Source organism: Dermacoccus abyssi, assembly GCF_003515945.1.
GTDB lineage: Bacteria > Actinomycetota > Actinomycetes > Actinomycetales > Dermatophilaceae > Dermacoccus > Dermacoccus abyssi.
In genome coordinates this window covers 115,344-159,983 of the sequence record NZ_QWLM01000007.1, presented here as the reverse complement: position 1 = coordinate 159,983, position 44,640 = coordinate 115,344, and the positions used below count along the sequence as shown (strand labels likewise).

At 67.8% G+C, this 44,640-nt stretch carries 40 protein-coding genes and 1 pseudogene (1 of these 41 cut by a window edge); 17 read left to right on the top strand and 24 right to left on the bottom strand.

What is annotated here, in order from left to right:
* The 5 genes from D1832_RS08070 to D1832_RS08050 form a co-directional block, all read right to left on the bottom strand.
* On the bottom strand, positions 1-621 hold a 621-nt coding region (locus D1832_RS08070; RefSeq protein ID WP_147362645.1), incomplete at its 3' end, for a hypothetical protein.
* Complete coding sequence (locus D1832_RS08065; protein WP_118913405.1) at positions 618-2,687, bottom strand: hypothetical protein; 2,070 nt, start codon at positions 2,685-2,687, stop codon at positions 618-620. The genes D1832_RS08070 and D1832_RS08065, both read right to left, overlap by 4 nt.
* Positions 2,680-3,087: a DUF6507 family protein gene (locus D1832_RS08060; protein ID WP_147362644.1), complete on the bottom strand. Its 408-nt coding sequence runs from the start codon at positions 3,085-3,087 to the stop codon at positions 2,680-2,682. Before D1832_RS08060 ends, D1832_RS08065 begins: the two co-directional genes overlap by 8 nt.
* Positions 3,088-3,144: 57 nt before the next feature.
* Positions 3,145-3,453, bottom strand: a complete 309-nt coding sequence (locus D1832_RS08055) for a pore-forming ESAT-6 family protein (RefSeq protein WP_118913403.1) — start codon at positions 3,451-3,453, stop codon at positions 3,145-3,147.
* Positions 3,454-3,478: 25 nt separating this feature from the next.
* Positions 3,479-3,823, bottom strand: a complete 345-nt coding sequence (locus D1832_RS08050) for a hypothetical protein (RefSeq protein ID WP_338067308.1) — start codon at positions 3,821-3,823, stop codon at positions 3,479-3,481.
* 235 nt (positions 3,824-4,058) lie between these two features.
* On the opposite strand from D1832_RS08050, the gene D1832_RS08045 reads away from it, so the two are divergent.
* From D1832_RS08045 to D1832_RS08020, 6 genes are read left to right on the top strand one after another with little or no spacing between them, the layout of a single operon-like run.
* Positions 4,059-4,379: a hypothetical protein gene (locus D1832_RS08045; RefSeq protein WP_118913402.1), complete on the top strand. Its 321-nt coding sequence runs from the start codon at positions 4,059-4,061 to the stop codon at positions 4,377-4,379.
* 2 nt (positions 4,380-4,381) lie between these two features.
* Positions 4,382-5,719 (top strand): EsaB/YukD family protein, encoded by a 1,338-nt coding sequence (locus D1832_RS08040; protein WP_118913401.1) that lies wholly within the window; start codon positions 4,382-4,384, stop codon positions 5,717-5,719.
* Positions 5,720-5,739: 20 nt separating this feature from the next.
* The gene (locus tag D1832_RS08035) at positions 5,740-6,636 is read left to right on the top strand and encodes a hypothetical protein (protein WP_118913400.1); all 897 of its coding nucleotides are present in this window, start codon (positions 5,740-5,742) and stop codon (positions 6,634-6,636) included.
* Positions 6,633-10,688 (top strand): type VII secretion protein EccCa, encoded by a 4,056-nt coding sequence (eccCa, locus tag D1832_RS08030; protein WP_118913399.1) that lies wholly within the window; start codon positions 6,633-6,635, stop codon positions 10,686-10,688. The genes D1832_RS08035 and eccCa overlap by 4 nt, the downstream gene beginning before the upstream one ends.
* Positions 10,681-11,109 (top strand): hypothetical protein, encoded by a 429-nt coding sequence (locus D1832_RS08025; protein ID WP_118913398.1) that lies wholly within the window; start codon positions 10,681-10,683, stop codon positions 11,107-11,109. The genes eccCa and D1832_RS08025 overlap by 8 nt, the downstream gene beginning before the upstream one ends.
* 3 nt (positions 11,110-11,112) lie before the next feature.
* Entirely contained in the window at positions 11,113-12,114 is a 1,002-nt protein-coding gene (locus D1832_RS08020; RefSeq protein WP_274541956.1) for a DUF6177 family protein, read from the top strand.
* A gap of 52 nt (positions 12,115-12,166) precedes the next feature.
* Here the strand turns inward: D1832_RS08020 and D1832_RS08015 are convergent.
* Positions 12,167-13,026: pseudogene (locus tag D1832_RS08015) on the bottom strand (aldo/keto reductase).
* 118 nt (positions 13,027-13,144) lie between these two features.
* On the opposite strand from D1832_RS08015, the gene D1832_RS08010 reads away from it, so the two are divergent.
* Positions 13,145-14,929, top strand: coding sequence for an acetyl/propionyl/methylcrotonyl-CoA carboxylase subunit alpha (locus D1832_RS08010; RefSeq protein WP_118913396.1), 1,785 nt, complete (start codon positions 13,145-13,147; stop codon positions 14,927-14,929).
* A gap of 102 nt (positions 14,930-15,031) precedes the next feature.
* Here the strand turns inward: D1832_RS08010 and D1832_RS08005 are convergent, their stop codons facing one another.
* Together D1832_RS08005 and D1832_RS08000 are read right to left on the bottom strand one after the other, a co-directional pair.
* Entirely contained in the window at positions 15,032-15,637 is a 606-nt protein-coding gene (locus D1832_RS08005) for a TetR/AcrR family transcriptional regulator (RefSeq protein ID WP_118913395.1), read from the bottom strand.
* Between the two features lie 6 nt (positions 15,638-15,643).
* Positions 15,644-17,050, bottom strand: coding sequence for an NAD(P)H-quinone dehydrogenase (locus tag D1832_RS08000; protein ID WP_118913394.1), 1,407 nt, complete (start codon positions 17,048-17,050; stop codon positions 15,644-15,646).
* A gap of 129 nt (positions 17,051-17,179) precedes the next feature.
* Here D1832_RS08000 and D1832_RS07995 point away from each other — a divergent pair, with 129 nt between their 5' ends.
* The 8 genes from D1832_RS07995 (at position 17,180) to D1832_RS07960 (ending at position 25,901) form a co-directional block, all read left to right on the top strand.
* The gene (locus D1832_RS07995; protein ID WP_118913393.1) at positions 17,180-18,028 is read left to right on the top strand and encodes a purine-nucleoside phosphorylase; all 849 of its coding nucleotides are present in this window, start codon (positions 17,180-17,182) and stop codon (positions 18,026-18,028) included.
* Positions 18,029-18,059: 31 nt separating this feature from the next.
* Positions 18,060-19,766: a phospho-sugar mutase gene (locus D1832_RS07990; protein WP_118913392.1), complete on the top strand. Its 1,707-nt coding sequence runs from the start codon at positions 18,060-18,062 to the stop codon at positions 19,764-19,766.
* Positions 19,763-20,461, top strand: coding sequence for a uridine kinase family protein (locus D1832_RS07985; protein ID WP_118913391.1), 699 nt, complete (start codon positions 19,763-19,765; stop codon positions 20,459-20,461). The genes D1832_RS07990 and D1832_RS07985 overlap by 4 nt, the downstream gene beginning before the upstream one ends.
* Positions 20,458-21,804: a glycerophosphoryl diester phosphodiesterase membrane domain-containing protein gene (locus D1832_RS07980; protein ID WP_147362642.1), complete on the top strand. Its 1,347-nt coding sequence runs from the start codon at positions 20,458-20,460 to the stop codon at positions 21,802-21,804. Before D1832_RS07985 ends, D1832_RS07980 begins: the two co-directional genes overlap by 4 nt.
* A 21-nt stretch (positions 21,805-21,825) precedes the next feature.
* Positions 21,826-22,476 (top strand): hypothetical protein, encoded by a 651-nt coding sequence (locus tag D1832_RS07975; RefSeq protein WP_118913389.1) that lies wholly within the window; start codon positions 21,826-21,828, stop codon positions 22,474-22,476.
* Positions 22,473-23,489 carry a DUF4350 domain-containing protein gene (locus tag D1832_RS07970; protein WP_118913388.1) on the top strand — a complete coding sequence of 339 codons (1,017 nt, stop codon included), beginning with the start codon at positions 22,473-22,475 and terminating at the stop codon, positions 23,487-23,489. The genes D1832_RS07975 and D1832_RS07970 overlap by 4 nt, the downstream gene beginning before the upstream one ends.
* Entirely contained in the window at positions 23,486-24,544 is a 1,059-nt protein-coding gene (locus D1832_RS07965) for an AAA family ATPase (RefSeq protein WP_118913387.1), read from the top strand. The genes D1832_RS07970 and D1832_RS07965 overlap by 4 nt, the downstream gene beginning before the upstream one ends.
* A 61-nt stretch (positions 24,545-24,605) precedes the next feature.
* Positions 24,606-25,901 (top strand): DUF58 domain-containing protein, encoded by a 1,296-nt coding sequence (locus D1832_RS07960; protein WP_241510924.1) that lies wholly within the window; start codon positions 24,606-24,608, stop codon positions 25,899-25,901.
* Positions 25,902-25,907: 6 nt separating this feature from the next.
* On the opposite strand, the gene D1832_RS07955 is transcribed toward D1832_RS07960, so the two are convergent.
* Complete coding sequence (locus D1832_RS07955; protein WP_118913385.1) at positions 25,908-26,900, bottom strand: stage II sporulation protein M; 993 nt, start codon at positions 26,898-26,900, stop codon at positions 25,908-25,910.
* 42 nt (positions 26,901-26,942) lie between these two features.
* On the opposite strand from D1832_RS07955, the gene D1832_RS07950 reads away from it, so the two are divergent.
* Positions 26,943-27,770 (top strand): RDD family protein, encoded by an 828-nt coding sequence (locus D1832_RS07950; protein WP_047311856.1) that lies wholly within the window; start codon positions 26,943-26,945, stop codon positions 27,768-27,770.
* 69 nt (positions 27,771-27,839) lie between these two features.
* Here the strand turns inward: D1832_RS07950 and D1832_RS07945 are convergent, their stop codons facing one another.
* The 13 genes from D1832_RS07945 to D1832_RS07885 form a co-directional block, all read right to left on the bottom strand.
* Positions 27,840-29,012, bottom strand: a complete 1,173-nt coding sequence (locus tag D1832_RS07945) for an adenosine deaminase (protein WP_118913384.1) — start codon at positions 29,010-29,012, stop codon at positions 27,840-27,842.
* Positions 29,009-29,377, bottom strand: a complete 369-nt coding sequence (locus D1832_RS07940; RefSeq protein WP_118913383.1) for a cupin domain-containing protein — start codon at positions 29,375-29,377, stop codon at positions 29,009-29,011. Before D1832_RS07940 ends, D1832_RS07945 begins: the two co-directional genes overlap by 4 nt.
* Positions 29,378-29,526: 149 nt before the next feature.
* On the bottom strand, positions 29,527-30,840 hold the full coding sequence (locus D1832_RS07935) for a thymidine phosphorylase (protein WP_118913382.1): 1,314 nt from the start codon (positions 30,838-30,840) through the stop codon (positions 29,527-29,529).
* A complete protein-coding gene (locus D1832_RS07930; RefSeq protein WP_118913381.1) occupies positions 30,837-31,322 on the bottom strand; it encodes a cytidine deaminase in 486 nt (161 codons plus the stop codon). Before D1832_RS07930 ends, D1832_RS07935 begins: the two co-directional genes overlap by 4 nt.
* A gap of 174 nt (positions 31,323-31,496) precedes the next feature.
* Positions 31,497-32,744: an ABC transporter permease gene (locus D1832_RS07925; protein ID WP_118913380.1), complete on the bottom strand. Its 1,248-nt coding sequence runs from the start codon at positions 32,742-32,744 to the stop codon at positions 31,497-31,499.
* Positions 32,741-33,808 (bottom strand): ABC transporter permease, encoded by a 1,068-nt coding sequence (locus tag D1832_RS07920; protein WP_319803792.1) that lies wholly within the window; start codon positions 33,806-33,808, stop codon positions 32,741-32,743. The genes D1832_RS07925 and D1832_RS07920 overlap by 4 nt, the downstream gene beginning before the upstream one ends.
* Before the next feature lie 23 nt (positions 33,809-33,831).
* On the bottom strand, positions 33,832-35,466 hold the full coding sequence (locus D1832_RS07915; protein WP_118913379.1) for an ABC transporter ATP-binding protein: 1,635 nt from the start codon (positions 35,464-35,466) through the stop codon (positions 33,832-33,834).
* A gap of 67 nt (positions 35,467-35,533) precedes the next feature.
* On the bottom strand, positions 35,534-36,589 hold the full coding sequence (locus D1832_RS07910; RefSeq protein ID WP_118913378.1) for a BMP family lipoprotein: 1,056 nt from the start codon (positions 36,587-36,589) through the stop codon (positions 35,534-35,536).
* A gap of 169 nt (positions 36,590-36,758) precedes the next feature.
* Positions 36,759-37,238: a barstar family protein gene (locus tag D1832_RS07905; RefSeq protein ID WP_052947017.1), complete on the bottom strand. Its 480-nt coding sequence runs from the start codon at positions 37,236-37,238 to the stop codon at positions 36,759-36,761.
* Entirely contained in the window at positions 37,235-37,762 is a 528-nt protein-coding gene (locus D1832_RS07900; RefSeq protein ID WP_241510923.1) for a guanyl-specific ribonuclease, read from the bottom strand. The genes D1832_RS07905 and D1832_RS07900 overlap by 4 nt, the downstream gene beginning before the upstream one ends.
* Before the next feature lie 39 nt (positions 37,763-37,801).
* Positions 37,802-39,400: an acyl-CoA mutase large subunit family protein gene (locus D1832_RS07895; RefSeq protein WP_118913376.1), complete on the bottom strand. Its 1,599-nt coding sequence runs from the start codon at positions 39,398-39,400 to the stop codon at positions 37,802-37,804.
* A 61-nt stretch (positions 39,401-39,461) separates the two neighbouring features.
* The gene (locus D1832_RS07890) at positions 39,462-40,580 is read right to left on the bottom strand and encodes a quinone-dependent dihydroorotate dehydrogenase (RefSeq protein ID WP_118913375.1); all 1,119 of its coding nucleotides are present in this window, start codon (positions 40,578-40,580) and stop codon (positions 39,462-39,464) included.
* 45 nt (positions 40,581-40,625) lie between these two features.
* Positions 40,626-41,732 (bottom strand): mannose-1-phosphate guanylyltransferase, encoded by a 1,107-nt coding sequence (locus D1832_RS07885; protein WP_118913374.1) that lies wholly within the window; start codon positions 41,730-41,732, stop codon positions 40,626-40,628.
* A 162-nt stretch (positions 41,733-41,894) separates the two neighbouring features.
* On the opposite strand from D1832_RS07885, the gene D1832_RS07880 reads away from it, so the two are divergent.
* Positions 41,895-43,010, top strand: a complete 1,116-nt coding sequence (locus D1832_RS07880; RefSeq protein WP_241510922.1) for a glycosyltransferase family 4 protein — start codon at positions 41,895-41,897, stop codon at positions 43,008-43,010.
* A 139-nt stretch (positions 43,011-43,149) separates the two neighbouring features.
* Here D1832_RS07880 and D1832_RS07875 read toward each other — a convergent pair whose 3' ends face one another.
* Both D1832_RS07875 and D1832_RS07870 read right to left on the bottom strand, forming a co-directional pair.
* Positions 43,150-43,890, bottom strand: coding sequence for a succinate dehydrogenase/fumarate reductase iron-sulfur subunit (locus D1832_RS07875; protein ID WP_118913372.1), 741 nt, complete (start codon positions 43,888-43,890; stop codon positions 43,150-43,152).
* Positions 43,887-44,640: the end of a fumarate reductase/succinate dehydrogenase flavoprotein subunit gene (locus D1832_RS07870; RefSeq protein WP_118913371.1), read on the bottom strand. The gene runs 1,292 nt beyond the window's last position; the window shows 754 of its 2,046 coding nt (coding positions 1,293-2,046); the start codon falls outside the window, past its right edge; it ends in the stop codon at positions 43,887-43,889. Before D1832_RS07870 ends, D1832_RS07875 begins: the two co-directional genes overlap by 4 nt.

Genomic DNA, 44,640 nt, shown 5'->3' with positions numbered 1-44,640 from the left:
CCGCCGCAACAACCCCGCATCAGCCACCAACTCATCCTCAAAATCCTGAGCCGACAACCCCAAATCGTTATACGCAGGCCAAAAACGATACGCAGCCATCTTTGCCATGTCCTGCAACAAATACTTCATGCTCGGCACCTGCTCACTCGACCAATACGAATCCCTGGTCGCATCAAAGCCAGCAATGAAGTACTGAGTCACCGGAAAGCTAAGAGCCTCAGACGTCAGCTCCAGCCCCAAATCATCCGCATCGCACGGATCAAAAAACAACCGCTCCCAACCCGGCAAGCTCAACACCTGAGCACACCAATGAAGCGCGCCGCGCTCCATCCCGCGCGCCACCAGACCATCCTTGCCCTGATCCTCGGTCGCCTGGGCACGCATCAACGCGACAGCAACATCGCGCTGCCCCATCACCGTCGCCAACAACGCCACATTACGGCACCCCTCAGCGAAACCGGCCTCGGTCGCCAACTCAGAACGAATCTCCGGGCCCAAGTACTCATTCGCCAGCCGTGAAATGCTCCGATCCCACAACGACAAGGCCTCATCCACACACGCCAACGTCGCCGGAGAAACCTGGCTGTACTCCTCCCACTTGACACCGCGAAACCAACTCACCGCGCCGCCCCCGCCACAAACTCAGTGACCTGCGTACCCGTACCCGGCCCTCGGAAACTTCCGCTCTTGACGAAAGGATTCACAACTCGCCGCCCCTGATTACGCAACTGCGCACCAACACTACGATTCACCGAACGCTCCAACCACTGCATATTCGTCCTCGGATCATCCAAGCCGCCCACCTGCAAATCACGCGTGTGATCGAGATCGTACTGACGCAACTCCTCGCGGATAATGCCCTCGTACTGGCTCTTACTGAGTGAGCCAACACGACTGCCCTCGGCCCTCACAGCCGCAGCCTCGATTTTCGCCTGGACATCGGCCGGAACCTTCATGCGCTCGAATTCCTTCGGCATCGATCCCCCCGAAACACGCTGCGCGTACGCCCTATCAGCAAAGCCTGACAGCACCCGCGCACGGGTGAACGTGCGGGGCGCCTTCTCCTTGACATACGTGACATCGTTTGTCTTGTCGATCGCGTCGTTGAGACCGTCCACCTTCTTGGTGAACTCCGCCCTCTGCCCCTCGCTCCACTTGTCACGAGGGCGGAGAAGAACCTCGCCCTCCTTCGGCACATAGCTCGGATCGGCTGCGGCCGGCAGGTGTCCATTGCCGCTACCGGAACCACCGCCCGGCGGACGCGTCGTCGCCACTTGCTCTTGACGCGTCTTGAGAAGAGTCGCGAAGTCACGCTCCGGGCCGAAGCTGGGGATGCCACTCGGAGCGCCCCGGCGCACCGCCGCGATACCGTTCTGGTTGCTCACAGCGTGAGCGGTTGATGACTTACGCTCCCACGGTTCCACAACCGCGTCGCCCGCCGCCCGAACATAGGGGGACACCTGGTTGTTGAACCTCGTGATCGTGGCGCGAGCGCGATCGACATGCGGCACCACGCGATCCATCACTGGGTTGGTGACGCGATAACCCGCCTGACGCGTTGCGTGACCCACATCATCGATCTTGAACGCAACCGTGTTCATCGTCTTGGTCACCGCGTCCGTTGACGTCTTGACGACGCGTTCAGAGGCTCCCAACTTCGTGGCAACCTGACCGGCTCGGCCGACGACCCTGCTGGCCCTACCGGCGACAACCACTGCTCGGCCACCACCCACGCCCGGGATGAGTGTCTGCAGAACATCACCAGTCAGCATGCCCGCCGCCTTGGCCGGGTTGCGCTTCCACTCCTCAACGTTCAGCAGAGCGGTGCCAACCTGCTTGAGCCGCGTCCGCGACTCCTTCGCGCGCTCCGGCATGAGCACAGTGGCCACTGGGCTCGTCGCCACGGCTACGTCGAGGGCAAGGGTGCCGACCCCCTTCCACGTGCTCGAGAACGTTTTCCAGTCGAACGGATTCAGCATGGCCTTCAGGCCCGTCACCGTTCCCTTGACGCTCTCCCACAACCCCGACCCGAACGACTTCACACCGTCCCACACGTCGCGGTACCACGGTTTGTCCCACTCGGCCACCTCCGCCCAGGGCAGGTCACCGGCACCTGCCGCCGAGTCGAGCACTTCCTTCGTGTAACCGTAATGCTGCTCACCGTTCGGCGCTTCCCCGCCGTCAGCTCCCTGCTGGCGGTACCGCACACCTCCGTAAATCGCAGCGATCGCGTTCTGACACGTGATCTCGGCCGCCGTATGGTCAGCGGCCAACTGGTTCATACGCCCGACAAGGGCCTGCTGCGCCTTGACCTTGTCCTCGTCCTTCTTCCACTCGTCATCGCCCTCGATGGACTTGTCGAAGTTGGCGATGTCGGTCAACAGCGTCGTCTTGCGCGCCTGCAGCGTGCGCTCCGTCTTCGCGTACGCCTCCAGCGCCTTGGCAACGGTCTCGGCATCTGTCTTGACCGAGTCACCATCGGTGATGCCGGGCTTGAGCGCAGCCGTCAGGGTCGCGGTGTCAGGCGATTTGAAATGCGCCGCAAGCTTCTGCCACTCCTTGTGGATCGTCGTGGCCGTCGTCGAAATCTTCGCACCCTGGGTGCGAATCTCCTTCGCCTGTGTCTCGAGCCCTGCCGCATTCGCCAGGACCGGCAGCTTGCCCGGATAGAGGCCTGAGTCAGTCACTGCCGTTTCCCTTCGCAGCAGGTGCCTGGGCGGGTGTGCCCTTCGGTACGTTGTCTCCCGCCCCGTCGGTCTTGTCGAGCGACACGATCGAGGAATGTGCCATCTCGTCGTCGCCCGACGCGATGTAGCGCAAGGCTTCGGCCAAGCCGCTTCGGGCGTTGTTCGTCAGCGTGCTGATCGACTGAACGTCCGTGTTGTAGGCGTGCGCTACATAGCCGTTGATCGCGGTGGCGACAAGGGTTGACTTCGAATCCGTCGCGGCGGCCTGCGTGGCTTTGCCCATCGCTTTGTTCGCCGCGTCGTAATCCTTCATGTCCGTCGCGACGTTGTTGGACACGACATTGCACTGGCTGACATCCACGTCATAACTCACGGTGTTCCCTCCCTGCCGCACGACCACGACTGAGACGCGTGGGGCGGAGCATCTGCGCACCGAGCCCCACGCGTCTGCGCCGCATCACCCGATGTTCGAAATGGCCGTTCGCGTCTTCGACTGCGTCGTCGTGGCCGTCTGGTCATTGGTCGACAGCGTCGACTTCACGAGGGCAATGATGCCCTTGACCTCCGTCGAGGCGTTCTTCCAGCGAGTCTCGACGTGCTGGTACTCGTCAGAGGCGCCGTCCATCTGGAAGTCGGACATCGCCGTGGAGACCTGACGGTCACGCTCGCTCATCAGCGTCTCCAAGCGCGCAACGATGCTCTGGATGTCGCCCTGAACATTCGACGAGGCGTCGGTGTCGAAAGAAATACGGTCAGAAGTTGCCATGCGTTTTCAGTCCTCTCTCGTCCGGTCAGCGGTTGGCGCTGAAGCGCGCACCATCGAAGTTGGCGTTGCCCTCGCTGCGCGACCAGTCATCTGCCGCGTCCTGGTCACCGGTCTGCGTGGCGGTGTTCATCTCGCTCTGGCCCTGGTTGATGGCCGACAGCGAACTGCTCAGGTCGTTCGTGATCTCGTCGACGCGCTGCTTGAAGGAATCGAACTTGGCACGCCCGGCACCGTTGAACTTGCCCTCCATCGGACTCGCAGCGTCGACCAACTGGCGCACGAGGCGGACCAGTTCGTCGGAAGAACCTCCCGTCGATTTCGTCAGCGTTCCCAGAGCATCACTACCCATGTCGAACTTCACGTTTGCCATCCCTCCTCGAACTTGCGTTCCCACTCACGCGTACGGAAACGCCTCTCGGTGACTATACAAACCGATCCATAGGGGCGAAATCAATCGGATGAGTACACAGTCCGCCTTCTGGCCGGCGCGGGCGGGAATGGTTGAAATATCAACTAAAAACGCGAGCGACCGCAATTGGTCGCCACCCCGAGAGGTCGCCTACGATGCGCGAGTCAGAGGCGTCGTCGCGGGGGAAGGATCGGGTGTGCGCAAGTTCGACCAGCAGATCGTCGAATCGGTCAACCTGCGTCGTGGGCGCCTGCGTAACGCTTTCTTCTTCGGGCCAGAGCGTTGGCGCCGACAAGCCCAAGACCACGTCAAGCCACTCGTGTTCGGCGTCATCGCCGCCGCCGTGCTCTGCGCGGGCTGCGTCGCCACGTCCTTCGTCGCAAACCTTCTCGACAAGCAGGCTCAGCAGGAACGTCAGCGCAACGCGCCCGTCGTGACGAATTCGCACGCGCCCTCACCGGCATCATCGACGACGAGCCGTGCCGGTACGACTTCGACCTCAGGAAACACCAGGTAGCCATGGCCCCCACTCTCACCCGCGTCACGGTCTCCGGGGTCGGCAAGAACGCCGAGCTGCTCCTGCCCAGCGATCAGCCCATCGCGACGATCCTGCCGCGCCTGAGCGAAATCGTCGGCGACCCGCGCCGAGGTAGCGACGAAGCGACGCGCACGGTACTCAACCGAATGGGCGGGCCCGCCCTGTCGGAGCGCTCGACTCTGGCCGACGAGAACATCGCCGACGGCGCATGGCTCTACCTGACCAGCACGCAGGACGCGCTACCGGAGCCCATCGTTTTCGATGTGGCCGATGTCGTCGAGGACGAGCTTCCCCCGTTGGACACCGAGAACCGGTGGAGCGCTCCCGGACTCGTGAGCGCCGCGCTGGGCGCGTCATGCTTCGTCATTGCGTTGTGGCTGCTCTCCACCTGGCGCCCTGAGTTCCTCGGTCGTGGCGCGGCCGTCCTCGTCGTCGTCTGCCTGCTGGGTGCCGCCGCACTGTCCCGACGCTTCACCGTGCACAGCATGGCCCTGTGCACCACAGCCCTCGTCGCCACTGGCCTTTACGCACACTCAGTTCGGCCCGATGCTCCGCACGTAATCATTCTTGCGGCTGCGGTGATCGGCGGCGTCCAACTGGCGCGCGAAATCCATCGCCGTTCCTATCGCGGGGCGGTAGTGCTCATCGCCACGATCGTCCTCGTCGCCGTGACGTGGGCGGGCGCCTGGCGTCTGCCGGTGGATCATCGCACCGGCGCGGCGTGCGTCGGCGTCGCATGCGCCTTCCTCCTCGGCCTCGCGCCACGCATCGCGGTAGCGCTCGCCGGCTTGAACGCACTCGACGATGCGAGGAGCAACGGCGCGACGCTGCGGCGCGACGTGGTTGTCACCGTTCTCGCCACTGCGCACCGCGCGCTCGCCTCATCGCTCCTGTGGTTCGCCGGCTCGAGCGTCGTCGCGGCTGCCGTCGTCACGCGAGGGGTGAACGCGACCTGGCGTTGGGACCTGCCGCTCATCGCAGCCTGGGGCATCCTGCTGCTCCTGCGATCACGCCACTTCCCGCTCGGCATCGAACGACTCCCCCTCGCGTTGACCGGCGTCGTGATTCTCACCCTCGTCGGTGCGGCACTCGCCGACCATCTCGAGCGATCGACGATAGACGGGATCGTCATCGCCCTGCTCGTCCTCGCCGGTCTCATCAGCCTCTCGGGCCCCCACCTGCGAGCGCCGGCTCACGTCACTGCTCGTGGCCGACTTCTGGCCGATCGCATCGAAGCGGGGGTCGCCCTCCTCGTCGTGCCGCTGCTCGTCGGACACTTCGGCGTCTACTCCGCTCTCACCCAGACCTTTCAGAAGTGACCCGTCCCGAGGGAGAAGGTATGCCCGCACGCCGCTCCGACCGTCACGCCACGCCCCTCGAACACCCCGCCGGGCCCCGCCTGCGGGCCGCCCTCGCCGCCACCGGCAGGTTGATCGGACGCGACTCCTTTCCCCAGACGCTCGTTGCGGCAGCCGCCGACATCCAGCATCCCATCGCCACCGGCCGACGCATCGTCGTGTGTTCACCCTCAGAGGGCAGCGGAGCGTCCACCGTCGGGATGGGCCTGACGCTCGCCGTACACACGCTGCGCGACGACCTGGTCGCCACCATCGATCTCGCGGAGTCGCCCGGAGGCCCACGTGGAGACGACGACAGACCGGCGCTCACCCCCGCCACCGCCTTAGGGGCCCTCGCCGTCAACGAGCCGGCAACGCGCGACGACTTTCGTCGCACCATGCGCCTTCAGCCGCACGACGACGTCGTCATCATGCGCAAACCTCCTGGCGAAGCCGACCTCAACGGTGCCGCCGTCCACGCCCTCGTGGCCGGGTGCACCCGGCACTGCGGTGTCACCGTCGTCGTCACCCCGCCCGGGCTGGAAGATGCGCGAACGGTTGAAGCTCTCGCGAGTGCTCACGCCGCCGTCGTCGTCACCGATCGGCACGCAAACGAGGAAGGGGTTGCCCGGTCTTTCGTTTCGCTGTTGAGGCACCTCCACCCGTACCTGCCTTTCGTCGAGGTGATGAACGAACCGGCGAGGTTGCGCCGACGCGAGCGCAGAGAGCTCGGGAGAGACGCGTGCGCACTGCGGCACGCGCCGACTCTCTCGCACGGGCAGCCCACCTCGTTCGCCTCATTGCGTGAACGCGAGACGGCAGAGATCCTCACGCTGACCGCCCGAGCCATGAGGTTGTCTCGCGCCGGACGCATCGCCGTCGAAGGAGGCTCCGCATGACGTACGACGTCGTCCACCGCCCCGCACGCTCGACTCAGCCACTTGCTCTCGGTGAAAAGCACGAACTCGAACGCGCACCCGTCATCGACCAAGAGGGAAGCAAAACCAATCTGCTGACGCTCGTGCCCCTCCTGGGCGCCGCGACATCCATGACCGTGATGATGCTGTTCCGCGGATCACCGTTCGCCGCCGTCGGGGCGCTCATGATGATCGTCACGGTGCTCGCGAGTGTCGTCCTACTGTTCACCCAGCGTGGCAAAGCCCGCCGCGAGCGCGAGCACAAGCGCGACGCCTATCTCGAATACCTCGACGACAACCGTCGCCACTACCGCGAGGACGACGAGCGACTTAAGCGTGAAGCGCGAGTCAACGCTCCCGCATTCGACGCCCTGCCCACCCTGATCAGCGACCCCGCGCGCCTGTGGGAGCGCCGTCGCACGCACAGCGACTTCCTGACCCTGCGCCTCGGCACCGGCGAGCGCCGCGTCCGCACGATTGAGATGCGCAAGCAGGAGTCCGGAATCGAACGCCCCGACTTCTTCCTCGATTCAGAAGCGCGCAGCGTTGCACAACGTTACGAAACGTGCCCCGGATTACCCTGCGAGTTCGACTTCGACTCACGGGGCGAAATCACGGTGCTCGGGCCGCCCGAACTGGCGCAATCTGTCGTACGGGAGTTGATCTGCCGCACTGCCGCTGCGCACTCCCCGGAGGATGTGCATCTGGCCGTTGTGGTGCCGCCCTCCAAGCGCGATGCCTGGGAATGGGTCTGGCTTCTGCCCCACGTGGCAGACCAAGAACGCCCGACAGCCCTCGGCCCGACGCGCCGCGTGTACTCGTCGACGGAGACACTCGCGGCCGATCTGCGCCGCGACCTCAACAAACGGTCCCGTCGGGTGGCCGAGGCGCGCAAGAACACCCGGGACGTCTCGATCGGCATGCTGCTGCCCCGCCTCCTCGTCATCGACCTCACGGGTGCGGGGCCGGCGACGGCGCTCGCCTCCCCGGACTCCAGCCTGAGCGCCGCCCAACTCGGCGTCACCTGCGTCCGCCTGATCGACGAGCGCACCCACGAGCCGGATGAAGTCGCCGCCCGATTCACCGTCAGTGAGAGCGTTGACGGCGACGCGTCCGGTTTCCAGGTGACCTACGAAAAGGTGGGCCACGCGGACACGACTCGCGGCAAGCAGGACTTGCGCGCTGAGTGGGTCGACGTGGCGCAAGCCGAGGCCGTGGCTCGAATGCTTGCTCCACTGCGACTTTCGCCTGATTCACTCGAGCACAACGACGTGGCCGACGCCGCCCGATACACCGAGATGCTCTCGCTCACCGAGTTCACCGCAGACGAGATCCGCGAGAACTGGCAACCGCGCTCTGATCAGGACTTCCTGCGCATACCGCTCGGCCCGGACTCCGAGGGAAAGCCCGTGCTGCTCGATCTCAAGGAATCCGCTCAACTCGGCATGGGACCGCACGGTCTGTGTGTCGGCGCCACAGGTTCGGGCAAGTCGGAGCTCTTGCGCACCATCGTTATCGCGCTCCTGACGACCCACGCCCCGGATCGGCTCAACATGGTGCTCGTCGACTTCAAGGGGGGTGCCACGTTCGCCCCCTTCGAAGGAGCCCCGCACGTCAACGGCATCATCACCAACCTCGCTGAAGACCCGTCGCTCATCGACCGGGTGCACGACTCGCTGGCTGGCGAGATCCGTCGTCGCCAGGAAGTGCTCAAAGCCGCCGGCAACATCGCCAACATCACTGACTACGAACTACATCGACGCGAGGCGCAGGAGCGCGGCGAGACGTGGACTCCGCTTCCCCACCTGCTCGTCATCATCGACGAGTTCGGCGAGTTGCTCACCGCGCAGCCCGACTTCATCGACCTGTTCCTGTCCATCGGGCGCATCGGACGCTCGATTGGCGTCCACCTCATGCTCTCGAGCCAGCGCATCGAATCCGGCAAACTGCGTGGCTTGGAAACCTACCTGTCATATCGACTCGGCCTTCGCACCCTTTCCGAGGCGGAGTCACGCACCGTGCTCGACACCCCGGATGCGTTCAACCTCCCGGCTATTCCAGGGTACGGCTACCTCAAGGTCGACACGTCTGTCTACGAACGGTTCAAGGCCGGATTCGTGTCGGGTCCGTTCACCGCAGCTCAGACAACGGCTGACGCAGGCACGCCAACCCCACGAGAGGCGCCTGTGCTCCGTGCGCCCTTCTACGTGGAGGAGCAACGATCCGTCGTCCAGGCTCTCGATGCCGAAGAGAACCACGACGAGCCCGAAGAGGCCACGGCATCCGAACGCACAACTGGAACGACGGTGCTCAGTCACCTCGTTGATGTGTTGCGCGAGTTCCCTCGAGCGACCCAGGAAATCTGGCTTCCGCCGCTGAGGAATCGCATGGCCCTCGATGACGTCACCGGCGCGCTCCAGATGACGAGTGTTGGAGCCGTCGCGCCCATCGGGGGAGGCCTTTCCATACCCGTGGGGATGCTCGACGACCCATCTCGTCAGTGGCAGGACGTATGGTTCGTCGACCTCAAGCGCGCAGGCGGCAACATGGCCGTGATGGGTGGACCTCAAACGGGGAAGACAACGGCGTTGCGAACGCTGACACTGGCCGCGGCACTCACACACTCCCCGAGCGAGCTCGCGTTCTACGGCATCGACCTCAAAGGCAGCGCACTGCTTTCCCTCGAGCAACTACCCCACGTCGGTGGCATCGGGGTGCGGACGGTCCGCGAGAACGTTCGCCGAACCGTCGAAGAGGTGCACGCCATGCTGGTGCATCGAGAGAGTGTCTTCCAGCAGTACGGCATCGACTCCGTGGAGTCGATGCGGGCCATGCACCGCGACGGGCGTCTGGCCGAGCTGCCCTCTGCCGACATCGTCCTGCTCATCGACGGGTACGGACAACTGGCCGACGAGTTCGAGGAGATCGAACCCCTCGTCCACGAGTTGCTCGCACGCGGATCGGGGTACGGCGTTCATGTCATCGCGACCGCGACCCGTTCGAACGAGATCCGCATCTCCCAACAGTCGTTCTTCGGAAACCGGATCGAATTCCGCCTCACCGAGCCAGCCGAATCTGCCTTCGGGAAGAAGCGGGGTGAGTCTCTGCCTGCCAACCGCCCCGGACGGGCGCTACAGAACGACGAACTCATCGGCCACTTCGCCCTGCCCCGGTTCGACGGCATGAGCGACACAGAGGGAATGAGCGAGGCCTTCACCGCCATCGCGGATCAGCTCGCCCAACAGCACGCTGACTCTCCTGTGGCGCCCGTTCGCGTCCTGCCCCCTCAGCTGGCATTCGAGAAAATGCAGCCGGCACCACGCGACGGAGTGCTCGCTCTGGGCCTGCGCGAGCATGACTTCGCGACGCAGTACGTCAACCTCTTTGGCCGGGATCGGCACCTGCTCGTCATGGGCGACTCTCAAAGTGGCAAGACGAACCTGCTGCGCAGCATTTGTCGTCAGCTCGTTGCCGAGGCTTCACCGGATGACTTGGTTATCGCGCTGTTCGATCCTCGCCAGGAATTGGACGGTGCGGTTCCGGAGGATTTCCTCGGCGGGCATGCCAAGAGCCCCATGTTGGCACGGAACCTCGCGGCGGCCATCGGCAAGGAACTGACGACCCGTGTGCCGTCGGACCCCACGGCCAGCGGCCCGGTTCAGACCCCGACGCCGCGGATCGTGCTCGTCATCGATGATTACGACGTCCTGACAGCAGGTGGATCCTCGCCACTTGCTGAACTCGCTCCCTACGCCTCCATGGCGCGCGAGGTCGGTCTGCACGTCATCATGACGCGCAAGGTGGCCGGAGCCGCTCGCGGGATGTACGAGGGATTCACCGCAGCCGTGCGCGAATCGGGTGCAGCAACCCTCCTCATGGACGGCGACCGTACCGAGGGGGCTCTCGTGGGCGGCATCCGGCCTCGCCATTTCCCGCCCGGTCGGGGCATGTACATCCAGGGCGGACGTGCTCCCCACGTCATCCAGGTCGCCTACGACGCCGAGCTCGACACATCGGAGGAAGACTTTGAGTAATCGCTTCACGGTCATCACGCTCAATGCACCCGACCCTGCACAGATTGCGTGGGCCATTGCCGAGGTCGACCCGCAGTTCGTTCTCGCTGTCGACCTCGGATCCGAGCGGTGGGAGGTCTACGACGAGGAACAGTCCCACCTGCTGTTCACGATCGACGAGCCCTACCTCGTGCAAGTGCCGGGTGAGATCGAGCGACTCTTCGGCTCGAACGCGGGCCTCGATCTCAGCGCCCTGCCCGAAGAACCTGCAACCTACTGGCAGGACATCAACGTCACAACTCCAGGCCCTGGGGAGAGCGCGGCGGCACAATTCGCCGAGCTGGCAGCACACCTGGGGCTCGGCACCGCCGTCGACCACCAACCCGTGCCCGTTCACCTCGGCGCCCCCGATGCCGTACTGCGCCCCGAGTGGAGGATCTGAACCATGGGCTTTGCCAGACGAGTCAGTGGGCACACGACTGTGCTGTATTCCGAGGCGCCCGTCGTCGGTCACACGCAATGGGTGTCCAAAGCGATCAGCGAAGCGAAGGCAGCCGGCGGCGGCCTGGTGCTCCTCACGCCGGACACAACGAAACTCACGCGGCCTTTGGCACACCTGTGCGATGTACTCGGTGTCATGTGGGTCGTCGACGACGGACGCGGCGCCCTCTACGTCGGAACGACCGGCCAGCGTGTCCATGAACGGGACGGCCACTACTTCGCGGAGGACGCCCTGCACGAGCAGTACTCGCGTCAGGGCTCGGCGCAGGACATCGGTGGTGTTCGGGTGCAAGCAGAGACGCTCATGCCGAGGCGCACGAACATCCGGGTCGGAGGGCTCGCAGAAGCCGTTTGTCGAGCACTGAGCGGAGCGCAGCCGCTCGGCTGGGGTGTGCAGGAGCCGGTCACCCAACCCTGGTCGGTTCCCGATATTTCGTCACGGTACGGGCGCGCGAACGCAGACGGCCACTTCCTCCACTTCGTCGGCCCGCGCCCCGAGGGTGAACGCGGCCAAGTGAACGGCTCCCTCGAAATCCAGAAACCCCGGGACGGCATCGTGGAGCACATCGAGGCGTCGGTCGCCCTGCCAGCGCCGTGGTCGGACGACGAGCGGTTGGATTTCGCGCGTTCGCTGCATGAGATGCAGGTCCGCTGGGCTCGCGTTTACCACGTCGTGGGAACGAACCCTGCTCTCGTGCCGCCGTTGTTCCTCGGGCTACCTGTGCCGAGTGTGCTCATCTTCGGCGCAGAAGCCCTCGCCGGCCGCGATGCACACGAATACGGTGAACTGGCGCTCATGCACGGAGCCCTTCGCTACGAGGTGATGAGGGGCGGGTCCGCCCCATCCCTCACCGTCCTCCTCCGGGACGAACCGCGGGAGGGAGTCCCCGCCCCAGCAGTCATCATGGAGGCGATGTACCGCGCCTTGATGCCCGAAGTCGGCTGATGGGTTCACCCCCACGTGCCGCCGCGAGCATGTGCTCGCGGCGACCACAACGTCAGTTGAAGTCGTTCGGGTGGGGGCCGATGCGACCGTCGGAGCTGTCGAGGTCACTGATGGCGAACAGGTCGTCCTCGGTCAGCTCGAAGTCGAACACGTCGAAGTTCTCGGCGATGCGGCTCGGCGTCACCGACTTGGGAATGACGACGTTGCCGATCTGCAGGTGCCACCGAATGATGACCTGCGCGACCGTCTTGCCGAGGCGCTCCGCGATGCCGTCGAGCACCGGGTTGGTGAGGATGTCGCCGCCCTGACCGAGCGGGCTCCACGCCTCGACCGCGATGCCGTTGGCGGAGCAGAAGTCGCGCACGGCCTTCTGCTGGAACTTCGGGTGCAGCTCCACCTGGTTGATCGCCGGGAACTCGCCCGTCTCGTCCTTGAGGCGCTGCAGGTGCTCGGGCTCGAAGTTACACACTCCGACGGCGCGCACGCGCCCGGCGTCACGCAGCTCGAGCATCGCCTTGAACGTCTCGACGTAGGTGTCCTTCTCCGGAGTGGGCCAGTGGATGAGGTACAGATCGAGCGGTTCGACGGCGTCCTTGCCACCCAGGCGCTCGATCGAGGCATCGAACGCCTTCTTCGTCGCCTCGTAGCCCTGATCCTCGTTCCACACCTTCGTCGTGAGGAAGATGTCGCGGCGCGGCACGTCCGCACTCGCGATACCGGCGCCGTACCGGCCTCGTTCTCGTACACCTTCGCGGTGTCGATGCTGCGGTAACCGACCTTGATCGCCTCGCGCACGGCGTCGGCGGCCTGGTCGTCCTCGACCTGCCAGACACCGAAACCGAGCTGCGGCATCTCGACCGTTTCGGAGCCTGCCGAGAGGGAGACGGTGGGCACATTCGTGTTTTCAGCCATGTTCGCGCCAACCCCACGAACCGCCTTGCTATTCCGCATCGGAGGCATCGATTCGCAACGAAAATTTCTACCGTTGGGTAGCCACGTCGGGCCTTGGGCCGCCCGATATGGTCTCCCCATGGGTTCTGTCACCAAGGTTCTGATCGCCAACCGCGGCGAGATCGCCGTCCGAATCGCACGCGCCGCCAAGGACGACGGAATCACCTCCGTCGCCGTCTACGCCGAGCCCGACCGTGACGCTCTTCACGTCAAGGTCGCCGACGAGGCGTACTCCCTCGGCGGCTCCACCCCCGGTGACTCCTACCTCGTCGTCGACAAGATCCTCGAGGTCGCCAAGACCTCCGGCGCCGACTCCGTCCACCCCGGCTACGGCTTCCTCGCCGAGAACGCGAGTTTCGCCCAAGCGGTCATCGACGCGGGCCTGACGTGGATCGGTCCGTCCCCCGAAGCCATCGACGGCCTCGGCGACAAGGTCAAGGCCCGCCACATCGCCACCAAGGCCGGCGCCCCGCTCGTGCCCGGCACCAAGGACCCGGTGGCCGACGCCGACGAGGTCGTGGCCTTCGCGAAGGAGCACGGCCTGCCCGTCGCCATCAAGGCCGCCTACGGCGGTGGCGGCCGCGGCCTCAAAGTGGCCCGCAGCATCGAGGAGATCCCGCACCTCTACGACTCGGCCGTCCGAGAGGCTGTGAGCGCGTTCGGTCGCGGCGAGTGCTTCGTCGAGCGGTTCCTCGACAACCCCCGCCACGTCGAGACCCAGTGCCTCGCCGACAGCCACGGCAACGTCGTCGTCGTCTCCACCCGTGACTGCTCGCTGCAGCGCCGCAACCAGAAGCTCGTCGAGGAGGCTCCCGCCCCCTTCGTCACGGACGAACAGCACGCGGAACTGCTGCGCGCCTCGAAGGCGATCCTCACGGAGGCCGGGTACACCGGCGCGGGAACGTGCGAGTACCTCATCGGCACCGACGGCGTCATCAGCTTCCTCGAGGTGAACACGCGCCTGCAGGTGGAGCACCCCGTCTCGGAGGAGGTCACCGGCATCGACCTCGTGCGCGAGCAGTTCCGCATCGCCCGCGGCGAGGAACTCGGCTACGACGACCCCACGCCGCACGCGCACTCGATCGAGTTCCGTCTCAACGGTGAGGACGCCGGCCGCGGCTTCCTCCCCGCACCGGGCACCGTCGAGACCTTCAAGGCTCCCAGCGGCCCCGGTGTGCGCGTCGACTCCGGCGTCGTCTCCGGTGACGTCATCGGTGGAGCCTTCGACTCGATGCTCGCCAAGATCATCGTCACCGGCCGCACCCGCAAGGAAGCTCTCGAACGTTCCCGCCGCGCGCTCGCCGAGACGGTCATCGAGGGCATGCCGACGGTGCTCCCCTTCCACCAGGTCGTCGTCGAGGATCCTGCGTTCGCACCGGAGTTCACCGACTCCCCGGACGACGCGTTCAGCGTTCACACGCGCTGGATCGAAACAGAGTTCGACAACCAGATCGCCCCGTTCGACGGCTCCCCGGAGGCTGCGGCCGAGCAGGCGGCGCGCCAGAACGTCGTCGTCGAGGTCGGCGGTAAGCGCCTCGAGGTCTCGCTGCCGGGTGACCTCGCCGTCGCGCCGGCCGGAGGCAAGGGCAAGTCGGCGGGCCGCCGTACGTCCCGCAAGAGCGGCGCCGGCTCCGCCGCCAGTGGCGACTCGCTCACCGCTCCGATGCAGGGCACCGTGGTCAAGGTCAGCGTCGAGGACGGTGCCACCGTCTCCGCCGGTGACACGATCGTCGTCGTCGAGGCGATGAAGATGGAACAGCCCATCACCGCCCACAAGGACGGGGTGGTCACCGGCCTCAAGACCGCTGTCGGCGAGACCGTCACCGCGGGCAGCGTCATCGCGGAGATCAAGGACGCCGAGTAAGCATCGTGAACGTGTGTTGGCCCGGGCCATTACGGCTTGGGCCTTCACACATTCAAGGGAGAAAACGTTCACTACACACGCGCACGCGCCTGCGTGTGCGGATCAGTCCTGCGGGGCGGTTCCCTGGAGCACCGTACGCAGCGTGGCGTCGATGTAGGCGCCACGTTCCTCGGTGGGCACGGCGAGCGCCGACAGCACGATGCCCTCGATGCTGGCCACGGCGGTCTCGGCGCGCAGGCGGGCGTTGTCCGTCGTCGTACGGCTGACGATGCCTTCGACGATCGTGACGAGCTCACCGCGCCACTCCCCCACGGCCGGAACGAGTTCCGGTGACCGCAGGGACTCGAGCGACAGCTCGAGGATGGCGATCATGAGCGCGCCACCGTCGTCGGTCACCCATCGTTCGAGCAGCGCGGTGGCGAACGACGCGGTGATCATCGGGTCGCCGGACACGTCTGGGAGCGAATCGCCGAGCGCACGCACCTCGTCGGCCAGGCGCGCCCCGACGTGGCCCGTCAGCCCCGCGAGCAGCGCGGCGCGGGTGCGGAAACTCACCGAGCACGTGCCCTCGGGAAACCCGGCCTGACGATCGACGGCGCGGTGCGTGAGCCCACGCAGACCCGACGTGGCGAGCACCGCCGTCGCAGCGTCGAGCAATGCCTCACGCCGTGGCTGGGGCTCGCTCGTGGCGGCGTTCGTCGAGGTCATGTGGGATCAGATGATGTCGCTGCTGTGCAGGCGACGTGCGGCCTCCGCGATCGAGCCCGTCATCGACGGGTACACCGAGAACGTGTTGGCGACCTGGTCGACCGTCAGGCGGTTCTGCACCGCCATACCGATCGGGTAGATGAGTTCCGAGGCCTGCGGTGCGACGACGACGCCGCCGACGATCGTGTTCGACCCCGGCACCGCGAACAGCTTGACGAAGCCGTCCGTGATGTTGCGCATCTTCGCGCGAGGGTTCGTCGACAGCGGCAGCGTGACCGTGCGCGCCTCGATCTTGCCCTCCTCGATGTCCGTCTGGCTGTAACCGACGGTGGCGATCTCGGGGTCGGTGAAGATGTTGGCCGTGACACCGCGCAGGTTGAGCGGCTGCACCGCGTCACCGAGCGCGTGGTGCATGGCGACGCGGCCCTGCATGGCGGCGACGGACGCGAGCGGGTACACGCCCGTGCAGTCACCTGCGGCGTAGATGGCCTGGGCCGTCGTTCGCGAGACGCGGTCGGTGACGATGTGACCCGACTCGGTGAGGTCGACGCCCGCGGCCTCGAGGCCGATGCCCTTCGTCTGCGGGATCGAACCGACGGCGAGGATGGCGTGGCTGCCCTCGACCTTGCGCCCGTCCTCGAGCGTGACGATGACCTTGTCGCCCTCGCGCGTTGCGGCCATGGCACGGCTGCGGTTGAGAACCGTCATGCCGCGGCGGCGGAAGACGTTCTCGATGACGGTGGCGGCGTCGGCGTCCTGACCGGGCAGCACGCGGTCACGCGACGACACGAGCGTGACGTCCGAACCGAGGCCCAGGTAGGCGTGCGCCAACTCGGCACCCGTGACACCGGAACCGACGACGATGAGTTTCTCGGGCACCTCGGTGAGGTTGTAGATGTGCTGCCACGTGAGGATGCGCTCACCGTCCGGCTTGGCCGAATCCATGATGCGCGGGCTCGTACCCGTGGCGAGCAGGATGACGTCGGCGCGGATGTCCTCGGTCTCGCCGTTGTCGAGCTCGGCCTCCACCCAGCCGTGGCCCTTGATGCGGCCGATACCGCGGCGAATGCGCACACCCACACTCTCGAGCTGTGCCTGGATGTCGCGCGACTGGGCCTTCGCGAGCTTCATGATGCGCTCGTTGACCTGCCCCAGGTTGGCGTGCGCGTGCTGGTCCTCCTGCGACGCGTCGAACCCGACACCCAGACGGCCGGCCGCCTCGAAGCGCGACAGGAAGTCGGACGTGGCGATGAGGGTCTTGGAGGGGACGCAGTCGGTGAGCACCGCGGCACCACCGAGACCGTCACGATCGATGACGGTGACCTGCGCACCGAGCTGAGAGGCGACGAGCGCGGACTCATAACCGCCCGGGCCACCACCGATGACGACGACAGACTTCTTCCGAGAGCTCACAGACCTATCAAATCACTTGACGTCAAGATAAATGGAATCCCCGATGAGGACTCTCACGAGCCATTCTCGCAGACTCCGGCCACCGCGTTCGGTTCCCGGCCGTCGGTGGGGAGCACTACCCTGAACGACGTGAACGCGCAGAACGAGCAGACGAGCCTCTCCCCCCTTGCCGACCCTTCAGTCGACCCCTTCGAGGTCGCGCGTGACGCTGCCCGCGTCATCCGCGAACGCACGGGCGTCGAGAAGCACGACGTCGCCCTCGTGCTGGGCTCCGGATGGGGCCAGACGGCCGATCTCATCGGTGAGGTCGAGGCCACGGTCGACAACACGGACGTTCCCGGTTTCGGAGCCGCCGCCGTGGCCGGCCACTCCGGTCAGATGCGCTCCATCGAGATCGAGGGCAGTGGCAAGCGTGCACTCGTCTTCGGTACGCGCACCCACTACTACGAGGGCAAGGGCGTGCGCGCCGTCGTCCACGGCATGCGCACGGCTGCGGCGGCCGGCTGCGACACGGTCGTCCTGACGAACGGTTGCGGCGGTCTGCGCCCCGAGTGGGCGCCGGGCACGCCGGTGCTCATCAGCGACCACATCAACCTCACGGCCACGTCGCCGCTCGAGGGCGCCACCTTCGTCGACCTCACCGACCTCTACTCCTCGCGACTGCGTGACGTCGCCCGCGGCGTCGACGCCGACCTCGACGAGGGCGTGTACGCCCAGTTCCCCGGGCCGCACTACGAGACGCCCGCCGAGGTGCGCATGGCCAAGACGCTCGGCGCCGACCTCGTCGGCATGTCGACGACGCTCGAAGCCATCGCCGCGCGTCACGCGGGCCTCGAGGTGCTCGGCATCTCCCTCGTGACGAACGCCGCCGCCGGCATCAGCGAGAACCCCCTGAGCCACGAGGAAGTCATCGAGGCCGGTCAGGCCGCCGCGGCGCGTTGCGGTCAGCTGCTCTCCGGCATCGTCCGCGCACTCTGATCCCCTCGACCCGCCCGAAAGGCACCACGCGATGAGTCTCGAGAACCTGCTCGCCTCGGCCCGATCCTGGATCGCCGACGACCCCGACGCCGCCACCCGCGCGGAGCTCGAGGCCGTCGTCGCGCGCGCCGAAGGTGGCGACGACGTGGCGGCCGCCGACCTGGCCGACCGCTTCGCCGCGTTCCTCGAGTTCGGCACCGCGGGCCTGCGTGGCGCCCTCGGTGCGGGGCCGAACCGCATGAACCGCGTCGTCGTGCTGCGCGCCGCGGCCGGGCTCACGCGGTACCTGCAGGATTCGCTGGCACGCCGTGACGTCACCGTCGTCATCGGCTTCGACGCCCGCCACAACAGCGACGTCTTCGCCGCGGACACGGCCGCTGTCGTCACGGCCGCGGGTGGGCGAGCGCTCATTCTGCCCCGTCCGTTGCCGACGCCCGTTCTGGCCTTCGCGATCCGACACCTCGGCGCCGACGCCGGCGTCATGGTGACGGCCAGCCACAACCCGCCGCAGGACAACGGGTACAAGGTCTACCTCGGCGACGGCAGCCAGATCGTGCCGCCCTCCGACGTCGAGATCGCCGCGGCGATCGACACCTTCCCCACGGCCGCGTCGGTCGCTCGCGCCGAGGACGGCTGGGAGACGCTCACCGACGAACTGGCCGCCGACTACGTCGCGGCGTGCGCGGCGGCGGTCGGCGCACCCGCCGCCGAGCTCTCGATCGTGCACACCGCCCTGCACGGCGTCGGTTCGGCCACGCTTCTCGAGGCCTTCGAGGCGGCCGGCTACGCCCGCCCGCGCCCGGTCGCCTCGCAGGAGCAGCCCGACCCGGAGTTCCCGACCGTCGCCTTCCCCAACCCGGAGGAGCCGGGCGCCATCGACGCGGCGCTCGAGCTCGCTCGCGAGACCTCCCCGGACCTCGTCATCGCCAGCGACCCGGACGCCGACCGGTGCGCCGTCGCCGTGCCCGACCCCAAGGCGGCCACCGACGCCGACCCGCAGGGTTGGCGCATGCTGCGCGGCGACGAGGTCGGCGCGCTGCTCGGCCACCGTGCTCTCGGCCTCATCACGACCGGAGCCGCCACTGGTGCTGATGGCGGCCCGGGCGTCGTCGCGAACAGCATCGTCAGCTCGCGGCTGCTCGGCACGATGGCCCGGGCCGCCGGCGTTCCGCACGAGGAGACCCTCACGGGCTTCAAGTGGATCGCACGCGTTCGCGACATCGCCTACGGCTACGAGGAGGCGCTCGGCTACTGCACCGCTCCGGCGGTAGCCCGCGACAAGGACGGCATCAGCGCGGCCCTCGCGGTCGCGGAGCTCGCCGCCGGGCTCAAGGCTGACGGCCGCACACCCGTCGACCTGCTCGACGACCTGGCTCGCAAGCACGGCGTGCACGCGAGCGACTCGTTCAGCATCCGCGTGAGCGACCTCGCCCTCATGCCCGCGCTCATGGGGCGCCTGCGCGAGCAGCCCGCAACGCAGATCGGCAACGTCGTCGTCGCGGCCTTCCACGACCTCGCGAAGGGCGACGGAGGCCTGCCGCCCACGGACGGTCTGCGCTACCTCCTGGCCGACGGCACCCGCGTCATCGTGCGCCCCAGCGGCACCGAACCCAAGGTCAAGGTCTACCTGGAAGCCATCGTTCACGTCGACGGCGACGACCTCGCCGGCGCCCGCACTCAGGCTGCCGAACGCCTGGCGGCCACGCGCGCGGCGATGGAAGCTCTCACGGCGCTGTGACGCAGGCTCGATCGTCCTCTTCCCTCGCTCGCGTCGTCGTCGTGTCGGGGCCTTCGGGCAGCGGCAAGTCGCGCTTGGCCCGGCACCTGGCGGCCACGCACGGGTGGGCCTTCGTCAACCTCGACGACTTCTACAAGGACCACGACGCTCCCGACCTACCCCGCTTCGCGAACGGCGAGATCGACTGGGACCACCCGGGCACGTGGAACGAAGAGGCTGCTGCCGTAGCGCTCGACACGTTGTGCCGGGAGGGCACCGTGAACGCACCGACGTACTCGATCTCGCACAGCCGCGCCGAGGGCACCCACCCCGTGCACCTCGACGGTGCGCGTTTCGTCGTCGCCGAGGGCATCTTCGCCCCGCACGTCATCGCCGGCCTGCGTGAGCGCGGGCTCCTCGAACAGGCCTGGTGCCTGCGTCGTAACCGCTACGTGACGGCGGCTCGACGTTTCGCTCGTGACCTTTCCGAACGACGCAAGCCGCCGGGCGTCCTCGTGCGCCGTGGATGGCGGCTGTGCCGTGACGAGCCCTCCATCGTCGCCGCTCACATGAACCTGGGTGCCGAACCCGTCTCGTTCCGTCAGGCGTTGCGACGGGCGTCCGCGCTCCAAACGGCTGAACTCCGTTGCCCGCCGGTGTCCGTCCAGGCGGATAGGGTGATCGCGCACGATCAACTGGGAGGAACATCACCGTGAGCAACTGGGGTCAGCAGCCGCCACCCGGCCCGTACGACGGGCAGGTGCCGGGCGAAGGCGCGGGCCAGTACGGCAGCCAGGACAACCACACACCGTGGGGCGGGCAGAACGGCCCGGCGAACCCTGGTTGGCAGGGGGCGCCCCAGCAGCAGCCTTACGGGCAGGGCGCCTACGGCCAAGGCGGTTATAGCCAGAGTGGTTACGGCGCGCCTCAGAATCCCTACGGTCAGCCCGGGTACGGGCCCGGCCAGGGCGGCTTCGTTCCCCCCGGCCCCGCCTTCGTCCCTCAGGCGGCCAAGCCTGGCGTCATGTCGCTGCGTCCTCAGAACGTCGGCGACATCTTCGACGCCGCCTTCCAGACCATTCGCGGCAACCCCGGCGGTTCCGTCGGCACAGTGATCGTCGGTGCGCTCCTCGCGGCCATCCTCTCGGCTGCTTTCATCATCACGGGAGCAATGAACAGCTCGAGCGCCGACGGCACTCCGGACACGGCCGCGCTGGTCGTCATCGGTCTCGCTGCGCCGATCGCCGGGCTCGCCGCTATGGCGTCAGCCGCCGGTCTCGTCCACGTGTTCGCCCAGGCCGTCATGGGCCGCCGCGCCACCATCAGCGCATCGCTGCGTGTGGGAGTGCGGCGCATGTGGTCGATGCTCGGCGTGGGCTTGCTCATGGTTCTCATCATGGTGGCCGTCATGGTGCCCCTGATCCTGGCGATCGTCCTCGCTGCATCGCAGGACAACGGCGGCCCCATCTTCCTGGCCGTCCTCGTCGGCATCGCAACCATCTGCGCCGTGGTGTGGGTGGGCATTCGCCTCTGCTTCGCCGGGCACATCGTGGTCATGGAGAAGGCCGGCCCCACCACGGCACTGCGGCGGTCGTGGCAGCTGACGAAGGGCCGCTTCTGGCGCACTCTCGGCATCACCATCCTCGCGCAGCTCATCGTCTCGGCGATCAGTTGGGTGGCGCAGTTCATTGTGTCCCTGATCATGCTCATCTTCCTCGGCGTGAGCCTCGCGGGTGCCTCCAACGGAGGTGAGGTGTCCGATGCGAGCGTCGGCGCCGCGATCGCGGCTGGTGTGCTCGCCGTCGTCTTTACCCTTCTGTCCTATGCCCTCATCTACCCGTTCACGACGAACGTCACGGGAGCCCTGTACGTCGACGCGCGCATGCGTGACGAAGGCCTGGCGAACCAGCTGATGCAGCTGCCGTCGAACGCCATGGCCGCCAAGGTGAAGCTCACCGACGGGGCGCTCGACTTCCCCTTGCCGGGAGCCGGCGCCCCGGGTGGATTCGGCCAGGCGCCGTACGGCGCTCCCGGTACGGGTCCGATCGACTACCGCTGACCTTTCGCGCGGACGTGCACGATGACCGACTCGCCTCCCCTCACCCCTGACAGCCCGACGGCGCGCCGCTGGCTGTCCGAGGAGTTGGCGAAGCCGGAGTATCAGGACAACCCGTCGCTCATCGAACGCGTCATGAAATGGCTGTCCGAGCACTTCGGAGGCGGCGTCGGTGTCGGTGGTGTCTCGATCCCCGCGTGGCTGATCGCCGTCGTCCTCCTCGCCGTCCTCGTCACGCTCTTCGTCGTGTCGTGGCGTCGGCATCGCCCCAGTGCGCGCGTCGAGAAGGACGCGAGGCACAAGCGTTCGGCCACCGTCTTCGACGCGGCCCGCCTCGAGGCAGGCGACTACCTCGCCCGGGCCCGCGAACTGCGCGGGCGTGACGACGCTGCGGCGCTGCTCGCTGCCTACCGTGCGCTCGTCGTGCGGGCCGAGGACGGCGGCATGCTCCTTCTCGACGACGCGACGACGGTCGGGGACGTCACGCACGTCCTGCGCGACGCGCTGCGCCGTCGGGACGTGCAGGAGCCGTCGTTCGGGGTGCCCGAGGCAAGCCACGCATTCGAGTCGGTGCGCTACGGCCACCACACGCCGACGACCGCCCAGGTCGACGACGTCCTCGCTCTCGAGGCTCTCGTACGCGAAGCCCCCAGACCGAGCGGAGCCGCGCGATGAAGCGCCGGCCCAACGGGATGATCGTTGGTGTGCTCACGCTGAGCGTCCTTCTCCTCGTCCTGCTCGTCATGACGGCGCGCCCGCACACGAACACCCCGCTCGACCCGGACAACCCCTCGCCTCACGGAGCTCAGGCCGTTGCGCGCGTCCTGGAGCAGCACGGGGTTGCCGTCGACCGAGCCGGAAACCTCGACGAGCTGCGTCGTGGCAACACCGGCGACGAGACAACGGTGTTGCTGACCGACGAGTTCCTCATTCCGCACGACGAGCGGCAGGACTTCCTCGCGTCGGCCCGCACGGCCGGCACCCTCGTCGTCGTCGACCCCAGCGAAAGCCTGCGGGAGTCGCTGTTCGACCAGGAGGCCGACGAGTCGGAGAACGTGCCCGTCTACGCCGCCTCGGCCGGGGACGGCAAGAAGATCGTCGCCCTCAACGACCCCACGCTGCTGACGAACGCGTCCGTCGACGACGGCGACAACGCCCGCCAGGCTCTGACCAGCCTCGGTGAGCGCCGGCGCATGGTGTGGATCTCGACGTGGAACGGTGCAACCGGCGAGCAGACCGGCCTCGACTGGCCCGCCTGGAAGACGCCGCTCACGTGGGCGATCGGGCTGTCGGTGCTCTTCCTCGTCGTCCTGCGCGGGCGACGCTTCGGCCTACTCGCGCTCGAGCCCATGCCGGTGACGGTCAAGGCCGTCGAATCGACACGGGCCCTTGCCTCCCTCTACCGCCGCTCGTCAGCACGGGATTCGGCCGCGAGCGCCCTGCGCGACGGCACCGCCTCCCGCGTCGGAGCCGGCCTCGGTCTGTCGCAGGGACGTCGCTCCCCCGACCTCGTCGCGGACGCCCTGCGAGCTCGCGGAGCAGCTGCAGCAGACGCCGACGGCGTTACGGCGTCAAACGTTCCTCATGACCTGGCGGAGTGGCTCACCGGCCCGACGCCCGAGAACGACAAGGCCCTCGTCGAGCTCGCCCGAGAACTCGACCGCCTCGAGAAGGAGATCCTGCGATGAGCGAAGCACCCCGTCCCAGCCACGACGAGGCCCGTCACGTGCTGCCGCGTTCGCACGACGGTCAGAGTCAGCGCTCGACGAGCCCATCGCCCGACCTCCCGTCGGCGCAGGAGGCCCGGGCCGCGCTCGACGAGGTGCGCCGTGAGGTGGCCAAGGCCGTCGTCGGGCAGGACGCCGCGGTGTCGGCGCTGCTCGTGGCGCTCCTGGCGCGGGGACACGTGCTGCTCGAGGGCGTGCCCGGTGTCGCGAAAACACTTCTCGTACGTTCGCTCGCCGAGGCGTTGTCGGTCGACTCCAAGCGCGTGCAGTTCACGCCCGACCTCATGCCGGGCGACATCACCGGCTCGATGCTCTACGACGCGGGAACGTCGGCCTTCGAGTTCCGCGGGGGCCCGGTCTTCACCAACCTCCTGCTCGCCGACGAGATCAACCGCACGCCTCCCAAGACGCAGGCCGCGCTGCTCGAGGCGATGGCGGAGCGTCAGGTCTCGGTCGACGGGCGGACGTACGCTCTGCCGACGCCGTTCCTCGTCGCGGCAACCCAGAACCCCGTCGAGTTCGAGGGCACCTACACGCTGCCCGAAGCGCAGCTCGACCGCTTCCTCATGCGCATCACGCTGCCCGTACCGGAGCGCGACGCCGAGATCGAGATCGTCCGCCGTCATGCACAGGGCTTCGACCCGCGGCGCATGCAGTCGGCCGACCTGCGTGCCGTGGCGACGCCCGCTCACCTCGAAGCCGCGTCGCGCGCCGTCGAGTCGGTGCGCGTGGACGCCGACGTGGCTGCGTACATCGTCGACCTTGCCCGGGCCACGCGCGGCTCTGCCGCAGTCCAGCTCGGCGTGAGTCCACGCGGCTCCACCGCCCTCATGGCCGTCTCGCGGGCGTGGGCGTGGCTGAGCGGCCGCGACTTCGTCACCCCGGACGACGTGCGCAGCCTCGCGCAGGTGACACTCGCCCACCGCATCGTGCTGCGCTCCGAGGCCGAGATGGACGGCCTCAACGCCGCGCAGGTGCTCGACCAGGCCGTGAGGTCGGTAGCCGTCCCGCGCTGAGGCCCTGCCCCCAACACCCCGACGTCCCACTGACCACAACGATCCCGTGAGGAGGTAAGCCGTGTATCTGAGATGGCCCGCAGTCGCCGCAATGGCCGCGGTCTGCCTCGTCGTGTTCGTCGTGCCCTCGACGCAACTCGTCCTCGTGTGGTTCGTCGTCGTGGCGCTCCTCGCCGGCCTCGACGTCCTCCTGGCGCCGCGGCCGTCGTCGTTGCGGTTCGAGCGCCGCCAGCCCGATGGCGTTCGTCTCGGCGAGGAAACCGTCTCGCACCTCGTCGTGACCAACCCGACGTCGCGTACGTTCCGGGGCGCCGTTCGCGACGTCTGGTCGCCCGGAGCCGGCGCCCAGGACGACCGTGGCGTGTTGAACCTCGCCCCCGGCGCGAGCGTCGACCACGTCGTTCACCTGCTCCCCACGCGGCGCGGAATGCGCCCGAACGACGCCATCACGGTGCGCTCGGCCGGTCCGCTCCGGTTGGCCGGTCGCCAGACGCGCCTCGACGAACCGGGCCTGGTGCGCGTGATGCCCGCCTTCAGTTCACGCGCCCACCTGCCGAGTCGTCTCGTGCAGCTTCGCGAGATCGAGGGACGCTCGCTGGTGCGCGCTCCCGGCAGCGGCAGCGAGTTCGACTCGCTGCGCGACTACGTTCGCGGCGACGACGTGCGCAGCATCGACTGGAGGGCCACGGCACGACGCCGCGCTCCCGTCGTCCGGACGTGGCGGCCCGAACGCGATCGCCGCGTCTCGATCCTGCTCGACACCGGGCGGCTCAGCGCAGGGCGTCTCGCCGACACCACACGCCTCGACGCCGGCATGGAGGCCTGCCTCCTCCTGGCCGCTCTGGCCGGTCACGCCGGCGACAACGTCGAATGGACGGCAGGCGACCGTGCTGTTCTCGCGCACGTCCCGCCGACGAGCGGTCGCAATGAGGCGGTGCGGCGCATGATGCTCGCCATGGCTCCGCTCGAGTCACGCCTCGTCGAACCCGACTGGTCACGCCTCGTGCAGGAAGCCACTGCCGACGCGCGCCGCGGCTCGTTGCTCGTCATCGTCACGCCGTTCGAACCCGCCGCGGTCGAGGAATCCCTCGTTCCGCTGCTTCCGGCTCTGGCCCGCGAGACCCGGGTCGTCATCGCCTCCGTGGCCGATCCGGAGGTGGGCGCCATCGCGGCGAAGCGCGACAACGTGCGCGACGTCTACGGAGCCGCGGCCGCCGAACGACTCCGGCACCGCACGACGACGATGCGCGCGGCGTTGGAACGTCACGGCATCTCGGTGCTGCACGAACCACCCGAGCGCCTCGCGCCGGCCCTCGCCGACCACTACCTCGTCCTCAAGCGCGAGGGCCGCCTGTAGCGCCGGTCAGCCGGCGACGAGTTCGTCCTCACGCAGGCGGGCGTCGACGTCACCCGTCACACCGGCCGCCACCGCGCGGCGACCGAGGATGACGACGTACGCGATGAAAGAACACCACGCCGTGAAGCCGATGAGCAGGCGCACCGGCGTGGGCAGCCCGGACGGCGTGACGAAGGCCTCGATGAAGCCGCACAGCGCCAGAACGGCGACGAGGCCCATCGCCGCAGTGAACGCCGTGCGCATCTCCGCCGCGAACGCGTCGGCGCGCGAGCGGGGGCCCGGTTCGATCCACGACCAGAAGCCGCGCAGACCGATGCCGGCGGCGACGAAGATCGACGTCAGTTCGAGCATGCCGTGGGGCAGGATGAGGCCGAAGAACAGCGAGAGCCGGTCGTCGGAGGCCATGAGGCCAGCGGAGACGCCCGTGTTGACGATGTTCGACCACAGCAGGAGCGGAATGGGAAAACCGAGGGCGCCGAGGGTGATGCACAGGGCCGCGACCCACGCGTTGTTCGTCCAGACCCGGAACGCGAAGTCTTGGGCCGCGTAGGAGGAGTAGTAGTCCTCGAAGTCATGCCGCGTCAGCTGCGAGATCTCCTCCGGGCTGAGGACGCTCGAGACGAACGCGGGGTGCGTCGCCGTCCACCAGGCCACGAGCGCCGTCAGCACGACGAAGGCGACGCCGACGCCGGCCCACCAGCGCCAGGCGCGGTAGCAGATGGCCGGAAACGTCTCGAGGAAGAAGCGGGCGAACGCCCCCGGATCGGCCCGGAAGTTGCGCGAGGACTTCACCCGGGCACGGGCGATGATCGTCGAGAGGTACTGCGTGAGAACGGGATCGGCCGACGTGGACTGCACGAGCGAGAGGTGTGACGCCGCGCGCTGGTAGAGGTCGAGCATCTCCTCGGCCTCGGTGCCAGTCAGGCGCCGTTTGCGCCCGAGTTCGTCGAGACGGGCCCACTCCTCGCGGTGCGCTGCGACAACGGCTTCCACATCCACGCTCGTACTCTACGCACCGGCTGCGGCCAGTAACCTGTTCGCGTGGCACACGTCGACGATCGGGAACTGCGCCCGCTGCGGGATCTCACCGGCCCGGCGCAGATCACCGGTGAGGCGGTCGCTCTCGACCTGCCCCCGGCCGGCGTAGGCATGCGCATTCTCGGCGTGATCATCGACCTCATCGTGTGGGCGGTGACCTTCTTCTGCCTCAACTGGGCCGCGCTGAAGCTGGTCGGCACCGCCTCGGATGCGGTCCGAGCAGGGTGGAGCATCGTCGTCCTCGTGACCTCCTTCGTGCTCCTGCCGACGGTGGTCGAGACCCTCACGCTCGGGCGTAGCCTCGGGAAACTCATTCTCGGCATGCGGGTCGTGCGCACCGACGGCGGCGCCATCTCGTTCCGTCACGCTCTCGTCCGCAGCTTCGTGGGCTTCGTCGAGATCATCGGCACCGCAGGCATGGTCGCTCTCATCACGGCCACGCTGACGAGCCGCGCGAGGCGACTCGGCGACCTCGCGGCCGGTACCTACGTCGTGCGTGAAACCCGAGGACTCACGCTACCGCCGCCCGCCCAGATGCCGAGGCAACTCGCGGCGTGGGCCGACTCCCCCGCCGTCGTCAGCCCGCTACCGCAGGACCTCGCGGCACGGATGGCCTTCCTCGTGCGCCAACAGCACGTCATGCGTACCCCGGCGTTCAACGCCGTTGTGACGCAGACGCTGCGCGAGGTCCTCCCGCATGTGACGCCGCCTCCCCCGCCGGGCCACGACCCCTTCGCCGTTCTCGTCGCCATCAGCGTCCTGCGTCGCGACGCCGACGCCCGCCGCATCGAACGCGACGCGCGCATCAGGCGCTCCGTCCTCGGACGCTGACCCGTCCGAAACGCGAACGACGGCCCGTTTCCCCTTGAGGGGAAACGGGCCGTCGTGTTCGTGCGGTCGTCAGCCCTGGCCGCGTGCCACGGCGTAGGCCGGCTTGATCACGGTCATGATGATGTCGAGTCGCTCGTCGAAGCCCACAAACGCGGACTTCATCGCGTTGACGGTGACCTTCTCGAGGTCGGCCAGCGTCCAGCCCGCCTCGCGGACGAGGCCCGTCATCTCCTTCGTCATCGACGTTTCGCTCATGAGGCGGTTGTCGGTGCTCAGTGCGACGCGGAAGCCCAGGGCGAGCAGCAGTGAGATCGGGTGTGAACGCAACGAGAAAGCAGCGCCCGTCTGGAGGTTCGACAGTGGGCAGACCTCCAGCGCGATGCGGCGGTCACGCACGAACGCGGCGAGGCGGCCGAGGCGAACATCGGCCTCCCCCGCGCGCACGCGGGCCGGGAGCGCGGCACGTGCCGGTTCGTCGAGTTCGCCGTACTCCACGCCGTCGACGGTGATGTCGTCGGTGATGCGCACGCCGTGGCCGAGCCGCTCGGCGCCGCAGTACTGAATGGCCTCCCAGATGCTCGGCAGACCGAACGCCTCACCGGCGTGAATCGTGAAGTGGGCGTTCTCGCGGCGCAGGTACTCGAACGCGTCGAGGTGGCGTGTGGGAGGGAAGCCGGCTTCGGCGCCGGCGATGTCGAAGCCGACGACGCCCTTGTCACGGTAGGCGACGGCCAGCTCGGCAATCTCGACGCTCTTGGCCGCGTGACGCATCGCGGTGAGCAGGGCGCGCACGACGATCGGGCGCCCCTGGCTCTCGGCCTCGCGGGCGCCGGCCTCGAAGCCGGCCAGCACTGCGTCGACGACCTCGTCGAGACCGAGTCCCTGTTCGATGTGCAGTTCGGGCGCGAAGCGCACCTCGACGTAGACGACGCCGTCGTTCGCGTGGTCGAGGGCGCACTCTCGGGCCACGCGCTCGATGGCCCCGCGCGTCTGCATGACGCCGACGGTGTGCGCGAACGTCTCGAGGTAGCGCTCGAGCGAACCGGAGTCCGCGCTGTCGCGGAACCACGCGGCGAGCGACGCCTCGTCGGCGGCCGGCAGGGCGTCGTAATCGGTCTCACGGGCGAGTTCGAGCACCGTGGCCGGGCGCACGCCGCCGTCGAGGTGGTCGTGGAGAACGACCTTCGGCAGCCGCGCGATGACGTCCTCGCTCAGGGTGCTCTTCGTGGTCTCGTCGCTCATGCGTTCGTTCCTTCGTCCTCGCGGCCAACCGTTTCGGGCGTGAACGCCGGCAGGCAGACGGCAACGTACTCGGCGCCGTCGGGGCCGACGGTGTAGCGCACGCGCTCCCCCGCGCGAGTGACCACGCTCTGGCCGGCCTCGACCTCGAGCGTGCCGCCGTCGTGCTCGACGCGCACCTGACCAGCGAGCACGAGCGTCACCTCGTCGAACTGGGGCGTCTGCGCCGGCTCGTCCCACCCGGCAGGCGCCTTCATGTGGGCCACGGAGACCGCGCGCTCGCCGGTGGACGCGACGCCCACGTGTTCGTCGATGATCTTGCCGCCGGGTACGGGAATGCGCACCGGCGTGGTGAGGAGTTCAGGCATGCGGTCAGCCTAGTGCTCCGCGGCGGGCCTCTTGCCACGCGACGTCACGGTGGAAGACGGGCGAAGCGGTGTCCCAGAGTGGCTACGTTCGTTGCGGTTGGTGACGGTGCACCGTCACCAACCGCAACGAACGTAGCCAAAGAGCAGCGTCAGCTGATGCGCTCCAGCACGATGTCGCGCGACGTGAAGTCACCGCTGTTCGCCGAGATCTCGTAGCCGCCCTCGAGCGCAGCGACGGCGCGGTCGAAGCGCTCCGGAGTGTCGGTGTGGAGCGTGAGCAGCGGCTGGCCCGCCGTGACGTGGTCGCCCGGCTTCGCGTGCATCTCGATCCCGGCGCCCGCCTGCACCGGGTCTTCCTTGCGCGCACGCCCGGCGCCGAGGCGCCACGCGCTGACGCCGACGGCGAGGGCGTCGAGCTTCGTCAGCACACCGGACGACGGTGCCGTGATGACGTGTGTTTCCTTCGCGGTGGGCAGCGTCGCCTCGGGGTCACCGCCCTGAGCGCCGAGCATCGCGCGCCACTTCGTCATGGCCCGGCCGTCGGTGAGCGCCTTGCGCACCGCGTCCTCGTCCTGTGGGCGACCGGCCGCCGCGAGCATCTCGACAGCGAGCGCCACGGTGAGGTCGACGACATCCTTGGGGCCGCCACCGGCGAGCACCTCGACCGACTCGCGCACCTCCAGGGCGTTGCCTGCGGTGAGGCCGAGCGGCGTCGACATGTCGGTGAGCAGCGCGACGGTGTTGACGCCCGCGTCCGTGCCGAGGTCGACCATGGTGCGCGCGAGCTCGCGCGCGTTCTCCTCATTCTTCATGAAGGCACCGGAGCCGACCTTGACGTCGAGCACGAGCGCACCTGTGCCCTCGGCGATCTTCTTGCTCATGATCGAGCTGGCGATGAGCGGGATCGCCTCCACCGTGCCGGTGACGTCGCGCAGCGCGTAGAGCTTCTTGTCGGCCGGCGCGAGGCCGTCACCGGCTGCGCAGACGACGGCGCCGACGCGCTCGAGCTGACGCATCATCTCGGCGTTCGTCAGGGAGGCCCGCCACCCGGCGATGGACTCCATCTTGTCGAGCGTGCCGCCGGTGTGGCCGAGGCCGCGGCCCGAGAGCTGCGGGACGGCGACGTCGAAGACCGCGACGAGCGGCGCCAGCGGCAACGTGATCTTGTCACCGACGCCGCCGGTGGAGTGCTTGTCGGCAGTCGGCACGGACAGCGACGAGAAGTCCATGCGCTCACCGGAGGCGATCATCGCCTTCGTCCAGCGGGCGATCTCCTCGCGCGACATGCCGTTGAGCAGGATCGCCATCGCCATGGCGGCCATCTGCTCGTCGGCGACCGCACCACGCGTGTAGGCGTCGATCATCCAGTCGATCTCGTCGTTCGAGAGGGTTCCGGAGTCACGCTTGATGCGGATGAGGTCGACGGCGTCGAACGCTTCGTGCGTGGAGTTCGCGGGGGTCATGAATCACCTTTCAGGGTCGCTGCTGCGGTGGCGACGGCACCCAGGTTGGGGGCGCCGAACGCGTGGGGAAGGAGGTCGGTGAGCGGCAGCGGCGGCCCACCGTCCATCTCGATGAGCATGTCGGGGCTCGCGTGCTCGAAGAGCAGCTGACGGCATCGGCCGCACGGCGTGATGGGCGTACCGTTGCCGTCGACGCACGAGAGGGCGACGAGCAGTTCGCGCTCCGCCTCGTGGTCGAGCACCGGGCCGTCACCGCGGGATTCGCCCGTGCCGTAAAGCGACGAGACGAGGCCGCACTCGGCACACAGGACGACGCCGTAGGCGGCGTTCTCGACGTTGCAGCCGGTGAGGATGCGACCGCGCGTCGTGAGCGCGGCCACGCCGACCGGGAACCGGGAGTACGGCACGTACGCCCTGGCGCACACGGCGACGGCCTCGCCGCGCAGCAGCTCCCAGTCCACAGAGTCGGGTACCTGTGTCATGTCGAGGCCGCCTTTCACCTTGAGGCCGTCTGGAGACGTGCGACGCGTGTCGCACCGAGGGGGGAGGCTGAGCTTGCGAAGCCTCCCCGCCGGAAGACGCGCTAGACAGCCGTGTCGCACCGAGCGGGGCGGCTGAGCTTGCGAAGCCTCCCCGCCGGAAGACGCGCAGAAAAACTAGCCCGCTTCGCCCTTGCGATAGATGGCGCCGTCAGCAGCCGGCATCCGCAGGTGTTGGCTGGCGAACGCCATGACGAGGAGTGTGACGACGTACGGCGCTGTGGCCGTGAGGTTCGGATCGATCGTGTCCGATCCGAAGTACCACATGAGCACGAGCACACCGGCGACGGCGAGGATGACGGCGTGGAGCACGCGCTTCTTGACCGCCATCCACACGGCACCGACGAGGACGCCCGCACCCACGAGGAGCAGCAGCGCGTGCACCTGGTCGCCACCGCGCAGCTGGAGAGCCTGGGTGTAACCGAAGAGCAGCGCGCCGAGGGCGGTGCCGATCGGCATCCAGTTACCGAAGATCATCGCGGCGAGACCGATGTAGCCGCGGCCACCCGTCTGGCCCTGCTGGAACCCGTCGGAGGCGACCATCGCGAGGAAGCCACCACCGAGACCGGCGAGACCACCGGAGACGACGACGGCGATCGTCTTGTAGAGGTACACGTTGACGCCGAGGGTCTCGGCCGCCTGCGGGGCCTCCCCACAGCTGCGCAGGCGCAGACCGAACGAGGTCTTCCACAGGACGAAGATCGTGCCGATGACGAGGGCGATGGCGAGCAGCGTGAGCAGCGAGACGTCCTTCGTCAGACCGGCGAGGATGCCGGCGACATCGGAGACGAGGAACCAGTGGTTCTTCTCGATGTCGACGAGAGCGCTCGACCCGGGAAGGGTGACGCTCGCGACGTCCGGCAGGCTCGGGCTCTGGGTGGGGCCACCGCCGGGCAGTTCGGAGAAGAAGCGCTCGGCGAGGAACTTCGTCAGGCCCGCACCGAGCAGGTTGATGGCCACACCGGAGACGATGTGGTCGACGCCGAAGAACACGGTGGCGATGGCGTGGAGCAGGCCGAAGAGCATGCCGCCGAGGATGCCGCCGAGCACGCCGGCCCACGGGCCGTAGTGGTAGGCCGCGAAGGCAGCGCTCCACGAGCCCATGATCATCATGCCCTCGAGACCGATGTTGACTACACCGGCCCGCTCGGACCACAGACCACCGAGACCGGCGAGGGCCAGCGGCACAGCGGCCACGAGGGCCGCAGAGATGGCGTTCGAGGAGTCGATGTCGTTGACGCCGGTGGCGACGCGAAGGATCGACAGGCCGAGAACGACGGCGACGAGCGCGAGCGGAAGGAGCGCCTTGCGCGGCAGCCCGAGCGTCCGCTTCGGCTGGGTTGCGGTAGCAGCGACGGTGCTCATGCGGTGGCTCCTGCGGTCTTGCCTGCGGCGAGTTCGGCGGCGACACGTCGGGCCTCGATGCGCTTGTCCCAACGACGCACGAGTTCGTACGCGATGACGACGGCGAGCACCATGACGCCCTGGATGATGTTGACGAGCGAGGCGTTGACGCCCGCGTTGATCTGCAGCGCGTTCGACTGACCGTTGAGGTAGGCCCACAGCAGCGCGCCGAAGCCGATGCCGATCGGGTGGTTACGGCCGATGAGCGCGACGGCGATGCCGGCGAAGCCGAGGCCCGTCTGGCTGTTGGAGCCGTAGTTGAAGTCCTGACCGAACAGCTGCGGCATGCCGACGAGGCCCGCAACGGCACCCGAGAGCAGCATCGCGGTGATCGTCATCTTCTTGACGCTCACACCGGAGGCGACGGCGGCCGACTCGGACGAGCCCGTCGCGCGCAGGTCGAAGCCGAAGCGTGTGTGGTTGATGACGTACCAGTAGGCGATGCCGACGAGCACGGCGAGGATCGTCAGACCGAAGATCTGGCCCGTGGCGGTCTGCGCGAGCGCCGGAACGTGCGAGCTCTCCGGGATGTTCTTCGTGTTCGTCGCGTTCGAGCCCTCCTGCTTGTCGGCGACCTTGAACAGCAGCCAGGAGACGACGCCGGTGGCGATCGAGTTGAGCATGATCGAGCTGATGACCTCGGAGACGCCGCGCGTCACCTTGAGCACCGCGATGATGCCGGCCCAGGCGGCACCGACGAGCATCGCGAGCACGAGGGCACCGATGACGTTGAGGAAGCCGGGCAGCCAGCCCTGGCCGGCGAAGAGCGCGGCCGCGAAGGCAGCGACGCGGTACTGGCCGTCGACGCCGATGTTGAACAGGTTCATCCGGAAGCCGATGGCCACGGCGATACCGGAGAGGTAGAGGACGGCGGCGTCGTTGACGATGGCCTCGGCGACGCCCTGCATCGGCGTCGACAGGAAGACCTGCCAGACCGGCCCGACGGCGTTGCCGAGGGCGAGCAGGACGATCGAGGTCAGAACGACCGCGATCGCGATGGCGAGCAACGGCGCAGCGACAGCCACGCCGATCCTTCGGAGCGTGGAGTTCATCGTGCAGCTTCCTCCTGCGCATCGACGGTGGTGGCGTTCTCGGGGGTGTTGGCACCCGTCATGGCGGCACCGAGCTGCTCGGCGGTGACTGTCTTCGGGTCGAACTCACCCGAGAGCTTGCCGCGCAGGATGACGCGGATCGTGTCGGACAGACCGATGAGCTCGTCGAGGTCCGCGGAGATGAGGAGCACGGCGAGACCCTCGCGGCGGGCGTCCTTGATGTGGTCCCAGATCGCCGACTGGGCGCCGACGTCGACACCACGGGTGGGGTGGGCGGCGACGAGCACGCGCGGGGCGTGCGACATCTCGCGGCCGAAGATGAGCTTCTGCTGGTTACCACCCGAGAGCGAACCGGCGGTGACGTCGATGCTCGGCGTACGCACGTCGTAGGCCTCGACGATGCGCTGCGTGTCGTCCTTCGCGGCCTTGGGCGTGAGACGCCAGCCCTTGCTCGCCGGCTCCTGACGCTGGTGGCCGAGCATGCGGTTCTCCCAAAGCGGCGCGCCGAGAAGCAGGGCGTGGCGGTGACGGTCCTCGGGGATGTAGCCGATGCCGTTCTCACGGATGCGACGCGTGGGCCACGCCGTGATGTCGTCGTTCTCGACGACGACGGTGCCGGCGTCCGCGCGGCGCATGCCGAGGATCGTCTCGACGAGCTCGGCCTGGCCGTTGCCCTCGACACCTGCAATACCGAGCACCTCACCGGCGTGGATCGTGAGGTCGAGGTCGGACAGCAGCGCGGGGCCACCGGCCGGATCGGCGAGCGTGACGTCGGTGATCTGCATGACGACGCGGTCGGTGACCGTCGACTCCTGCGTCTCGGGCGTCGGCAGCTGCGAACCGACCATGAGCTCGGCGAGCTGTTTGCTCGTCACCGACGAGCTCTTGACGCGGTCGATGGTCGTGCCGCGGCGGATGACGGTGATGTCGTCGGCGACGCCGCGCACCTCGTCGAGCTTGTGCGAGATGAACAGGACGGTGAGGCCCTCGGACTTCATCTCCTTGAGGTTGCCGAAGAGTTCGTCGACCTCCTGCGGCACGAGCACGGCCGTGGGCTCGTCGAGGATGAGGATCTTGGCGCCGCGGTAGAGAACCTTGAGGATCTCCACGCGCTGGCGGGCGCCGACGCCGAGGTCGGCGACCATCATCTCGGGGCGCACGTCGAGGCCGTAGGCGTCGGAGATGCGCTTGATCTCGTCACGGGCCTTGGAGCCGATGCCGTGCAGCTTCTCGGCGCCGAGGACGACGTTCTCGAGCACCGTGAGGTTGTCGGCCAGCATGAAGTGCTGGAACACCATGCCGACGCCGGCCTTGATGGCGTCCTTCGGGGAGGAGAAGGAGACCTCGTCGCCGTTGATGCGGATCGTGCCTTCGTCCGGCTTCTGCACGCCGTAAAGGATCTTCATGAGCGTCGACTTACCGGCACCGTTCTCGCCGACGATGGCGTGGATCGTGCCGCGCGCGACCTGCAGGTGCAGGTCCTTGTTGGCGACGACGCCGGGGAATCGCTTCGTGATGCCGTCGAGGTCGACGGCGAGGGCCCCGCTCGGGGGCGCCGTCACATCGGCGACGGCGATGCCGCTCACGCCGGTGGGCGCTTCGGGGGTGTCGGTGGTGTCGATGACGCACACTCCTGGTCAAACCGTCAAGGTCCGGCACGCAGGATACCCGCATGCCGGACCTTGAGCCGTTGTGGAATTACTTGGACGGGGTCGGGGAAACCTTGACCTTGCCCTCGACGATCTCCTTCTTGGCGTCGTCGACAGCCTTCTTCGCCTCGGCCGACAGGTGGTTGCCCGTCGTGGCCAGCGAGACGCCGTCCTCCTTGAGGCCGAACTCCTTGTTGCCGCCGGAGAACTTGTCGTCCTTGACGGAGTTGACGAAGTCCTCGACCGTTCCGGAGCAGTTCTTCATGGCGGAGGTGAGCACCGAGCCGGCGACGGACTTGTCGGCCGTCAGGGCCTGGTCGGAGTCGACACCGATGGCCCACTTGCCCGCGGAGTGCGCGGCCTGGATGACGCCGTCACCCGACTTGCCGGCAGCGGCGTAGACGATGTCGGCGCCCTTCTGGAACATCGAGTTGGCCGAGGCCTTGCCCTTGTCCGGAGCAGCGAAGCCGCTGAAGTCACCGGCCGGCGTGAGGTACGTCTTGTCGATCTTGATCTTCGGGTTGGCGTGCTTGGCGCCCGCGAAGTAACCGGCCTCGAACTTCTGGATCAGCGGAACGTTGACGCCACCGACGAAGCCGATGTGGCCCGTCTTGCTCATCTTCGCGGCGGCGACGCCGGCGAGGTAGGACGCCTCGTGCTCCTTGAAGGTGATCTGCTCGACGTTCGTGCCCTTGGAGTCGGGCGACGCGTCGTCGATGATGGCGAACTTCACGTTCGGGTACTTCTTGGCGACGTTGCCGATGGACTTGGCGTAGACGAAGCCGACCGCGACGATCGCCTTGTTGCCCGACGCCGCGAGCTGGCTGAGACGGTTCTCGCGAGCCTGGTCGTTCTCACCCTCGCCGGCCTCGGCGGTCGTGATCTTGAGGTTCGGGATCTTCTTCTTCGCCGCTTCCATACCCGCGTACGAGGCGTCGTTGAAGGAGTGGTCACCACGACCGCCCACGTCGAAGGCGATGGCGGCCTTGAACTCGGAACCCGAGGAACCGTTGCCGGAACCGCCGGCGGACTTGTCGTTCGAACCACAGGCGGCGAGGCCGGCCGTCATAGCGACGGCGGCAGCGATGGAAACAACCCGCTTCACGGGGCACTCCTTGGGTTAAGCGGCGCGAGGGCCGTCGAGCAGATCGGGCGTCGCAGTCACGACTGCCAACCCACCAAGCGTACCCGCGAGTCACAGGGACAATAAGGGCGGATGACGAGTGGTGACCTAACCGTTATCCACCGCCCGGATTCCTTCGTGTGATAAGTGCTCAGCGACGCACCGGAAGAGGTGGGTCGGCCACGATGAGCAGCGGCGCGGAAGCGTGCGGAACTCCGTCGTCCGACCCCTCCCCCGCAATCGGCCGCCCGGCCTCGAGGTCGTCGCGATGGATGGCAGCGCCTACGCGCTCGTCGAGAACCTCGACGAGCGGCTCGACGAGCGGTTCGGGAATGCGCCACAACCCGCGCAGACGCAGGACGACGCCGGGAGCTTCGGGGGCCAGATCCGCGAGGCAGTCCGCGAGCGCGTCCCAGTTGTGCCCGAAGTGGTCGGGAAGGCCGAGCTGTTGGGCGAGGGTGCGCATCAGCCCCTTCTTGTCGACGACGCCGTTCAACGTCACCTCGGCGAACGCCCACCCGGAGTCGGCGCAGATCGTTCGCAGTTCGTCGGCCGTCGGGCCCACGAGGCCGCGCGGCACCCAGCCGCCACGTCCCGCCGTCACGAGGTCTCGTACCGCTGCGGTCGTCATCGCACGACCCTCCTGAACGTCTCGTAATGATCGTCCGTGTAATACATCGTGCCGTCCTTGCCCGTGACGATCCTGCGCGCCCCGCGGTCGGACGAGCCCGGGGTGCTCACCGTGTACTCGTGATACCAGCCGGGCGCCTGGCGCGGGAGGATCCGTTCGCGATTGCCGAAGACGACGCCGTCACGGCGGTAGGGGTAGGGCCCACCGTCGTCGATGAGCGCCACCGTCTCTCGAGCCTGACGCGGCAGTTGCGACAGACGCACGGTGGCGAGGCCGTCCTCCCCACCCCTCGCCTGCGACGACGAGGGTGAAGAACTCGAGCCGTCCGACCCGCCCGAGGCGGAAGTGTCGCTGCCGTAGCTCTGCGCTGTGAACGGCGAGGGCGCGGGCCCGGACGATCGGCCGTCATCCGAGCCACGCGAGAGCAACGCGATGGCGGCAATGAGGGCAAGCAGCAGCAACGCGATGGTCGCGATGCGCTGACCGAGCCCTGCCTGTGACAGTTTCGGGCGACTCAGCGCCACCATCTCCTCATGTCGTCGAACGAGCGGATCAGCACCGGCTCAGAACACATCCTGCGGGACGTACTTCCCCCAGACCTCGCGCAGAGCGTCGCTGACCTCGCCACCAGTGGCGCCGGCGGCGTGGGCGTCACGCATGGGCCACAGGACGTTGTCGTTGCCCTGCGCGGCCTTCTGCATCTTCTCGAGGGCTGCGTCGACGACGCTCTGGTCACGGTTCTTGCGCAGCTGCGCAAGCCGCTCGCACTGCTCGGCCTCGATGGCCGGGTCGACGCGAAGGGGCTCGTAGGGCTCCTCCTCGTCGAGCTGGTAGCGGTTGACGCCGACGACGACGCGCTCGCCGTGGTCGATCTGCAGCGCCACGTCGTAGGCGCTCTTCTCGATCTCGGTCTTCTGGAAGCCCTCTTCGATGGCCTTGACGGCGCCGCCCTTGTCCTCGACGGCCTGGATGAGCGCGAGCGCCTCCTCCTCGAGGTCGTTCGTCATCGACTCCACGACGTAACTGCCTGCGAACGGGTCGACGGTCTTCGTCACGTCGGTCTCGAACGCAAGGATCTGCTGGGTGCGCAGGGCGAGGCGGGCCGCCTTGGCCGTGGGCAGAGCGATGGCCTCGTCGTACGAGTTGGTGTGCAGGCTCTGCGTACCGCCGAGCACGGCGCCGAGGCCCTGCAGCGCGACGCGCACGAGGTTGACCTCGGGCTGCTGCGCGGTGAGCTGCACGCCTGCTGTTTGGGTGTGGAAGCGCAGCATCTGCGACTTCGGGTTCTTCGAACCGAACTCCTCGCGCATGATGCGCGCCCACAGGCGCCTGGCCGCGCGGAACTTGGCGACCTCCTCGAGCAGCGTCGTGCGGGCGACGAAGAAGAACGACAGGCGCGGGGCGAAGTCGTCGACGTCGAGGCCGGCCGCGAGCGCGGCGCGCACGTACTCCTTGGCGTTGGCCAGGGTGAAGGCGATCTCCTGCGCGGGCGTCGCTCCCGCCTCGGCCATGTGGTAGCCCGAGATGGAGATCGTGTTCCAGCGCGGAATCTCCTTGTGGCAGTACTCGAAGATGTTCGAGATGAGGCGCAGGGATTCGGCCGGCGGGTAGATGTACGTGCCGCGCGCGATGTACTCCTTGAGCACGTCGTTCTGGATCGTTCCGGTGAGCTTGGCTCCCGGGATGCCCTGACGTTCCGCGGCGAGCTGGTACATGAGCAGCAGGCTCGAGGCCGGCGCGTTGATCGTCATCGAGGTGGAGACCTCGTCGAGCGGCAGGCCGTCGAAGAGAACGAGCATGTCGTCGAGCGAGTCGATGGCGACGCCGACCTTGCCGACCTCACCGTGCGCGAGAGCCGCATCCGAGTCGTAGCCCATCTGGGTCGGCAGGTCGAAGGCGACGGAGAGGCCGCCGGTGCCGTTGGCGACGAGCTCGTGGTAGCGCTGGTTGCTCTCCCGGGCGGTGCCGAAGCCGGCGTACTGGCGCATCGTCCAGGGGCGACCGGTGTACATCGAGGGGTACACGCCGCGGGTGAACGGGTACTCCCCCGGATTGCCGAGTCGTTCGTCGGCGTTGAACCCCGAAAGATCGTTCGCCGTGTACACGGGCTTGAGCCCGAGCCCCGACTCCGTCATCCGACTGCGATCCGTTGCGCCACTCATAGCCGCACCTTATCCGGCGGACCGGGCGCGAGGGGCCGAACCGATTGGCCCTGTGGAAGGTTCAGCCGCGGCGGGCTCGCGTGCGCAGGGCCTCGTTGAGATCGCGGACGAGGCCCGGCCCCTTGTAGATGAAGCCGCTGTAGACCTGGAGCAGGTCGGCGCCGGAGTCCATGAGCGCGAGACCGTCGTCGGCGGACATGATGCCGCCGACCCCGATGATGGGCAGCTGAGTGCGACTCGCGAGGAACCCGACGACCTCGCGGGCGCGACGCGTCAGCGGGGCACCCGAGAGACCGCCGGCCTCGGACGCAAGGGTGAGGTCGGCGCGGGCGAGGCCGTCACGCGCGAGCGTCGTGTTCGTCGCGATGAGGCCGGAGACACCCGAGCCGTGGGCCACCTCGAGCACGTCCTCGAGGGCGTCCTCGGTGAGGTCGGGGGCGATCTTGACGAAGACGGGCGTCGGATGCGCGCCGCGTTCGGCCGCGAGGTTGCGTTCGCGAGCGGTGATCGACTGGAGCAGTTCGAGAAGCGGCGCCTTGTCCTGCAGGGTCCGCAGGCCGGGCGTGTTGGGGCTGGAGACGTTGACGGCGAAGTAGTCAGCCAGGCCGCTGAGCCGCCCGAGCGACGTGAGGTAGTCGCGTGTGGCTTCCTCGACGGGCGTCGTCTTCGTCTTGCCGAGGCTGACGCCGACGGGAATCGAGAGGTTGCCGCTCGACCGTGCGCGACGCAGTGTGGCCGCGAGCGCCTGGGAGCCGTCGTTGTTGAACCCCATGCGGTTGATGAGGCCGTGACTGGCCTTGAGGCGGAACAGGCGCGGCTGCGGGTTGCCCGGCTGCGCCTCGGCGGTGACGGTGCCGACCTCGACGTGGCCGAAGCCCAACGCGCCCCAGGAGGTGACGGCGACGCCGTCCTTGTCGACGCCGGCGGCGAGGCCGACGCGGCCCGGGAAGCGGATCCCCGCGATCGTCACGGCGTCGTCGGGTGCGCCGAGGGCTGCTCCGACGACGTCGGCGATGAGCCCGGCGGCGGGCAGCGAACCGAACTGCGCCATCGCCTGGAGGGTCGCGTGGTGTGCGGCCTCGGCATCTCCCCCGCCGATGCGGAACAGGGCCGGGCGCATGGCGCGCTCGTACCCGTGGGTGAGGGTCGCTCGGCGGACGGCGTCGAGATCGAGTTTCATACGTTCATTGTCCCCGAACGGCCGCGTGTGGCTCCACTCGGTGGATCAGGTGAGGTCTTCGCGGCCCGTCAGCTTGAGCTGTTCGACGACCTGCTTGACGTCCTGCGCCCGCTCGCGGGTGGTGACGAGCACGGCGTCGACGGTGTCGACGACGACGATGTCCTCGAGGCCCATGGCGACGACGGTTCGCCCGGAGCGCGGTGCGACGACTCCCGTCGCGTCCTGCATGACGACGAGTTCGCTCTCACCGAGCACCTTGACGCCGGGCGCCTCCGCCGACTCGACGAGCAGCGACGCGAGGGACGCGAAGTCGCCCACATCGTCCCAGGAGAAATCTCCCGGCACGGTGGCGACGCGACCGTCGACGGCGGCGGGCTCGGCGATGGCGTTGTCGATGGCGATCTTCGTCAGGCGCGGCCACAGTTCGGCGAGGCGGAAGGGGTTGGCGGCGATGATCCGCAGGTACTCGGCTAGGCGGGGCTGGTAATCCTCGATCATCTGCATGAGCGTCGCTGCCTTGACCACGAACATGCCGGCGTTCCAGGAGTACTCGCCGACGGCGACGTAGGCCTGCGCCGTGGGGCCGTCGGGCTTCTCGACGAAGGCCTTGACGATCGTCGCGTCGGGGGCGCCTTCGATGCGCATGTTCGCGCCCGCCCGGATGTAGCCGAATCCGGTGGACGGGTAGGTGGGCTTGATGGCGACGGTGACGAGGTAGTCGTGGCGCGCCACCTCGACGGCCTGGCGCACGGTGGCCTCGAAGATGTCGGTGCCGCCGACGACCTGGTCAGCGGCGAACGAGCCGAGAACCGCGTCGGGGTCGCGCTGGGCGAGGATGGCCGCGGCGAGCCCGATGGCGGGCATCGATTCGCGCGGGCTGGGCTCGACGAGCAGGTCGTCGTCACCGAGTTCGCTGAGTTGCTCGCGCACGGCCTCGGCGTGCGCCGCACCGGTCACGATGAGCAGGTTGTCGCCGCACAGCGGCTTGAGGCGGTCGACAGTGCCCTGGAGGAGCGAGCGACCCGAGCCCGTGAGGTCGTGCAGGAACTTGGGCGAGTTGGCCCGCGAGAGGGGCCACAGGCGCGTGCCGGAGCCCCCGGCAGGAATGACGCCCCAGAAACCTGGAATCGGACCGTGCTGCGCTTCGTGCATGGGCCTAACGGTAATGGACTCGGCATAGAACCCCGCTTCAGGCCTACCGATGAGCTCAGGCGGGTTCACGTGCCGATCACCTTCCGGTGCGCTCATCGTTCATCCCTTCGCCAAGCACGCGCCATGTCACAGGGCTGTCATGAGCATGTGCGCATCGCCATCGTGACCGAGTCGTTCCTGCCGACCCTCAACGGCGTCACCACGAGTGTATGCCGGGTGCTCGACTGCCTCGCTGCTCAGGGTGGCCACGAGGTGCTCGTCGTGTGCCCCGGACCTGCGCCGTCGAACTATCTCGGGTTCGCCGTGAAGACGGTGCCGAGCGTCACCGTCCGCGCGTTCCGCGTGGGCTTGCCGACAAAGCAACTCGAGCAGATCCTGCTGCAGTTCGCACCTGATGTCGTTCACGCCGCCTCGCCGTTCGGGCTCGGCGCCCGCGCGCTCGCCGCTGCACGCAACCTCGCGATCCCGAGTGTGGCGATCTACCAGACGGACATGCCGAGCTACGTCGCCCAGCACGGTGGCATGCTGGGCGACTTCGCGCACCGCACGTCGTGGCGCTGGGTGCGTCACCTCCACTCGTTGGCGGATCTGACGCTCGCGCCGAGCAGCGCAGCCACTGCCGAGTTGGCAGAACACGGCGTACCGCGCGTTGCCCTGTGGGGTCGCGGGGTCGACGCGACGCAGTTCGACGCCACGCTCAAGACCGACCCCCAAGTGCTCGCCCTGCGTGAACGCCTCGCGCCCAACGGCGAGGTGATCGTGGGTTACGTGGGTCGACTCGCGCCGGAGAAGGAACTGCACCGCCTCGAGGAGATCGCCGACCTTCCTGGCATCAGCATCGCGATCGTCGGCGAGGGCCCGGATCGTGACGACCTCGAGCGCCTCGTGCCGAACGCACACTTCCTCGGCCGCCAGGAGGGTGCGACTCTGGCGCGCAGCTATGCGAGCTTCGACGTCTTCGTCCACACGGGAACGAAGGAGACGTTCGGGCAGACGCTCCAGGAGGCCATGGCGAGCGGCCTGCCCGTCGTCGCGCCCGCTGCCGGCGGCCCGCTCGACATCGTGAAGCCGGGAGTGACGGGGCTGCTCTTCGACCCGTCAGCCCCAGGAGCCCTTCGACGCAGCGTGGGTTCCCTCGTCGCCGACGAGGCCATGCGAGAGCGCATGGGCGCCTCCGCGGTCCGCAAGGTCGCCGACCGCTCGTGGGCCGGCATGACGAACAAGCTGCTCGACTACTACGACCACGTCACCCGTCCGGCCTGGGCCCGCGCTGCCTGATCCCTCGCCTCCCCTGGTGCACTCATGTGGGTGTGGCTGCGACATGTTGCGGCCACATTCACATATCTGCACCGGCGCCCACAACGCACGTGACCCCACCGCCCTCAAGGGCAGTGGGGTCACCTGAGGCGGTCGTCCGTCAGTGGCGAGCCTTGGCCGAACGGAAGTCCTTGTTCAGCTGGCTGATGACGTCGAGCGGGATCTCCTTGGGGCACGCAGCGGCGCACTCGCCGATGTTCGTGCAACCGCCGAAGCCTTCGTGGTCGTGCTGGTTGACCATCGACACGACGCGGGCGTCGCGCTCGGGCTGCCCCTGCGGCAACTCGCCCAGGTGCGTGATCTTGGCACCCATGAAGAGCATTCCCGAGGCGTTCGGGCAGGCCGCGACGCACGCGCCACAGCCGATGCACTTCGCGGTGTCGAACGCACGGTCCGCCTGCGGCTTCGGGACGGGCACCGAGTGCGCCTCGGGGGCAGCACCGGTGTTGACCGAGATGTAGCCACCGGCCTGGATGATGCGGTCGAAGGCGCTGCGGTCGACGACGAGATCACGCACGACCGGGAACGCGTCGGCGCGCCACGGCTCGATGGTGATTTCCTCGCCGTCGCTGAACGAGCGCATGTGCAACTGGCACGTCGTGGTGACCTCGGGGCCGTGGGCCATACCCGAGATCATCATTCCGCACATGCCACAGATGCCTTCGCGGCAGTCGGAGTCGAACGCGATCGGCTCCGTGCCCTCGGCCTGCAGCTGCTCGTTGAGCACGTCGAGCATCTCGAGGAACGACATGTCCTCGCTGATGTCCGAAACCTTGTAGGTCTCGAAACGCCCGGCGGTAGCTGCGTTGTCCTGACGCCAGATCTTGAGAGTGAGGTTCACTTGTAGCTCCGCTGCTTCAGTTCGATGAACTTGTAGACGAGGTCTTCCTTGTGCAACACGGGGTGCTGGGGGGCTCCGTCGGAGTCGTCCCCGTCCATACCCGCGTACTCCCAGGCCGCGACGTAGGCGAACTCGTCGTCGTGACGCAGTGCCTCTCCGTCCTCGGTCTGGCTCTCGGCGCGGAAGTGACCACCACAGGATTCGCGGCGGTGCAGCGCGTCGATGCACATGAGTTCGCCCAGCTCGAGGAAGTCGGCCACGCGGCCAGCCTTCTCGAGCGACTGGTTGAGGGTGTCGGCCGTGCCGAGCACCTTGACGTTGCTCCAGAACTCCTTCTTGAGGTCGCGGATGAGGCCGATGGCCTTCGTCAGGCCCTCCTCCGTGCGCTCCATGCCGCAGTACTCCCACATGATGCGACCGAGCTCCTTGTGGAAGCTGTCGACCGTGCGCTCACCGTTGATGGAGAGGAACTTCTGGATGCGGTCCTCGACGGCGCGACGGGCCTCGAGCACGGCCGGGTCGTCGTCCGTGATCGGCTCGAACGGGCCGTCGGCGAGGTAGTTGCGGATCGTGTTCGGCAGGACGAAGTAGCCGTCCGCGAGGCACTGCATGAGCGAGCTCGCACCGAGACGGTTGGCACCGTGGTCGGAAAAGTTCGCCTCACCCGTGCAGTACAGGCCGGTGATCGACGTCTGCAGGTCGTAGTCGACCCACAGGCCACCCATCGTGTAGTGCACGGCCGGGTAGATA

Bases quoted from the DNA above. Each gene is read 5' to 3' on its own strand.
- D1832_RS08040 (WP_118913401.1), top strand. From the start codon at position 4,382: ATGGCCCCCACTCTCACCCGCGTCACGGTCTCCGGGGTCGGCAAGAAC.
- D1832_RS07965 (WP_118913387.1), top strand. From the start codon at position 23,486: ATGAGCGAAGCACCCCGTCCCAGCCACGACGAGGCCCGTCACGTGCTG.
- D1832_RS08050 (WP_338067308.1), bottom strand. From the start codon at position 3,823: ATGGCAAACGTGAAGTTCGACATGGGTAGTGATGCTCTGGGAACGCTG.
- D1832_RS07940 (WP_118913383.1), bottom strand. From the start codon at position 29,377: ATGCCTGAACTCCTCACCACGCCGGTGCGCATTCCCGTACCCGGCGGC.
- D1832_RS07970 (WP_118913388.1), top strand. From the start codon at position 22,473: ATGAAGCGCCGGCCCAACGGGATGATCGTTGGTGTGCTCACGCTGAGC.
- D1832_RS07895 (WP_118913376.1), bottom strand. From the start codon at position 39,400: ATGAGTGGCGCAACGGATCGCAGTCGGATGACGGAGTCGGGGCTCGGG.
- D1832_RS07990 (WP_118913392.1), top strand. From the start codon at position 18,060: ATGAGTCTCGAGAACCTGCTCGCCTCGGCCCGATCCTGGATCGCCGAC.
- D1832_RS07930 (WP_118913381.1), bottom strand. From the start codon at position 31,322: ATGACACAGGTACCCGACTCTGTGGACTGGGAGCTGCTGCGCGGCGAG.
- D1832_RS07905 (WP_052947017.1), bottom strand. From the start codon at position 37,238: ATGACGACCGCAGCGGTACGAGACCTCGTGACGGCGGGACGTGGCGGC.
- D1832_RS08005 (WP_118913395.1), bottom strand. From the start codon at position 15,637: ATGACCTCGACGAACGCCGCCACGAGCGAGCCCCAGCCACGGCGTGAG.
- D1832_RS07890 (WP_118913375.1), bottom strand. From the start codon at position 40,580: ATGAAACTCGATCTCGACGCCGTCCGCCGAGCGACCCTCACCCACGGG.
- D1832_RS08055 (WP_118913403.1), bottom strand. From the start codon at position 3,453: ATGGCAACTTCTGACCGTATTTCTTTCGACACCGACGCCTCGTCGAAT.
- D1832_RS07935 (WP_118913382.1), bottom strand. From the start codon at position 30,840: ATGACCCCCGCGAACTCCACGCACGAAGCGTTCGACGCCGTCGACCTC.
- D1832_RS07975 (WP_118913389.1), top strand. From the start codon at position 21,826: ATGACCGACTCGCCTCCCCTCACCCCTGACAGCCCGACGGCGCGCCGC.
- D1832_RS08010 (WP_118913396.1), top strand. From the start codon at position 13,145: ATGGGTTCTGTCACCAAGGTTCTGATCGCCAACCGCGGCGAGATCGCC.
- eccCa (WP_118913399.1), top strand. From the start codon at position 6,633: ATGACGTACGACGTCGTCCACCGCCCCGCACGCTCGACTCAGCCACTT.
- D1832_RS07885 (WP_118913374.1), bottom strand. From the start codon at position 41,732: ATGCACGAAGCGCAGCACGGTCCGATTCCAGGTTTCTGGGGCGTCATT.
- D1832_RS08035 (WP_118913400.1), top strand. From the start codon at position 5,740: ATGCCCGCACGCCGCTCCGACCGTCACGCCACGCCCCTCGAACACCCC.
- D1832_RS07945 (WP_118913384.1), bottom strand. From the start codon at position 29,012: ATGAGCGACGAGACCACGAAGAGCACCCTGAGCGAGGACGTCATCGCG.
- D1832_RS08020 (WP_274541956.1), top strand. From the start codon at position 11,113: ATGGGCTTTGCCAGACGAGTCAGTGGGCACACGACTGTGCTGTATTCC.
- D1832_RS07925 (WP_118913380.1), bottom strand. From the start codon at position 32,744: ATGAGCACCGTCGCTGCTACCGCAACCCAGCCGAAGCGGACGCTCGGG.